Here is a 57,671-nt window from a genome sequence, read left to right as displayed (position 1 = left end):
TATCTGGCTGAACTTATCGTCCCTGTCCAGCAAACGGTTGAGGGTTGCCAGATCACTCAAAGCCTCGGTTGGCAGCGTGTTTCCAGCATATTTGGAGACAAAGGTCCTGAACCAGTCACGTAGCGCCCTGGTTTGTGTCGCAACGGCCTCCAACTCACCTGGCAACGCACCTGCCTCGATATGCGCCAGGGTTTGCGGGGCAACCCAGCCGGACTGCGCCAACCAATCAAGTAAGCCACGCGCATCGGCGAGCCAGTCGACCTCTTCATCGACAGGTGTGGCTATTGAGTTGAGGAAGTCCAGGGCTGGTGCATCAGCGACGAAAATTGCAGGCACAGCTGAGATAGGGGGCATTGGCTGCTCGCTTTAGGTCGGGTATGGCTGAAGGGTAACCAGACAAACTACCTTTGACAAGTTACACAGTCTTTAATAACCTGATTATTGCCTCTTGAGCGGTTACCGTCGATTGGCCTTGGGCAGCTTGATCTCTCGGAGCACTGTCAAATCGAGCCGATGCCTTTGCGCACCCTGGAAGGAGAATTTTATGAAAGCGATCGTTCTGGAAAAATTTGGTGGCCTGGATAGCATGGTTTATAAAAATATTGCTGAGCCTGAAGACAAGGAAGGCTACGTCATTATCGAAATCAAGGCATTTGGTATTAACCATGCAGAGATGCATATGCGGCGTGGTGAATGGGCTGAAGCCGCTCCGGTAAGCGGGATTGAATGTGTAGGCATTGTTAAATCCTGTCCAGGAGGAGAGTTCCCTGTAGGGGCCAAGGTCGCCGCGTTGATGGGCGGGCTTGGCAGGACGATCAATGGCAGCTATGCCGAGTACACCCAGGCACCAGTCACCAACGTTGCGCTTATCAATGCCGATCTTCCATGGGCGCAGTTGGCTGCCATTCCTGAAACCTATGCCACGGCCTGGACCTGCCTGTTCCGCAATCTCGAAATCGAGCGGGGCCAGACGCTGCTGATCAGGGGCGCTACCTCTTCATTTGGGCAGGCTGCAATCAAGTTGGCTGTAAACGCCGGGATTCGCGTGATTGCAACAACCCGTAGCCAGAGGCGTGCACAGATGCTCAAGGCGCTCGGCGCTGCCGGTGTTGAACTTGAAGGGCCCGCCTTATCAACCAGTATTGCCGGGGCCAAAGGCTTTGATGCCGTGCTCGACCTGGTGGGCAACAGTACGGTACTCGACTCCCTGGCAATTGTGCGGCGCGGTGGTCGTGTATGCCTGGCAGGATGGTTGGGTGGGCTTGATCCTATAGGTGATTTCAACCCACTGCTGCAGATGGCGAGTGGCGTTTACCTGACATTCTTTGCAAGCTTCGTCTTTGGCACCCCAGGGTTTCCTCTCGCGGATGTGCCACTGCAAGCCATTGCCGAAGAGGCTGCCGCCGGACGCCTTGATGTAAAGCCATCACGGGTATTCGGATTTGAGGAGATTCACGAAGCTCACCGCGTGATGGAAGCCAATGAAGCAGAAGGCAAGATGGTTGTCGTTATGCGCTAATATCAAGGCCCAATGGCATATGCTTGGGACTGTCACAGGCTAGCTGGCACACCAATTTATAACCGGGAGTCGTCGTGCGGGGTGTGAAAGTGCTTTTGTTGTTGTCCGTTCTGGGCTTTGGCGTGCTGTTCGGAGTCTGGCGCGGTTGGGTGTCCTTGCCTGATGCCTGGAATCCATGGGCGCCACTGGATGTGGCCGCCCAACCCAATTGGCTGACGCGCTACAAGCTGATGCGGCTACGCAATGATCCGCAGCTCTGTGAACAGGCCCTGGAAGGCTCTGGCTTGAGGTTTGTAAAGCAGCAAGACAGTCCCGCAGATGCACGTTGCCCGCTACAGAACGTGGTGCGGGTCCAGGGTGGCAATCCTGGGTTGAGCAGCAGTTTTCTGGCCAGTTGTCCACTTGCCGTGGCCTTTGCCTTGTTTGATCGCCATGGCTTGCAGCCGGCAGCGCAGGCTGTGTACGGGCAGCCCGTCAGCCAGATCGACCACTTGGGTAGTTTCGCCTGCAGGAATATTTACAACCGCAAGAACGGAGCCCTCAGCCGGCATGCAAGTGCCGACGCGCTTGATATAGCTGGTTTTCGTTTGGCTGACGGACGTCGCATCAGCGTGCTCAAGGATTGGTCGGGGCAGGGGGAAGATGCACGCTTTCTGCGCCTGGCACGCGATGGTGCTTGTGAGGCGTTCAACGTGGTTCTGAGCCCTGAATACAACGCTGCACATCGCAATCACTTTCACCTTGATGTGGGATCATGGTGGGTTTGCCGTTGAGCTGGGCCGGATGCCAGCACACATTGTGCTGGTCAGCTGAAGAAGAGCACGGCAGTGAGCCGTAGTTCCGCAGTCTTGAAGGCCAGAACTAACGCCTGATAGCAGGTCTACTGTTCATGTCGGATCACTGTCATAGCCCCCTTGCGGCGACTTGACAGCATGCTGTCGCTGCATAAAAAAACACTGGCGGACTCTCTAGGGGATGGCGTAAAAAGCCATGCTTGCAGTAAACGACTCATCGGTCATTTTATTTTAAGCATGTTGATAAAGCCCGCTTTGCGCTCGCAAAAAGCACCTGTGCCTGCAGGTTCTTGAGCCCGACTCAAGTCGACTGGCTTTATCAAATCAGGCTTCAAAGTGAAGTGCGATGAGCTACAAACATAAGAATAAGTGGTCGCCTGATGAAAATTAATCCATTGCCACCCTTGAATAGCCTGGTTGCCTTTGAGAGCGCTGCTCGTAATTTGAGCTTCACCCTTGCCGCCCATGAACTCAATGTGACCCAAGGGGCGGTAAGTCGTCAGGTCAGGTTGCTGGAGGACTACCTGGGCAAGGCGCTTTTCGAGCGTACGACTCGAGCCATGAACCTTACGCCAACCGGTAACCAATATTACGAAGTCGTTCGCGAGACCTTGATTCAACTGGCCAGCGCCACCGGAGAAATTCGTCACTGGAAAGGTTCGCAGCAAGTCACGGTAGCGACCAGCACTGCAATGGCCTCATTGTGGCTGTTGCCAAAAGTAGCCGAGTTCCAGCGTGACAACGAAGAAATTGACCTGCGCATCATCGCCTACGATCACGTCAAGGATTACTCGCGGCTCGATTGTGACTTGGCGCTTTACTATTGCCGCACCTTGCCAAAGAACATGCAGGTCACTCCCTTGTTCACCGAGGAAGTATTCCCGGTGTGCAGCCCGGCTTATCTGGCCAAGCACCCTGAACTGGAAAGCGTTGAGCACTTTTCATCCTGCACCTTGTTGTGGCTGGAAGACCCACAGCGCGATTGGATAGGCTGGTCGGAGTGGTTTACCCGGCTGGGTACAAAAATGGTCCAGCCACGGCATCGAATCAATATCAACAGCTACTCGATGTTGCTGCAGTCGGCCATAGGCGGGCAGGGCATCGCTTTGGCCTGGTCGAACCTGGTCGACAACCATCTGCAGACGGGCGCCTTGGTCCGCCCGGTTGAATCGACCTTGATGACCGAAGGGCAATTTTGCTTGCTCGAACCGAACAGTCGGGCTGCAACACGCCAAAGCGTGAAGCAATTTCGTTCCTGGTTAATTTCCCAACTACCGCTTGCCGCAAGCGATCCTGAATCCGGCGCTTGATGGTTCAGGCAATAGTTTTTCTCTTCAATTAATGACTTTTAATCATATATAAAAATAATAAGTGCTCTTAGCAGCTTGCATAGGGCCTTTAATAAATTATTAATGATTAAAAGTCATAAACGATCATGTAAAAAATCGTTTGTCGCAAATCGCTGTTTTTCTCGAAACTCGCGGTCAACGGAGCGTGGCTAATGCACCTGCCGAACTTGACCCAACCGTGCCCAGCAGGGGAGAAAAACAATGAACAATTCTATCTCTCAACGTATTCCGGTCCAGCAACTGGAAACCGTCCTCAACCCCATTCACCAAGCCACCGGGCTCAGCAATGAGTTCTATACCGAGCAGCGTTATTTCGAGTTAGAGCGTGATCAAGTCATGGGCAAGACCTGGGCATGCATCGGCTTTGCCAGCGATCTTGTACAGAAAGGGGCGGTCAAGCCAGTTGATTTCATGGGGCTGCCATTGCTGTTGATGCGTAATCGCGAAGGGGTGGTGCAGGTATTCCACAACGTATGCAGCCACCGCGGCATGAAACTGGTCGAAGAAGAAGGCGTTGTGCAAGGGGTCATCCGTTGCCCTTACCATTCCTGGACTTACGATTTGAATGGCGCACTGCGCGGCACGCCTCACGTGGGGGGAATCGACAAGCACAAGGATGAGCGTTTCGCTTGCGAAAAACATGGCCTTAAAGCGCTGCGCAGCGCGACCTGGATGGACATGGTGTTCGTCAACCTGTCGGGTGACGCTCAACCGCTGGAGGAAATGCTTGCCCCCCTGACCGACCGTTGGAGCCAGTTTCTGGGAGACGATGGCATGAGCCTGCTGCGTCGCCGACCAGGTTTCGATGCCACCACCCTGGATATCAACTGCAACTGGAAACTGGCCGTTGAAAACTACTGCGAGGCATATCACCTGCCTTGGGTCCACCCCAGCCTGAATACCTATTCACGCCTTGAAGACCACTACAACATCATGTTCGGCGACAACTTCGCAGGGCAGGGCAGCTACGCCTACAACCTGTCAGATGTAGCAGGCACGCATATGCCGAAGTTTCCGAGCTGGCCGCAAGACCGTCTGCGCAATGCCGAGTACGTAGCCTTTTTCCCCAACGTTCTGCTGGGTATTCAGGCCGATCACGCTTTTGCCATGCAACTGGAACCGGTAGCGCCGGGGCGCACCCTTGAACATCTACGTGTGTTCTACGTCGGCGATGAAGCGCTGAACGATGAATACGCTGCTTGCCGCAATTCAATTCTGGAGTCTTGGAAAGTGGTGTTCGCCGAAGACGTGAGTTCGGTGGAGGGCATGCAGAAAGGTCGTCACTCGCCGGGTTACAAAGGTGGTGCCTTCTCGCCCGAGATGGATATTCCGACCCATTTTTTCCATACCTGGGCTGCTCGCCAGTTCCTGGAAACGGACAAGTCGGCCTAAGGAGACAGACATGACCAACATCAATGCTCACTGGCTCAACTATATCGATGGAGAATGGGTCGATAGCGCCAATCAGCTCAAGGTGCATCAACCTGCCACTGGCGAACCATTGGCGACCATCGCCCAGGCCTCTGTGGCCGATGCTCAGCGCGCACTGGATGCTGCTCGCCGCTGCGCTGACAGCAACGAACTAAACCGCGTACGACCAGCTCAGCGGGTAACCTGGCTGTTGCAGATTGCCGCTGAGATCCGGGCGGTTGCCGAGGAGGGCGCCTGGGTGCTCTGCAAGGAAAACGGCAAAAGCCTCAATGATGCCCGTGACGAGTTCACCGAAGCTGCGCGTTACTTCGAATACTACGCTGGCATGGCCGACAAGATCGAGGGCACCTCGATCCCACTGGGCAATGGCTATATGGATTTCACCCAGTACGATCCGATGGGCGTGTCGGCGCAGATCGTACCCTGGAACTTCCCGGTATCCATTTGTGCGCGCTCACTGGCTCCGGCTTTGGCGGCCGGAAATGCGGTGGTGATCAAATCGCCAGAGCTGTCACCGCTTGGCATGTGCGTGTTGATCCGTGCAATTGCCAAAGTCGGGCTGCCCAAGGGAGCGGTCAACCTGATCTGCGGACGCGGCCGGGAAGTGGGTTCATACCTGGTCAGCAGCAAACAGGTGGATCAGATTGTATTCACCGGATCAGTTCCAACAGGGCAATCGATTCTGCACGCTGCGGCTGAAAACGCTACTCCGAGCGTGATGGAGTTGGGCGGTAAATCGGCGGCGCTGGTGTTTGCCGATGCGGATCGCCAACAGGTATTGAGCAGTGTCAAAAGCGGTATTTTCTTCAATGCCGGCCAGGTCTGTTCAGCCCTGTCGCGACTGCTCGTGCAGCGCGAGATCTACGATGAAATCGTTGATCTGGTTGTGAATATGGCCGAAGGCCTGAGTGTCGATATTGGCGAACACAATCCCGACCTGACGCCAGTAATCAGCGCCGGACAGCTTGCAGGCATCGAACAGCTGTGCCGCACCGCAGTTGAAGAAGGCGCAGTGATTGCCACTGGTGGCGAGTCCTTTAATGATCGTGCCGGGCACTTTATGCGGCCAACGGTGATACGCGATGTCTGCCCGCAAATGAGCATTGCCCAGGATGAAGTATTCGGCCCGGTGCTGGCGGTTATTCCCTTTGATAGCGAAGAAGATGCCCTGGCCATAGCCAACGGCACCGAGTTCGGGTTGGTTGCCGGTGTCTTTACCCAGGATATCAGCCGCGCCATGCGTTGCACACGCCGCTTGAAAGCAGGCCAGGTGTTCGTCAATGAATGGTATGCCGGTGGTATCGAAACGCCATTTGGCGGCGTCGGCTTGTCTGGTTTCGGCCGCGAGAAAGGGCAGGAAGCGCTCTACAGCTACGTTCGGACAAAAAACGTTGCCATCCGTGTTACCGGCGAGTAGCGGAGACGATCATGAAAAAGTGGTTATGTGTGGTTTGTGGCCTGATCTACGACGAAGCCGAAGGCTGGCCCAAAGATGGAATCGCTGCCGGGACGCGCTGGGAAGATGTACCTGAAGACTGGGTCTGCCCGGAGTGCGGCGTTGGTAAAAGTGATTTCGAAATGCTTGAAATCGACGAACCCGTCATTGCGGTAGCAACTCCCGCAGTTGCGCCCAAGCCAATTGTTGAAGCGCCAGCAAGCGTGCAACCACGCCAGCCGATCGTGATCATCGGCAGTGGCTATGCTGGTTATGGTTTAGCCCAGGCGTTACGCCGGGCAGATGCCAAGGTTGAAATTCGTTTGCTTACCCAGGACTCCGGGCATTTGTATTCCAAGCCTGGACTGTCCATTGCTCTTGCCCAGGGCAAGAGCGTCGAAGGCCTTGCCAGCGAGTCGCCACTGGCTCTGGAAAAGCGTCTGAACATCCGCATCTACCCACACTGCAAGGTCGAGCACATCGACAGTGCCAAGGCTGTGTTGCATACCAGTTTGGGTGAGATGGAATATGGCCAGTTGGTGCTGGCCAGTGGCGCCGCACCCATTCGCCTGCCGATTGCAGGCGATAGCGAGGCCATGCTCAGTGTCAATAACCTGCAGGACTACCAAGCCTTTCGCCAGCGCCTGGCCGGTGCCAGGCATGTGGCGATCCTGGGGGATGGTCTTATTGGTTGTGAGTTTGCCAATGATCTGGTCGGCAAGGGTTATCAGGTCAGCGTCATAGGCCTGGGGCAGTGGCCTATGGAGCGCCTGCTACCGGCGCAGGCCGGACAGCATCTACAAGAGGCGCTGAGCGAGCAGGGCGTCAATTGGTACCTGCAAAACTCGCTGACGCAGATTGACCGGCTGGAACAGGGCTATAGGTTGCAGCTAAGTGATGGTCAAGAGCTGGAGGCCGACCTAGTGCTGTCTGCGGTCGGGCTACGACCCAACCTGCAGCTTGCGCAGAGCGCCGGGATTGCAACCGACCGCGGGATCAAGGTCGACGCGCACTTGCGGACCTCGGTGCCGGGCATTTATGCCCTGGGTGACTGCATTGAAATCGACGGGCAGTTATTGCCCTATCTGGCACCAATCAACCAGGGAATCCAGGCACTGAGCAAAACCTTGCTCGGACAATTGAGCGCGACTGACTACCCACTGATGCCGGTCATGGTGAAAACACCAGCGGCGCCCCTGTGCCTGCTACCACCTGCAACAGGTATCCAGGGAGAGTGGCGCTGCACATCGACCGAAGATGGCATGAGCGCCGGGTTCTATTGCGCTGCCGGGAAACTGCATGGGTTCGTGCTGCTTGGACGCCAGGCCCAGTTGCAACGCAATAGTTGGCTGCAATCGTGCGAAACCGCGCAACAAGCCGTGGCCTGAGAGACGCATCATGACGAATAAGAACGCAAATTTACCCTTGGACGACTCAAGTTGCGGCTGGTACAGCGCATTGCATGATCTGCCAGCCGCCAAGCGCCTGCAGGGCCAGCAGCGTGCAGACTACGCTGTCATCGGCGCAGGCTTTGCCGGCCTGGCAGCCGCCAGGCGCCTGGCCGAGCAACTGCCTGAGGCGCGCATCCTTTTGATTGATGCCCAGCGCGTTGGGTACGGCGCTTCGGGGCGTAACTCGGGGTTTGTGATTGACCTGCCGCACAAGTTTGCCCTTGAGCATCCAGACCCTGCCCATAAGCAACGCCTGCTAGGGCTTAACCGTTCAGCAATCAGTCAATTGCAAGGCCTGGTCGACCAGCATGGCATTGATTGCCAATGGTCGCACGCCGGTAAATACCAGGGGGCGGTAGGTCCTCGCGGGCAAGCCTACCTTGAGCACTTTGCAAAACTGATGAAAGACCTCGGCGAGCCTTTTGAGTGGGTTGATCGCGGGGCATTAGCCAAGGTCATCGGCAGTCAACATTACAGCCAGGCCATTTTCACCCCGGGCTGCTACCTGATGCAGCCCGCCGCTCTGGTCAATGGCTTGGCTCGTAGCTTGCCGGCCAATGTCGAGTTGCTTGAAGAATCGCCCATCCAGCGGCTTGAGTCGGATGCCAATGGCGGCTGGGTTCTGCATGGCTCACAAGGCCGTATCACTACGCCAAAGCTGCTGTTGGGCACCAGCATATTTACTCAGGAATTCGGTTACCTGCGTAATCGCCTGCTACCAGTGATGACGTTTGCCAGCTGGACGCGGCAACTCACTGATGCTGAGCTCGCCGAGTATGGCGGTCAGCTGGATTGGGGCCTGACTCCGGCTGATCATGCCGGGACCACTGTTCGCATGACTCAGGATCGCCGCTTGATTATCCGCAACACCTACAAGCACGTTCCCAAGTACGGCCGTAGCACCAGTGATGCAATGCGCCAGCAAATTGCGCGAGATCATCGCAAGGCATTTGTGGCGCGCTTCCCGCAACTGGCCGCAGTGCCGTTTACCCATACCTGGGGCGGGGTGTACGCCATTTCTCGCAACTTCACCAACTTCTTTGGTGAATTGCAGGACGGTGTTTTTGCCTCCGCTTGCGACAACGGTGTCGGCGCGGCATGGGGCACGATTTCCGGCACTTTGCTGGCCGATCTAGCCATAGGCGCAGACTCAAGCCAGTTGCGTGATATTCAAGCGGTTACCGGCATGCCATCACTCAATCCGCCAGAACCTTTTCTGGGGTTGGGAGTGCGTTCACGCATTCGTTTAGCTGCATTCAACAGCCGGAGTGAAATATGAACAGCCCAACTTCCAGCGTAAAGGTTTCAGGCACAGGCCCGGTGTTGCTGGTTGACCACAAGGATCTCGACTTCACCTTGCGCAGCGCCGGTCAGGGCGATGGACAGGCCTTTGTGGCCCGGGCTGTCAGCAACGAAGTCTCGCCCAATATAGGCATTGGATTTGCCCGGTGGGAAGGTGCGCAAGTGGCCTGGACGCTACTCTATGACGAAGTGGTTTTTGTCATAGAAGGTTGCTTTGAGTTGCAGGCCAATGACCAGCTCTATCGCGTAACACCCGGGCAGTTGTTGTGGATTCCCGAGGGCACCGAGCTGGTCTATGGCGGCCATGCATTGTTCGGCTATGTAGTGCACCCAGGTGACTGGAAGCAACGTCATGGGCTTGTTTGATCAAGGCCAAGAGCCGCCGGTTTTCCAACTGCTCAACAGGATGGAAAACCGGCGGCCATGGAAAAAATATCAGTGATAAAAAGTCATAAATCAACTCAATAAAATGGTTTGTACAGCGGTTGGACCTGACTGAATATCGCTCTCCAGCACAAGTCCGGAACCTTGCCTTGTGGTGATTTCGCATTGACGAAACACGCCCCGGAATTGCTTTGAATACAAAAATAATAGCGAGGCCTTGTAATGAAAGAGATAGCTGCAGAGGGTGCTCATGCGCCCGCATTCAATATGCGCATCATGGGGTTGAACTTCCATCGCGTGATCTTCCCTGCATCATTTTTTATCGTGCTGGCACTGGTATTGGCCGCGTTGTATGAGCCTGTTGCCTTTGGCCAGGCCCTTGAGGCGATCAAGGGCTGGATTCTCAAGAATTGTGATTGGTTCATCATGATCATGGGCAATCTGGCCGTGTTGTTTTGTGCCGGTATTGCCCTGTCGCCTTACGGTAGAATCCGCCTGGGCGGTGAGAATGCAAAGCCTGAGTTCAGCACGCTGTCATGGTTCTCCATGATGTTTGCCGCCGGCATGGGTGTCGGCTTGCTCTACTGGGGCGTTGCCGAGCCGGTTGCGCAATACACCGAATGGTGGAAAACACCACTCAACGTGGTTAAGAACACACCAGAGGCGGCTCATGCGGCAATGGGGGCAACCATCTTTCATTGGGGGCTGCACCCCTGGGCGATTTACCTGACAAGTGCCCTGGTAATTGGCTATTTCGCGTTTAACAAAGGCATGCCTTTCTCACTTAGCTAAAGTTTGAAGCCGCTAATAGGCGATGCCTACAAAGGCTTGCCTGGGCAAATCGTCGATGTATTCACAGTCGTGCTGACCGTGTTTGGCCTGGCTACTTCGCTGGGCCTGGGTGCCATGCAGGCAACCGCCGGCATCACCCATGTGCTGGGTATTGCCAACTCCTTCAGCTTTCAGTTGTTGTTTATTTTCACGGTAACCGGCCTTGCAGCTCTTTCATTATGGCGCGGCATGCATGCCGGGGTGAAACTGTTGAGCAACGTCAATATGCTGCTGGCGTTGGCGCTGTTCGTATTGGTGGCTATTGCCGTTGGCGTGGGAACCTTTCTTTCATCAGTGCTGACCACAGCAGTGGATTATGTCGAGTACTTTGGCCCGCTGGCCAACTGGATCAATCGTCCAGACCCGGATTGGTTTCAAGGCTGGACGGTTTTCTATTGGGCGTGGTGGTGCACCTGGGGACCAATTGTCGGTGTGTTTGTGGCAAGGGTTTCTCGCGGTCGTACGCTGCGGCAATTGGTCTGCGTGGCAATGGTATTTCCAACCATAGCGACTGTTTTCTGGTTTGCCGCTTTTGGCCTTGGTGCCATCAATCAGGTCGCAGCAGGAGAGGGCGCACTCGCAGCAGGGCTGGCCGATATAAATATGGCATTGTTCCAGTTCCTGGAAGTGCTGCCGATGTCGACTATTACCTCCATGCTGGTGGTCGTGCTGCTGGTTATATTCATGGTCACATCGATGGATTCCGGCGCCCTGGTGGTTGATAACCTGGCCGCTGGTGGTGAGCCTGATACCCATGCGGGTCAGCGAATCCTGTGGCTGTTTATGGTGGCGTTGGTCACAGTCACTTTATTCGTGATTGGTGGCGACACTGCACTCAAGGGGATACAGGCTGGGGCTGTCGCGATGGGCCTGCCGTTCATGGCCATTATGCTGCTGATGATGGTCGGCTTTATCAAATCCCTCGTTACCGAGAGGCCAAGCTGAGTCCATCCCTTGGCCGATCAGCAATAACTTTCAAAACCGTTAGCGAGCAGTCGCTAGCGGTTTTTTTGCATCAGCGCTATTGCACTGGGCCATGCATTGATCTTGGCTGAAAGAATTATCAAACACCCCAGCATATAGGATAAGCGCATAAATATTTCATCTGAGAATGAGATGCAGCCTTGCATTTCTCAGTATCTCGGAATTTTCCTACAGGCCCCGAAGAAGCACACTACATCCAGCTGAGTAGTGGCAAAGTAACATTTGCGCCACTCCAAACCGAGGATGGTTCCGGAGTTTATTGAACAGATTCTATTGGAGTTTTACATGAAAACGCTTTCCGCTGCATTTCTGGGTCTTGCCAGTGTCGGTTTGCTGAGCGCCTCGGGCGCCTATGCTGCTGATGGCACTATCACCATTACTGGCCAAGTGGTTGACTCTTCTTGTGATATCGCTGTTAACGGTGCTACTGGCGACGCCACTGTCGTTCTGCCATCCGTATCCAAAACTACCCTGGCCAATCCAGGCGATACCGCTGGCGCGACTTCAGTGAGCATGTCACTGACTGGCTGCCCAGCGACTGGCAGCGTACGTGCCTACTTCGAGGCCCTGAACGTCGACCAGGCCACAGGCTATTTGATCAACACCGCAGCTGCAACTCCTGCTGAGAATGTACAGGTACAGGTGACTGATGCTTCTGGCACCGGTATCGATCTGCGTACCAACGATAACAACAACTTCGTAGGTTTTACCGACGATGGTGGTACTGGTACCGCGAACCTTGAGTACGGTGTGCAGTACGTCGCCACCGATGCCGCGACAGCTGGTCAGGTAGAGACTCAACTGGTCTATAGCCTCGATTATCAGTAACTCGTTGCCCGGCCGTGGAAGTGATCTGCGGCCGGGGTATTCAGGAGGAGGTTGGTATGCGTAGCGCTCTGAGAAAAATGACATCCTGTTTGCTTGCGGGGCTACTGGTTGCTCCGCTGATGGTGCAGGCAGGGGTTCAGATCGCAGGGACGCGCTTTATCTATCCGGCAGGTGAACGTGAGATCAACGTTCGCTTGACTAACACAGCCAATAAACCCGCATTGGTGCAGGCATGGCTTGATGCAGGCGATCCTTCGGTGCAGCCAGGTGCCGAGCAGTTACCTTTTGTCGTGTTGCCACCCTTGGTACGGGTTGAAGCCAACAAAGGGCAGACGCTGCGTGTGGTACATGTAGGTGGTCAACTGCCAAAGGATCAAGAGTCGGTGTTCTGGCTCAATGTGCTGGAGGTACCGCCCAGGGCCGAGGGTACAGGTGATCGCAACGTCATGCAGTTGGCATTTCGTACACGACTCAAGCTGTTCTACCGTCCCGAAGGGCTTCAGGGCAAGTTGCAAGATGCAGTTGAAAAACTGAGTTGGACACTGGTTCGCGCCAGTACCGGTTATGCATTGCAAGCACGCAATGACTCCGCCTTTCATGTCAGTTTTGCCCATATAGAACTGAAGGCGGGCGGCAAGAAATAATTTTTGCCCATATAGAACTGAAGGCGGGCGGAAAGAAATCCAGCCTCGACAGCGGTGGCATGGTTGCACCGCGTGCGACACAAGATTTTCCTTTGAAAGGGGTCAATGGCCCAGTTTCGAGCGGGCAAGTCCAGGTGAACTGGCTTGATGATTTCGGTGCTAGCCGAGAGCAGAGCTATGAACTGAAACGCTAGCCAGGAGTGGTGCTTTACCTAGCTATCGCTGGCGTCACTAATTGAACTTGCCTGGTTTCCAGTAGGTGGGTTTGTTCGCCTCGCATAAAAGTCTTTCTGGAAGATTCTAGGTCATCAAAATGAAGATTTTCCGCTGCAGTCATGCAACGGGTGGGCAGACTGTTGCTTATGGAAAGCTACGGCTCACTCCTTTGGCACGGTTAATATGCACAATTATCGGCATGTCTTCAGCCGCAAATACCCTGGCTGCTGTCGACCCTGTCGAGGTCGCCACCAGTCCTGTTTTCGATAGCGGTTTCTTGCGTGGAATGGGGCAGGATATCGACCTTTCGCGTTTTGCCAAGGCGGGCATTGTCGTGCCTGGCACCTACACCTTGGATATCACCCTCAACGGCAAGGAACGTATACGTCAGGACGTACGAGTAACTGACGTTGAAGGTAATCAACACTTCTGTTTCTCTACCGCAGACGCCAAACGTTGGGGCGCCAGGCTTGAACAGTTGCCCGACCAGGAGCAGGTTGCGCGAGTTCTGGCCAGCGATTGCGTTGAGGTACAGGCACTCATACCGGGCGCCAGCTTCAGTATGGACGTGGCCGAACTCAGCGGAACCTTGAGCATCCCCCAGGCTTATGCCGGGCGCGTCAAACGCGGCTATGTCGACCCGACCGAGTGGGATGAAGGCATCACCGCCGCCATCCTCGGCTATCACGGCAACGTATTTCGCAACGAGCGCGATGGCGCGGATACCACCACCGACTACAGCGTAAACATCAATGCTGGATTGAATGTAAGTGGCTGGCGCCTGCGCCATAACGGCAATTATCGCGACAGCGACGATGGCCCGAGCGAGTACAGCTCGCAAAACAGCTATGCGCAAACCGATATCGACATGTTGCAGTCGCAACTCACCCTCGGTGAATACTTCACTCCGGGCAGTGACTTCGACAGCATCCCGTTCACCGGTATCCAACTGGCCAGCGACGACAGCATGCTGCCGGAGAGCGAGCGTGGTTTCGCGCCTATTGTCCGCGGTACTGCCGAGACCAACGCCAAGGTCACCATCAGCCAGAATGGCAATGTGGTTTATGAGACCAGCGTGGCACCTGGTGCTTTCGTAATCGACGATCTCTACGCCACCGGTTATGCCGGTGACCTTGAGGTTACCGTCACCGAGGCAGACGGGCGTGAAAAAAGCTTTATCGTCCCCTTTGCTGCAGTGGTGCAAATGCTGCGTCCGGGTTCTTCGCGCTTTAACATCGCTTCGGGCAATTATCGCGATGACAACCTTGAAGATGAGCCCTGGTTCACCCAGGCCACTTATCGTCGCGGTATAAGCAACAAGCTGACCGCATACGGCGGCGGTATCCTTGCTGAAGACTACAGCTCGGCCCTGGCCGGTGCGGCTTTCGCTACCCCCATTGGTGCGGTGGCATTCGATGCAACTTTCACCCGAGCCAAAGGTTTGCCCACCATTGGCTCGGGCGAAGATGCCATAGGCGGCGACCTCAATGGTCAAAGCTACCGGATCAGTTACAGCAAGCTGCTGGACGCTACCCGTACGAATTTTTCCCTGGCGGCTTATCGGTTCTCAAGCGAGGAGTTCCTCAGCTTCGGCGACTTCGCCCGCCTGCGCGAGAACGCTGACTCGGCGTCATTGCGTGAACGCAACCGCTTCCAGGTCAATATCAGCCAACCGCTGGGTGATTACGGCGACTTCAATTTCACCGGCCTGACCCGCAACTATTGGGGCGATCAGTCCAACAGCACCACCTTCCAGCTCGGCTATGGCAAAGGCTTCAGCTGGGGCTATATGAACCTGACCGCCAGCCGCGAGATGCAGGACGGCGAGAACAATGACACCTACATGCTCAGCGCCAGTATTCCGCTGGGCTCAGGGGCGCGTCGGCCGATGTTGACCACCACGGCAACACTGGACGATGACAATAACAACTCGATACGTAGCAATCTTTCCGGCTCGGCTGGTGAGTACGGCGAGATGAACTACGGCGTGTACGCCAGCCGCTCGGAAACCAACAACGAGAGTGACAACACCTACGGTGGCAACCTCAACTATCGCACCTCTGCAACCCAGCTCGGTGCCAGCTACAGCCATGGTGATGACTACAAGCAATATTCAGGTTCGGCCACCGGTACCGTGGTCGTCCATTCTGGCGGCGTAGTGTTCAGTCCGGAACGTGGTGAAACCATGGCATTGCTGGTTGCCGAAGGTGCCCCAGGCGCAGAAATAACCAGCGGCCAGGGTAACCGTCTTGATGGTAATGGCGAAGCGCTAAAGGCAGGCCTGACGCCTTACCGTCATAACCCGGTTGGCATCAGCCCGCGCGGCTTGCCAGTGGATGTCGAGTTGCAAACCACTTCGCAGAATGTAGTGCCACGCCGTGGTGCCGTGGTGCGGCTCGACTATGCAACCATTAGCGGCAAGCCGCTGCTGCTACGGGTACAGAACCCCGAGGTGCCATTTGGTGCGAGCGTGGTTGATGCCGACAACAAGTCTGTCGCCATGGTCGGGCAGGGTGGTTTGATCTTCCTGCGTGGCGAGCATCAGGGTTTGAAAGTGGTGTGGGGCCAGTCCTCACAGGAATCCTGCCAGTTGAACTATCAAGTCCCAGCCGATGAGCAGGGCGACAATCCCTATGTGCAAGTGGAAGCAAGTTGTGCCCATGGTTGAAAAATGCATCGACCAAGCGCCTGACTATCTCTCTTAAAGTACTCACGGTTGAAAACCGAGGTAAGCGATGAGCCGTAACCTATTATTTCTGACCATATGCTTGGTGGTGTCTCTTATCCTGATACCAGTTAAACCGGCTATGGCAGGTACCACAAACAATTGTAGCTCGGCTCAGTTGCCCTGGAATGGTGTTCTTGATAGCGCAGCCGCAGAGAATCTACCGATAGGGTCTGTTGTTCCCGGTTCGGATGCCATGACTGTGGTGACTATCAATTGCACCAGTGCCTGGTCCGCGAACCAAGCCTATTGTGCAGGAAACTCTGGGTGGACTGTAAACCCGGTTGGAGGCGCAACACCAATGGAAACCACCATCCCTGGTGTCTATACCTATGCAGGGATGCCAAGTGGTATTGGTTACCAGTTCCTCGACGGCAGTGGGCAGCCGTTGCCTTTGGACTCAACCAACCGACATGACACCGGGGTTCCCATACAAACGGGGGACCAGACGATTCCTTTGCATTTCCGTATGGTCAAGACTTCCAATGCCCTGTCATCAGGAAGTCTGAATATCCAGATGTATCTGAGTTGCAATGGCTCCGAATGGGCAAATCGCAACGCATCCGGCAGCATATTGAATCTCACGGTTAACGCCGAGGTGATTACTCAAACCTGCAGCTTGGCGACTCCCGACGTCCAGGTGCAATTGCCAGAAGTTGCGCGTTCAGACTTCAAGGGCGGTGTTGGCAGCACCGCAGGCTCTACACCTTTTACCTTGGATTTTGAATGTGGTTCCTATGTCGACGCGCGTTTCAATGTCAGCGACATGGCTGATCTTAGCAACACCAGCGATACACTGAAGTTAGTCTCCGGATCGACTGCCAGTAATGTCGGGGTGCGCCTGTTGCATCAGGACAGCCCTGTGTACCTGGCGCCAAACGAGGTTTTCGATCAAGGAGGTAGCGTGTTTCCTTTGCTCAACCCGCAAGCGGATACGAGCGTCATCAGCTTGCCGTTTACCGCCGAGTACATACAGACAGGCGCACCAGTGAGGTCTGGCAGCGTGCAATCCCAAGCTGTTGTGACCATCAGTTACAACTGAGTAACAGTTAGCCATGCAGGCCAGAGTCAACCAAGGATGGATGGCTGCGACTACACTGGGATAGACTGATTCAGTAACTTGATGCAATAGAGTGTGCAAATGCCTGGACAGGCTACTGGGGATGATAAGCGCTTGACGCTTAGGTTGTTGTTCGGGCGGCAGGCTGAAACCTTGCGCAAGGCTGGAAAAAAACATAGGACAATCAGGCCAAAAGGGTGATGCAATGACATCGCGACATATGGCCGGTCAAGGGGATTGCCATGCCCCGTATGCACTCAAGCACATTCACCTAAAGTACCTGGCCGTCCTAATTGTCGCTTTGTTCCTGCCCTTTGTTCTGGGCACAGCCCAAGCCCAGTGCAAGTTTATCAACGGCTTTTCGGTCGAAAACAAGTACCTGGTGCCTAACTCTGGGGTTATTGCTTCAACGAATACGGCTATCGGCACTCCAATTGGCGCCTATTCAGAACGGCCTAAATCGCTTTCGGCCAACTATGCCAATTGCACCAGCCCAGGCACCGCCAGCCGGACAGTTGCGGGTACGCTGCTCTCCAGCGAGCCTTACACTTACGCGACAGACAATCCTTCAGTTGGGATACGATTCTTCGATGACTCCGCTGCCTATGGTCGGCGTTATTGGGGAGGAGGGGCCGCAGAGTCGAAAACAGGCAACTGGAGCTGGATTGACGGCCGGATTGGCGCCGAGCTCATTGCCCTTGGCCCACTGCAAACCACCAGGATCAATAGCAGCGCCGTTGCAACGTTCTCCCTGGACGGCCTGGTCATCATGACTGTACGGGTTGCCAGTGTGACAATCAGTGTACAGACATGCAAAACCTCGGATGTGGCGGTGGAACTCGGTGCGCAACTGGTTAGCAGTTTTTCCGGCCCAGGCTCTACGACGCCGGCAAAAGCCTTCAATATCGAGCTGACAAGTTGCCCGCCAGGTGCCGACGGCATTTTCTATCAGCTCGATCCACTCACAGCGATTCTTCCAGAAAGCGGCCAGTCGGTCGTAGCGCTTGACAGCTCATCATCGGCAACAGGAATTGGCATACAACTGCTTGATGGCAACAGCAGTCCTTTCGCCCTGGCGAACAAAACGAAACTGGCCGAGTACGACAGTGGTCGCGTGGCCGATTATTCGATTCCGTTCGCGGCCCGGTATTACCAAACAGCCTCTAAGGTGACCACTGGCACTGCCAATACAGCCCTGATTTTTACCATTACCTATCATTAATGCCCTAATCATCCGCCAGGTGCTGACAGGGCCTGGCGGATGATTGTGCTGGGGCTGTTTCCGAGAGGGCTTAAAAGGCTACCTTGCCAGGCCCCTTGAGTTGCAGCATTTCGCGTGCTTCATCGGGGGAGGCTACTGTCAGCCCCAAGCCTTCGATAACCTGCCTTGCAGCCAGTACCTGTTCCGCACTGCTAGTTGCCAGACGACCAGGCCCAGCCCATAGCGAATCCTCAAGTCCGACACGTACGTGGCCGCCCATGGCAACCGACATTGCTGCGATTGGCAATTGATTGCGACCCGCCCCTAGAACCGACCACTCATAGGTGTCGCCAAACAGGCGGTCGGCCGTACGCTTCATATGCATCACATCATCTGGATGCGCGCCTATGCCTCCCATCAAGCCAAAGGCTGTCTGGATAAAAAGCGGACCGCTAACCAGGCCAGCATCGACGAAGTGCTTGAGGTTATAGAGGTGGGCAGTGTCATAGCACTCAAACTCGAATCGCGTGCCGTTGGCGCCCAGGGTTGTGAGCAGGTATTCAATATCCTCGAAGGTGTTGTGGAACAGAATGCCTTTGTCGCCAATGTAGTTGCGTTCCCATTCGTGCTTCAGTTGTCCTTCGAAGCGTTTAAGCATTGGAAACAGGCCAAAGTTCATCGAACCCATATTCAGAGAGGCAACCTCGGGCTGCCATTTGGCGGCGGGGCGAACCCGTTCCTGGATACTCATGGTCGGGGCACCACCGGTGGTGATGTTGACCACGCAATCCGAACGCTGCTTGATCACTTCCAGGAATGGCTGGAAGGCCTCGGCAGTCTGGTCGGGCCGACCATCTTCTGGATTGCGCGCATGCAGATGAACAATGGCAGCCCCCGCCTCAGCAGCGCCAATTGCCGCTTCTGCAATTTCATTGGCAGTAACGGGCAAGTACTCAGACATCGATGGCGTATGGATTGCACCGGTGACGGCACAGGTAATGATAACTTTGCGTTTGCTGGACATGATGACTTGTTCTCCTGATGTTAGTTGTTGGAATGAAGAAATCGGCTCAGTTGAGCCAGCAGCGCATCTCGCCGCAGACTTAGCTCCGGGACCTCGGATGGCGCAGGCATCTGGGCTGCAACTATTTGTGCAGCTCGTTCGCTAAAGGCTTCTCCACGGGCTGCGTTGTCGCTTAGGCGCGCCATGGTTGGGCCGTAGCGCTTGAGATAATCTTTCACTCCGCCAGGTGCGTTCAGGTTGATGGTTGCCATCGGGCCCAGAAATACCCAGCGCCGGCCCAGGCCATGACGAATAGTGTCATCCAGCCCCTGTGGGGTAACCACGCCTTGCTCGATCAGGCTCAATGCTTCGGCAAGGACGACGGCTTGCAGCCGGTTAAGGACGAAACCGTCGATCTCTCGGCTTAGCCGGACTGGCACCTGGGCCACGGCATGCATCAGTGCTTCAGCACGGTCTATTACTTCTGGTGCCGTGTCGGGGCCAGGGCATAACTCGACGACTGGAATGACATGGGGAGGATTTACCGGGTGCGCCACGAGGATGCGCGCACGGCCAGCTAAGCCTTTGGCGAAGCTTGAAGCAACCAAGGCTGAACTTGAGGAGGCGAGAATAGCCTGCGGTGCAGTGAGACGATCAAGCTCGGCGTAAATTTCACGCTTTATCTCAAGGTTTTCAGGGCCGTTTTCCTGCACCCATTCCACCTTGTCTACGGCCTCGGCCATGCTGCTCAAGACAGTTACATGGGCGAGGGCAGCAGGATCGTCGCCACTGCGGCGACATGTTTCCGAGAGCTCGTCCATTACCCGTACACGAACATCCTGATCCGGGTCCCACAGCCTGACGTCGCACCCTGCGCGGGCAAAAACCAAAGCCCAAGCGCGACCAATAAGCCCGCCTCCGATAATGGCGATGCGCCGAGTTGTCTGCTCTTGGCTCACTTGGCCTCCCATTTGCGCAGCGCTTGGCACAGATCACTTGCCGCACCAGAAATGTCACTGGCAATGGCCAGCTGCAGGGCGTCTGCATCACCAACTCGCAGGGCTTGCAGTGCGGCACTGTGGCTGGCCATCGAGTGCTCAAAATGCAGTGGTTCAGTCAGGGCAATGCGAATGAGCGGCCCAACCCGCAGCCACAAGCTTTCGATTTGGTTCATCAGTATTGGCCGATCGGCAGCGCGATAGATCAGCGAATGAAAACGCCAGTTGTTTTCAAGGTACATATCGACATCGCGGGTTTCAGTGGCGCGTGTCATCAGGTTGAAGGCGTTATTGATAACACGCATCTGGGCTGACCCGATCCGATTGATCGCCTGAGCTGCAGCAAAACCTTCGAGGTTGACGCGAATATCGCGAATCTCAGTCAATTCTGCGTCTGTCAGGATAGGGACCCGCAGAACTCGATTACCGCCAAAGGTCTCCAGGCCGCCATCTCCCTCAAGCCGTCGCAATGCCTCGCGCACCGGTGTGACGCTGGTCTCCAGGACTGCCGCTGCCTTGCGCAGGCTGATCTCCTCGCCAGGATGGAAGTATCCGCTGATCAGTGCGTGACGAAGCGTTGCGTAGACCAGTGATTGCGCTGTTGCGCCTTCCTGAAGGGCCAGCGGTCCCAGTCGTGCCCAACTGTCATGCGGGCCATCTTTCGCCAGAGGTGGAGTTGACTGATCCAAAGTGTGATCTCGCTTTTGTCGAATTTTTTTAGAATGCAGCACGAATCGAATATTAGTCAATCAGTATGAGCTCTGCCAAACGTGTTGACGCTTCAAAGTCGCGTACATATAGTAACTGTGATCACGGTTTGTGACGATCGCTTAACCATTGATTGCCAATCAGCAGTCGAGAAATGGGTTTTCAGAGGAAGAATAAGAAAATGAAAAACTTTATTTTTGCCATCGCAGCCACGGCTGCCACCTGCTTCATGGCCAGCACTGCCACAGCTGAAGAAACCCGGGTGTTTGATGTGAGCCTGCCGCTGGGCAAGGAATCGCATCACGCCGTGGGTGTACTGAAATTCGGTGAAGAGCTTTCAAGGCTGTCTAACGGACGCCTGACAATCCGCCCGCACTATGACAACGCACTTGGTGGCGAGCGTGAGGTCGTGGAGGGCATTGGCTTTGGCCTGATCGATATGGGCATCAGCTCGACTGGCCCCATGGGCGGTTTTGTCGATGAATTCATGCTGTTCGATCTGCCCTATATCTTCCGTACCCCTGAACAGGCCTACGGCTTTCTTGACAGCAAATACGGTGATCAACTGGCGAAAAAGCTGGAGGATCAAGTGGGTGTGAAGATTCTTTGCTGGATGGAAAACGGATACCGGCATAACACCAACAATGTGCGGCCCCTGCACACCCCTGATGACCTCAAAGGCATCCGCCACCGTACCCAGGAAAGCCGGGTACAGGTTGATACCTGGACAGCGCTGGGCGCTGATGCTTCCCCAATGGCCTGGACCGAAGTCTTTACCGCGCTGCAGCAAGGCGTGATCGATAGCCAGGAAAATCCGATCGCGACCATCTATGACGTCAAGTTCTACGAGGTGCAGAAATACCTGAACCTGACTCAGCATGTGTACTCGCCAGCACCCTTCATGATGGGGGCGAAGCTGTTCAACTCCCTGTCCGAGTCGGACCAGGCGATCGTTCTCCAGGCTGCAAAAACGGCTTTGACGGTGCAACGCGAAGCATCCCAACGCATGGAGAAGGAACTTATCGTCAAGCTTGGAGAGCTGGGGATGGTTGTCACACGCCCAGATCTCGACGCGTTTCGCGAGCGCGTACAACCTGTGATCAGCAAGTGGAAAGAGAAAGTCGGCCCCGAATTGGTGGATGCCGCAATCAACTTCAAGCCTTGATTGCACGCTCTTTTAAGCGGGTCTACCTGGCCCGCCACTTTGAATATTTCAGGAGATTCTCATGCAAGTCGTCATGCGCAAGCTAGTGCGGGGAGTGGATCGCATCAATTGGTTGTGCGGTTGGTTTCTGGCGGCGCTGCTGCTGGTAATGACTGTACTGATCAGTTGGCAGGTCTTCGCTCGATACGTGATGGGGCACTCGCTCACATTCTCCGAGGAAGTGGCACGTTTCTCGATGGTCTGGATGACGATGCTGGGTGCGGCATATGCCTATCGACATGGTTCGCTGATTGCTGTCGAGTTGCTGTCGGGGTTTGCGAATGGTCGTTTTGCCCGGGAACTGCGTCTGGTGGTTGCGCTGGTGTCCTGCGTCTTTGCGTGGGTATTGCTGACAGAGGGACTTCATATCACGGAACGGGTAGTGGGGCAGACCTCGCCTAGCCTCAGAGTGTCGATGGGCTGGCTCTACGCCGCGGTTCCAGCGGGTGCGGCGATGATATTTATCAACGCCTTCGCGATCATCGCTGACACCTTTACCGCGAAAAAGGATTAGGTCATGGCCGCGCTTCTATTTGGATCACTACTATTATTGCTGGCCATCGGTGTGCCCGTGACTTTCGCGCTTGGGCTGGCGGCGATTATCGCAATCTGGATGGGCGATATCATGCCGATGCTGATCGTCCCGCAAGAGATGATCCGTTCAGTCAATTCATTTCCGTTGCTGGCTATCCCATTTTTTATTCTCGCCGGCGACTTGATGCAGCGTGGTGGCATCTCGCACCGGCTGGTTGAGTTCTCGCGCACGCTGGTTGGCAGCATGAATGGTGGCCTGGCCATGGTTGCAATTGTCACATCGGCGTTTTTCGCAGCCATTTCAGGCTCTGGTGCAGCAACCACTGCAGCCGTCGGGGCAATCTTGATTCCGGCGATGATCAGCCAAGGCTACAGCGCTTCATATGCCGCAGCCAATCAGGCCGCTTCAGGTGCCTTGGGCGTGATTATTCCGCCGAGTATTCCGCTGATTCTCTATGCCATTGCCGCAAACCAATCCGTTGGCGCCATGTTCACCGCAGGGTTCTTGCCTGGGTTTGTCGTGGTTGGGTCGCTGATGATCTTTGCTTATTGCCGAGCACTGCAACATCCGGCAACCCGTGGCGAGCCTTCAAGTGTCGGTGAAATATTCAGGGCAGGGCGCAAGGCTATTCTGGCCTTGCTGATGCCTGCGCTGATCCTGGGTGGCATCTATGGCGGCATAGTCACGCCAACGGAAGCAGCCGTTATCGCCGTGGTCTATTCATTCATAGTCGGGGCCGTTATCTACCGTGAGCTACCGCTGCGCGATATCCCGAATATCTTACGCAGGTCCGCCATTACTTCGGCAGTTGTGCTGAGCATCATTGCCACGGCAGGTCTCTATGGACGAATTATCCTTTCCTTGCAGATTCCAGCGGCCATTTCAGAGCTAGTCGTCGGCGTCATCGAAAGTCCATGGCAGTTCATTATCCTGGTCAATGTGCTGCTGTTGTTTGTTGGAATGTTCCTCGAAGCAGCTGCTGCGATCCTGATCTTCACGCCTATTCTTCTGCCGATTGCCCTTAATTTCGGAATTAATCCAGTGCACTTCGGCATCATCATGGTGGTGAACCTGGCCATGGGCATGTTCACGCCACCGGTTGGGCTCAACCTGTTTATTGCCTCACAGATATCACGTACTTCAATCGCGAATCTGACACGGGCAATCCTGCCATTTGTCGCGCTTATGCTCGCGGTTCTGATGATTATCAGCTTCGTTCCCTGGCTTTCGCTGTCGATACTCGGCGGATAGAACAGCCTCAATCTAATAATAAAGGAGCGCTTTAAATGGAGCTTTCTCTTAGAGATGCCCGCATCATTGTCACGGCGGGAGCTGGCGGTATAGGGCGAGCGATTGTCGATGCGTTTCGCGAGGAGGGCGCACAGGTCGCCACCTGTGATATTGATGGCTCAGCCCTTGCAACGCTGCCTGACGATGTCTTCAGACAGAAGGTGGATGTCGCGGATAGCCGTGCCTTGACGCAATTCATCGAGGCTGCCGTTAAGAACCTTGGCGGGCTTGATTGCCTGGTCAACAACGCTGGCATTGCTGGGCCTACAGGACGAATCGAAGCGCTTGAAGTTGGCCAGGTTGAGCAATGCCTGGCGATCTGTCTGACCAGCCAGTTCGTCACTATCGGTCGTGCCGTGCCGCACCTGCGACAGAGCCGGAATCCATCGATCGTTAATATTTCTTCGCTGGCCGGGCGCCTGGGCTTCAAGCTGCGCAGCCCTTATGCCGCGGCCAAATGGGGCGTGATCGGCTTGACCAAGTCCATGGCGATTGAACTGGGACCAGACAAGATCCGGGTCAATGCGGTTCTGCCTGGCATCGTTTCAGGTGATCGCCAGCGCAGGGTGCTGGAAGCTCGCGCGGAGGCAAAAGGCGCCAGTTTCGAAGAGACAGAGTGTGAGGCGTTTTCATTTACGTCGATCCATGACTATGTCACTCCGCAACAGATCGCCGACCAGGTTGTCTTCCTGGCCAGCCCGCGCAGCAAAACCCTGTCAGGGCAAGCCATTTCAGTGTGCGGAGATACGGGAATGCTTGGTTGACCAGAATGTTCTTAAATGCAGAACAGAAGATGGTTTAATGTTTGATCGGTAGCTCGCAAGCGCTGCCGATTCCCGAATAAGGGGATTCAAGCAATCCCATGAAACAGAATTTCACGCCAAAGAGAGCTTGATCGAATATCCATTACTTCGCATAATGTATATTATGTTAAATCGAGTATTCTGTTTGAATGGTAGTCTTGTGGCTAAGCCTCGTGTCTCTTTCTGATCAAATACATCCCAGTAATGCTAATCAAGATGCACAAGCTCCGTCGTTCACTCTTCAGCTTTTAAGTTGAAGCCTAACGCGCAAGCTGCGCTGTCATCTCGTTGATGACGATTGCATTGATACTTCGCAGCAGCCGAATCTCGCCTGCTAAGTTAGGCCCAAGTTCAGGTCTGTTCCTAAGCAGTTGTTTATTCTCATGGATGACTTCATCCAACAGCTTCGGTGCTTCTATGCCCAGGCGCTCTACCAGCTTTTGAATGTTGTCACGCGCAGTTGTTGGTTTGATCCCCATGGATTCGCCGGCACTGACTAAGAGCGGCACTGAAATATCCAACAGACGCTGCGCTCCGTTAATTGGCCAGGCCAACTCAGAACGTGCAGGCCACTGATCCTTCTCAAAAGCGCGTGTGCCATACACCGCTGTGCACAGCAAATCGTAGAACGGCGACAAATGCACAGTCTTTGCCGAGAGCAAGAAACTAAGATTTTTCAGGTGTGCATCCTCATTGCCCACCAGCACGTTAAAGATCAGCCATTGAAACAACCGCAGCCTGGCCAGTGCTGCAGGTCTACACTGATTAGCCAGATCTGCAATGCGCTCCATACTTCCAGCGCTGTATTTGAACTCTCTGGAAAGCCCTGTTAATTGACAGGCGTCGATACAGTGCAGGCGCGCCCATCCGTGCTCTTGTTCAAACCGGTCAAAACGCGTAACAAGGTACACCGGTTGCGGCACATACAAGCGATGCACACTAGGTACAGGTAACCCAACCCGCTCAGCCAGTTTCATCACGAACCACTCGTTGATTACGCTGTGTGGCCAAGAGTCATCGGGGTGATCGGGCTTGAGTATATGGGTCGATGGCTCGCTCCCGGTTGGCTCAAATATCTGGTCATCTCTATATATGACAGCCACCTTGTGTTGCGCGCCCGCCAGGGACATCTTTCTGGCTGCCTGCTCAGCCAGGGGTATTCTGGGCATCGCCGTTATACGTTTCGACAGTTCAGCGTCGGGCAGTGCCGCCATGCTTCCAGGCCCGGGCTTTTGCCCTGAAGGCAGGAGCGTCAGGGAACCTGCTGACTCAGCGCCGAAATGCTGCAGCAAGGCGAAGGCATCCTCAATTGCAACATGTGCGGCTTTGGCGATGAGTTGCCGCTGCCCCTCCTCCGGCAACAGATTATCGAAATACCACTGCACTGGACGAGTCGTCGCACCGTCGCAATGCTCTTCGCTCTGGAGAGCAAGCAGTGGGCACAAAGGATGGGCTAACGGGTCGGCCAACCACTGTTCGCTGTAGCAAAAGGCCCATAAACCGTTGTTCTCGCGCAGCGTGCCGACAAGTGTCTGGTTGATCCAGGCATTGAGTGAACGTTCCATCAACCCGCCTCAGGCTTATTGATTTTGGCTGTAGCTGTGGATTGAGCAGCCTTCTTTTGCGTGTCGGTAAGCACCTTTTGGATCTCGTCAGCGAATTGCTCCGGGACCTCGATCGTTATCGACAGACCAAGCCCCTGCATCACTTGAAACAGCTTGCCCCATTGGACAGTTTCACCGCCACGCTCAACTTTACCGAGGAAGTTTTCCGAGACGCCGATAAGGCCTGCAACATCATCTTGGCGTATCTGCATAGCCTTACGGCTGGCACGTATGAGTTGCCCAACTTGCTCAGCAGATTCGATGTCGATTTTCATTTGAAGACCTCTACTCGCAGCCTTGTTTACATATACGCAAACAAGGAAAAATCCACACGATTGTGTGGACTTTAGTTGATCAGCACCCAGTTTTCAATAATTCCGCACGATCATGAGGTTTTTATGTTTTACGGCCAATTTAAGCGATAATCCTCACAGGCATAAGGATTAACAGGGCAGCTAACCGATTTAACACCGCGACTAAGCCAAACACTGGCCTCTGCGAACCAGCCCTGCTGTGCAGGCAAGACATGCGAACAGAGCAACCGCGTAATTGGCAGTGAGGTTATCCATCAACAAACCGAAAACCGGTGCGCCTGCAGTCTGCCCGATGGCAATACAAAGAAAGCCAATCATCAGCCCCGTGGCGGGACGCTCGGGTAAAGCCGAAACGCCCCAGACCAGGTAGACACCAGTAAGCATGATGTAGGCCGCACCGAAGAGAACCCCGCCAGCAACCGTCAGCGCGGGGGTGGTATTGGCGATTCCTATAAAAAGGATGCCGCAGGCCATGGCCGCCAGGAAGGCCCGATGTACCCGGTCAACTCCAAAGCCTGTAACCAGGCGCCCTGCCCCCGCGCCCACAATCCCGGCAGCACCTATTGCGATCCACAGCCACCCGGCACCAGATTCGCTCCAGCCCAGGCGTAGCCTGACCAGTTGGCTGCCAAATGACCAGATGGCGGTACTGGCGGCGCCCATCAGCAGCGATGCGATAATCAGACGCTTGAGCGCTCTATTGAACACAGGCAATCCCGTTACGCTATTCGTGATGGTTTTGGTCTTGGCCGGCATGCTCACCGCTGCGGCAATCGCCATGCACAACGCAAGTGCGGCAAAGACCGCGAATGCTAGTCGCCATTGACCACCGAGCATCAACGCTACTGGCCCCGAAAGCACAACACCGGCCCCGGTACCCGCATTAATGACTGTATTGATGGATTCCTGCCTATCGGGTTGGATCGCAGCGGCCACTGCGGCGGCCATGGGCGGTGACGCCAAGCCTGTGCTCGATCCTGCAAGCATCACGGCACACGCGAGCCAAAGTGAAGCAGGCGCAGTTGCAATTCCAACCATACCAATCGCCGCGACCAGCGCTGCGCCAATGGCAACGGCACGAGCACCTAAGCGCTCGGTTAGATGTGCAGACAGGATGATAGCGCCGCAATAGCCCAAAAAAGAACCTCCTGCTATCAATCCGCTCAATGTCGAAGACAAGAACAAATCAGCGTCGATCCGGGGCAGGAACAAACCGAAGGCGAAACGGGCCAGGCCATAACAAACGGCGATCAGCCCGAACCCTGTCGCAGCGAGGGATAAGCCCGACCTCATGACCTTGCCTTTTCCAGCAGTGCGACAGCCGCAAGGCGCGCTGACACTACGGCCTCTGCGCCACGATAGGCCGCTACAGCAGTTGCACCTTCAAATAAGATAAGGATTTGTTCAGCCAAGGCCTTGTCGCCCGCCCCGTCGGTTTCAGACCTGACAATTTCCTCGATCTTTTCCCTAAGCCGGTCTTTATGGGCCGCTACAGCCTCGGCAATCTCCGCGATGTCGCCTCCGGTTTCGCCATGAGCGCGCAAGAACAGGCAGCCTCGACAACTCTCCAGCCTCAACCAATCTTCTAGCTTCAGGAACAGCTCATTGATGCTATCCACCTCCAGCCGGCTCATGAAGCGTTGGTCCCGCGCCTTGAGTACTTGGACGATCAGTGAATGCTTGCTGCCTGCATGCTTGTAGAGCGTTCTACTCGACATACCCGCAGCGTGGATGAGGCGGTCCATTCCGGTGGCAGTGAAACCATGCCGATCGAAAAGGGATTCCGCACTGCAAATAAGCTTGGTTATAGTATCCATGCCTTGAGGGTAAAACGATCATTTTACCCTGTCAAACCCACTGCATCGAACCTGGCAAGTCCGCGTTCAGCATCAACAATGGTTATCAACTGTAAAAAAATATGACTGCAGCTTGATGGTCAGTTGCGGATCAATTTTGAGCTGTGCTCAAGCCAGTACTGGGGTTTCGCTCATGCAACTGTCCCCGAGCTGCGGCCGTGAAAGAATCAGGCAACCGCAAAACCATCCGGATAAACTTGTTCACCGAACCTTTTGATCGCCTGAAGCGTCCGAGCTAGAGCATTGCATTGATGTTCAACGCAGATCAGAGGTTTGAGCTTGAAAGCAGCCATCGCCAAAAAATATCGCCTGATTATCAAAACCCTTGGCTATGTAGGTTGGTCGCTATTTTGGTTGTTGCTTTGGGATATCGCGATCACTGTGGACTTCATGTTGTTTCTCGACACCAAGGTCAAGCTGCCGCCGATGCCACTGACTTTATTGGGTTCTGCACTGGTGGTGCTGATCAGCTTCCGCAATAGCAGTGCCTACAATCGTTGGTGGGAAGCGCGAACGTTGTGGGGCGCGATGGTCAATAGTTCGCGCAGCTTTGCTCGTCAGGTTCTGGTGTTGCTGGATGACCTCGGCGATGAGATCAACCCGGTAAAATCGACTTTGTTGCGACGCCATGTAGCCTATGTAAATTGCTTGGCAGCTCACTTGCGAGGCAAGCCGTGCCCCAAAGAGATCAATGCGTTTCTTCCCATGGAAGAGTTCGCCCGCTGTGGCACCACCAACAATTTTGCCAATGATATTCTTAATGGCTCTGCTGCCTTGCTCGCCAAAGAATACAAGGCCGGACGCCTGGATAGCATTCGTCTGGCGCGTTTGGAGTCAACCCTGGTTGATCTGTCCAATAGCCAAGGCGGGATGGAGCGCATTGCCAACACGCCGCTGCCCTACCCCTATGTCTACTTTCCACGGCTGTTTATTTCGCTGTTTTGCGTGATAGTGCCGATAGGCTTGGTGGAGTCTTTAGGCTGGTTCACGCCCGTAGCCTCCACTGTGGTGGGTTTTATGCTGCTGGCAATCGAACAAATCGGCACCGACTTGCAAAGCCCATTTCACAACAGCAAACACCAAATCCAGATGGAATCCATCTGCGAAACCATTGAGATAAATCTGCAATCCATGCAGCGTGATGCATTGATTGCAGGCAGACACTTCAGTCAATCGGAGTCGGCGTTTGCCTGATAATCCACATTGCCATGAATGAAGGCTTATGCCAAAAACCAATGATAACTACAATAAAATTGCAAGAGCATTTTAATAACTTATGGCGATTATCGAACATTTCATTTTATGGCCGTAAGACATAATTAAATAAAATATGAAAGCCGCCTTAGGCGAAAACTGCTTACATCAGCAAAGCATTGAGCCAAAAAGAAAAAAACCGCAAAAAAAAAAAAAAAAACCGCCTGTTAAGGCGGTTAAAAACACAAAGGATTGATGAATGGAGCACGCTGCATTGCTGATGCAAAGCAATGCAGGTTCGTGAATTCATCAACGATAGAATACAGAGCCGAAGAGACAAGCAATTATCATAGATGCTGATAGTAAATATCATGTTCATCGAATAGATAGATTTTTCAATAGATGCTATTTATTTTCCGTCGCAACGAACGACCAAGTAGCTTATAAGATTGATGTACAACTCCCCCTGCCTTTTACGCCTAACGATGACATCCAAACCAAAGGCGATGTTATAGGCCACAATGTGAACAACTATTAGAAATCGCCAGGAGCAGCTATGTTCAATAAAACACTCATTGCAATCGCCTGTGCATGCAGCGCGATAGGGACCAGCGCTGCGTACGCCAGCGAGCAATCGGAATCCAAGGGGTTTGTAGAAGACAGCAGCCTTAATCTGTTGCTGCGCAACACCTATTTCAACCGGGATTACAAAGACGGGGTCAATGACGCCAAGACTTGGGGTCAAGGCTTTATCACCACCTTCGAGTCAGGTTTTACCCAGGGAACTGTCGGCGTTGGTGTCGATGCTTTCGGGTTGCTGGGCATCAAGCTGGACAGCGGACGCGGCCGTAACTATGGCGCGATGTTTGACACCTACAGCGATGGCCGCCCGGTCGACGATATCTCGCAAGCTGGCGCTGCAGTGAAACTGCGAATTTCCAACACCGTGATCAAGTACGGCAACCAGTTCCCTTCCCTGCCCGTTCTGGCCTATGACGACAGCCGCTTACTGCCACAGTCTTTCACCGGTACATTGGTGACCAGCAACGAAATTGAAGGCTTGGAGCTTAATGCGGGGCGTTTCACCGCTGACAGTCCAATGGCTGACTCCTCACGCGACCCTAATCACTTGAAAAGCATTGATGTTGTCGGCGGTACTTACGCTGTGACCGAGAATATCGTCACATCTCTGTATTACTCCGATGTCGAGGATGAGTTCGAGAAATCCTACATCAACCTCAACTACAACCTGCCAATTGCGGCTGAGCAGGCATTGAATTTTGATTTCAACCTGTACCACACCAAATACGATGACGGCTCGATTGCCGCCACTGATTTCGGCGGTGATGGCGATAACGACCGCAACACCATCTGGAGTCTGGCAGCCAAATACAGCATCGGCGCCCACGCATTTATCCTTGCACACCAGCGCAGCTCTGGCGATGCCGGTTACGCCTATGACTACGGCGATGGCGGTAGCACTATCTATCTGGCCAACTCTTACTATTCCGACTTCAACCTCAAGGATGAAAACTCCTGGCAGGCCAGCTACGAGTTGGACTTCAGCGAGTACGGCGCACCGGGCCTGAGTTATAAGTTCGCCTATGTGCGCGGCGATAACATCGACAGCGGCACTGGCAGCGATGGCACCGAGCGTGAAATCTTCAACCAGGTCAGCTACGTGCTCCAGGATGGCCCGGCCAAGGATCTCTCCTTGCGTCTGCGCAACTCGATCTATCGCGCCAGCAATGATGTAGGTCCCGATCTGAACGAGATTCGTGCCTTTATCGAATACCCGCTTAGCATCCTCTGACCTGCTTGCCGCGCCAGGCCTTCTGGCGCGGTTTCCCTTCTAGCCGACTCACTGCATAGAGCTGTTATGCAGTCATTCATGAGGAAATCGCTGCAGCTGGCCTCTGTGCAATGCAAGGGTCACAACCAAGTCGGTTTCAGGATGTGAAAAGTCGCTCAGGCGCTATCTCCTGCCAATGGCAATGGCAAGCTAAAAGCCTAACTCGGACCAGGCGCGCTCAAGATGCCTGGCCGAAGGACATAGTGGGCGATCGTGCAGACCGTATGCCGTGAAATGGTCCGTTCGCCGTAGCCAATGACTCCGAACGTCTAATCTTCAGATTAGTTGTTCGTGATGCCAAGGTACCTTTGTATGCCTGATGAAGCGTTGCATCTGCCCCTGATTAACCGCATTTTGGCTCTGGAAAAAGACACTCCAGGCAGCCTCTTGCCGATCCTCCATGCGATCCAGCAAGGCGCTGGCTACATTCCCAGTATCGCCGTGCCCGAAATCGCCCAGGCGCTTAACCTCAGCAAGGCTGAAGTCCAGGGCGTAATCAGCTTCTATCACGACTTCCGTACCACACCGCCAGCACAGCACATCTTGAGGCTGTGCCAGGCCGAGTCTTGCCAAAGCATGGGCTCTGGGCTTCTAGCCGCGCAGCTCAAGGAGCGGCTTTCACTCAATGAAAGTGGCGACAGTGCCGATGCGCGGGTCAGTTTGCAGACGGTGTACTGCCTGGGCGCTTGCGCCTGCTCACCAGCCATGGAAATCGATGGCCGCCTGCACGCTCGCCTGACACCAGAACGCCTGGACGATCTGGTCAACCGCTTTTTGGAGGGTCAGGCATGCTAAAGCTATTTATTCCCTGCGACTCACTGGCGCGCGCCGTTGGCGCCGATGAGGTTGCAACGGCCCTGACCCGAGAGGCGCAGCTCAGGGGGCTGCCTCTGGAGTTACAGCGCACCAGTTCGCGCGGGCTTTACTGGCTTGAGCCAATGCTGGAAGTAGAAAGCGCCAACGGGCGCCTCGGTTTTGGGCCTGTAACCTGTGCGGACGTGCCCAGCCTGCTGGATGCATTGGCCGCTGGTTCAAAGGAACACCCGCGGGCACTGGGCCTGGTTGAAGACATTGCCTACCTGAAAAGCCAGCAACGGCTGCTATTCGCCCGAGCAGGCATTACACGCCCGCTGTCACTGGATGATTATCTGGCCCACGCCGGTTTCAAGGGGCTGGAACAAGCAATCAAGATGGATGGCGCCGATGTAGTGGCCGCCGTGCTGGACTCAGGCCTGCGTGGTCGCGGTGGCGCAGCCTTCCCCGCCGGGATCAAGTGGCGCACGGTACGCGATGCACAAGCAGCGCAGAAATACATCGTCTGTAACGCCGATGAAGGTGATTCCGGCACTTTTGCCGATCGCATGTTGATGGAAGGCGATCCGTTTCTATTGATTGAAGGCATGACCATTGCTGGCCTCGCTGTTGGGGCGAGCAAGGGTTACATCTATGTGCGCTCGGAGTACCCGGACGCCATAAACACCCTGAATAATGCACTGGAAATAGCGCGTCAGGCTGGCTACCTGGGCACGGATATCTGTGCCAGCGCACAGCCGTTCGACATTGAAGTGCGAGTGGGCGCAGGTGCCTATATTTGTGGTGAGGAAACTGCCCTGCTTGAATCGCTTGAGGGCAAGCGCGGTACAGTAAGACCCAAACCGCCACTGCCAGCACTGGAAGGCTTGTTTGGCCTGCCAACGCTCGTCCATAACGTCCTGACCCTAACCTCGGTGCCGGTGATCATGGCCCGTGGCGCGCAGTATTACCGCGACTTTGGCATGGGGCGTTCCCTGGGCACCATGCCTTTTCAACTGGCTGGCAATGTGCGTTACGGTGGTTTGGTCGAGCGCGCCTTTGGCCTGAGCTTGCGTGAACTTATCGAAGGCTACGGGGGTGGCACGGCCAGCGGTTTGCCATTGAAAGCGGCACAGGTTGGCGGGCCATTGGGCGCCTGGATACCCCCTGCGCATTTCGACACGCCGCTTGATTATGAAGCCTTGGCCGGGATCGGTGCCATGCTTGGCCACGGCGGCGTTGTGGTAGCCGACGAAAGCCTGAATATGGCGCAGATGGCCAGGTTCGCATTGCAATTTTGCGCTGAAGAATCCTGCGGCAAATGCACCCCCTGTCGTATCGGCTCGACCCGTGGTGTTGAGGTAGTTGAGCGGCTGATAGCCAGCACCGCTCCTGCTGCCCGCGAGGAGCAGGCCCAACTGTTATGGGACCTGTGCGACACCCTTCAGTATGGCTCGCTTTGCGCATTAGGCGGGATGACATCCTATCCGGTCAGCAGCGCACTCAAGCACTTTCCCGCCGACTTCGGCATGGCCACCACGGAGGCCACCCAATGATTACCCTGTTCGATCCGAAAACTGATATCGACTACGGAACCCCCGCGCGTGAAAGCGCTGTAGAAGTCAGCCTGACCATCGACGGCCGCGAAATACGGGTGCCATCCGGCACTTCGGTGATGCGTGCGGCGGCCCTGCTTGGCAATCAAATTCCCAAGCTTTGCGCAACCGACAGCCTGGAGGCTTTTGGCTCCTGCCGCATGTGCCTGGTAGAAATCGAAGGCATGCGTGGTTACCCCGCGTCATGCACCACGCCTGTCAGCGAAGGCATGAAGGTGCGTACGCAGACCAGTAAACTGGCCGGGCTGCGGCGCAATGTAATGGAGCTGTACATCTCCGATCATCCGCTTGACTGCCTGACCTGCTCGGCCAACGGCAACTGCGAGTTGCAAACAGTGGCTGGCCAGGTCGGCCTGCGTGAGGTGCGATACGGCTACGAAGGTGCCAATCACCTGGATGAAGCCAAGGATACCTCCAACCCCTACTTCGATTATGATCCGAGCAAGTGCATTGTCTGCAACCGTTGCGTGCGCGCCTGTGAAGAAACCCAGGGCACCTTTGCCTTGACCATCAGTGGTCGCGGCTTTGAGTCACGAGTGGCTGCAGCAGGTGGCGATAACTTTATCGAGTCTGAATGCGTCTCTTGCGGTGCCTGCGTGCAAGCCTGCCCAACCGCCACGCTGATGGAGAAAAGCGTGGTGCAGCAGGGCCAGCCTGAGCGCAGCGTCATCACTACCTGCGCCTATTGCGGCGTGGGTTGCTCCTTCCGAGCAGAAATGAAGGGTGATCAACTGGTGCGCATGGTTCCGGACAAGAACGGCCATGCCAACCACGGTCACTCTTGCGTCAAAGGACGCTTTGCCTGGGGTTATGCCACCCATCCAGACCGCATCACCAAGCCCATGATCCGCAAGCATATTGGCGACCCCTGGCAAGAGGTCAGCTGGGATGAGGCGGTCAATTACGCTGCCAGCGAATTACGCCGCATACAACTCAAGTACGGCCGCGACTCCATCGGAGGCATCACCTCCAGCCGCTGCACCAACGAAGAAACCTACCTGGTGCAAAAACTGGTTCGTGCGGCCTTTGGCAATAACAATGTCGACACCTGCGCGCGCGTTTGTCACTCGCCCACAGGCTATGGCTTGAAGCAGACCCTGGGCGAATCAGCCGGTACCCAGAGTTTCGACTCGGTGATGCAGGCCGATGTCATTCTGGTGATGGGTGCCAACCCCACGGACGCCCACCCGGTATTCGCTTCCCAGCTCAAGCGCCGTCTGCGCCAGGGCGCGCGCTTGATTGTGATTGATCCGAGGCGCATAGACCTGGTCGACTCGGCCCACGCCCGCGCTGAACTCCACCTCCAGCTGCGACCCGGCACCAACGTGGCCATGCTCAATGCCCTGGCCAATGTGATCGTCAGCGAGGGGCTGCTCAACCAGCGTTTTATTGAGGAGCGCTGCGAGGATGCGGATTTTGCCCGCTGGCGCGATTTTGTCAGCCAGCCAGAGCATGCCCCCGAGATCCTGGGCCCAATCTGTGGCGTGCCTGCCGAACAAATACGCGCAGCCGCCCGCCTCTACGCCACCGGTGGCAACGCAGCGATCTACTATGGCCTGGGCATCACCGAGCACAGTCAAGGCAGTACTGCTGTGATGGGCATTGCCAACCTGGCGATGGTCACCGGCAATATTGGCCGTGAAGGCGTTGGGGTCAATCCGTTGCGTGGCCAGAACAATGTACAGGGCTCATGTGACATGGGCTCCTTTCCCCACGAACTGCCCGGGTACCGGCATATTTCCAACGAGGCTGTTCGCAACGAATTCGAAGCGGCTTGGAATGTCAGCCTGCAACCTGACCCTGGGCTACGCATTCCGAATATGTTCGAGTCAGCCTTGGATGGCAGCTTCAAGGCGCTCTACTGCCAAGGTGAAGACATCGCGCAAAGTGATCCAAATACACAGCATGTGACAGCGGCGCTGTCGGCGATGGAATGCATTATCGTGCAGGACATTTTCCTCAACGAGACAGCCAAGTTCGCCCATGTATTTCTGCCGGGCAGTTCCTTTCTTGAAAAGGACGGCACCTTTACCAACGCCGAGCGCCGGATAAACCGGGTGCGCAAGGTCATGGAGCCGCTGGCTGGCAAGGCCGACTGGCAAGCGACCATGGCACTGGCCAATGCCTTGGGTTATCCGATGGACTACCGGCATCCTGCACAAATCATGGATGAAATTGCCCGCCTGACGCCGACCTTTTCCCGGGTGAGCTATGCCGAGCTTGATCGCCACGGTAGCTTGCAATGGCCATGTACCGACGAAGCCCCGGCAGGCACGCCAACCATGCACATCGAACAGTTCGTGCGTGGCAAGGGACGCTTTATGCTCACCGGATACGTGCCCACCGAGGAAAAGGTCAACAGCCGCTTCCCGCTCCTGCTGACCACCGGCCGGATCCTCAGCCAATACAATGTCGGCGCCCAGACCCGCCGTACCGACAACATCGCCTGGCATGAAGAGGATCGCCTGGAAATCCACCCAAGTGATGCCGAGAGCCGAGGCATCAATGACAATGACTGGGTGGGTATTGGCAGCCGTGCCGGGCAAACCGTATTGCGCGCCAAAGTCAGCGAGCGAGTCGCGCCGGGCGTGGTCTACACCACCTTCCATTTTCCGGAGTCAGGCGCCAACGTAATCACCACAGATAACTCTGACTGGGCCACAAACTGCCCTGAATACAAGGTCACGGCAGTCGAAGTGTCACGGGTTTATCACCCATCCGAATGGCAAAAGCGCTATCAGGCGTTCAGTGATGAACAGCATCGACTTCTCAAGCAGCGACGTCTGCCTGCAAAAGCCGGGGTGGCCAAATGAGCAGTGAAAACCTGGTAAAAATGGCCAATCAAATTGCGCAATTCTTCGCCAGTGAAACCGACACCGCCCTGGCGGTACGCAGCGTCCAGCAGCACCTGCAGAGCTACTGGACGCCAGCCATGCGACATGACTTGAGTGCTTTGCAAGCGCAGAATAACCTGCACCCGCTGGTTAAGGCTGCGCTGTCCGAATCAGGGGGCGTCTAGCCAGTCGAGTTCAGGCCTGGTTGGACGCATGCTCTTTAAACAGAAATACCAGCAATGCAATCAAGGGCAAGGCACCGCCGGCAATCACAACTCCTGTCCAGCCTGCAGCCTCGTACAGGGGGCTGGCGATTGCCGAACCGATGGCACCACCGATAAATATAGTGGTCATGTACAGCGCATTGAGGCGGGCGCGGCTATGTGCGTCAAGCGCATACACCGCGCGCTGGCCCAGGACCATATTCATCTGGCAGGCGAAATCCAGCAGTACGCCAGTCAAGGCCAGGCCAATAACGCTGTAGCCCACGCCAGTCCAGCCAATCAGGAAAGCACCAGCAGCGATCAACATGGCCGCACCGGACGCCTTGTAGGTGTGCCCCGCATCAGCCATGCGCCCCGCAATTGGCGCAGCTAATGCGCCGATCGCACCGACCAGGGCGAAAATGGCGATTTGCGTCTGTGACAGGCCGTGATGACGCATCAGCTCGATCGGCGCAGCCGTCCAGAACAGGCTGAAACTGGCAAACATAAACCCTTGATACAACGCACGCTGGCGCAACACTGGCTGGGTACGCACCAGGCTGATCAACGACCCCATAAGCCTTGCATAGGTGGTGTGCTGGGTTGGTTTGCGGGCCGGAATGGTCAAGGCCATGACCAGAATAATGACCAGCATCACAGCCGCTGCGCCGAAAAACACCATGCGCCAGCCAAAGTGATCCGCCACCAGACTGGAAATCGGCCGCGCCAGAAGTATGCCTAGCAACAGGCCACCCATGATGTTGCCAACCACCCTGCCGCGACTTTCTTCCGGGGCAAGGTGCGCGGCCAGTGGGATCAGCATTTGCACTGAAACCGAGCTGAAGCCAATCAGCAACGATAACAGCAGGAACACATTGGGTTGCCTGGACATTCCCGCGGCCAATAAACAGGCACCCGCAATCAGGGCGCTGCCAATCATCAACTTGCGATTTTCAAAAAGATCAGCCAAAGGCACCAGGAGCAGGAGCCCGAGTGCATAGCCAATCTGGGTAAGTGAAACGATCAAGCTGGCGCCATCGGCTGAAAGCCCGATATCAGGCGCAATCAACTCGACAATTGGCTGTGCGTAATACAGGTTGGCGACTATGGCGCCACAGCAGAATGCAAACAGGGTAACCAAGCCACCCGTCAAGGTGTGTGTGGTCATGCGAGCCTGCACAGTCGTTGCATCGGTCATGGTAATTATCTCTTCGAAAAGGTGTAGCGCCCGGCCCGGCTCCATTAGCCTCGGCATTGGTGGCTTGCCGTGTCGAGCTGTGCAATCACCTTAGTGCCGCTGGGCGACCAAGAGAATGGGAAGGGCCTGCAACTCAGCATTGCATAAACTGCAACAGCGTATTATTCCGGCGTGGGATGCCTTGTTTCGGCAAGTATCTGTTGCAAGAACTCGATAAACACCCTCACCCGTGTCGACATCCTGTGATTGGGCAGATAAAGCACATTTATCGTTGCCTGTGCCTGGCCGGGGCTGACTTGATAGTCCTCCAACAGCCGCGTCAAACGTCCCGCCCTGACATCCTCCTCGACCAGCCAATCTGCAAGCAGCGCGATTCCACAGCCATCCAGTGCAGCCTGGCGAAGAGTGCCGGCATTATTGCTTCTCAAGCGACCTTGCACGGCTACGCTGATGCTTTGCTCAGCGCCCTCAAACACCCAGCTCGGCTTGCCGTTACCGAAGTCAAATGCCAGGCATTGATGCTGTGAAAGATCGGCCGGTTCAATGGGCAGCGAGTGCCTGGCCAGGTAATCGGGACTGGCAATGGCCCACCGCTGGAAATGGCCGATGGTTCGGCATACTACGTTGTCGTTGACCAACGCGGCGCCCAGTCGAACAGATAGATCGACACGCTGACTGAACAGGTCGATGATTTCATCGCTCTGGGTCAGGTTGATTTCCAGACGTGGATAACGCGCCAGCAGCCGATGCAGCTGCGGAATAATTACGCTTCGGCCAAACTCGACCGGCACGCACACGCGCAACACCCCGACAGGCTGATCTCCCTGGTCGGCAACCTCGGCATCCGCGTCCGCCACGGCATCAAGAATCAGCCGCGCACTGTTGTAGTAAACACCGCCAGCTTCAGTCAGGCTGATTTGTCGCGTGGAACGGTTGAGCAATACGCTGCCCAAATCGGCCTCAAGCGAATCGACCATTCGCGTGACTGATGAAGTCGCCAGTCCAACCTTGCGGGCGGCGGCTGAAAACCCCTTGGCTTCGACCGTTTCGACAAACATGCGCATGGCCATGAGTTTATCCAAGGCGGTGATCCATCCATCGTCAGTTCAAGGAAGAATTGGCTTAAACGCCGTCCCTATTAAATCACGCCAGCGACCTGCTGAAGCAGATGAACAACCATTGGGCACCTACTGAAAATTAATACTGTATAAACAAACAGCCAAGGTTAAACTGTCGGGATAAATCGCAGCGCGCTTCCATCCACTGTGCATGGCGCTTGTCCATGCAATCAGCAACCGGCACGGCCATGCAGTCGCATCCCAGATTTTATTACCTATCCAATTTCAAGCAGGCGCTCTCCTGGCTGCAACAACGCTATGCCGATTTGCTCGATGAATCGGAATCTCGCTTTATCCAGCAATTCTCGCTCATCGATACTCAGTCGCAAGCCTTGCTGGTACGCATGATCATGCGCAAAGGCAGGCATTTCCGCCTCGACAAGCTGAACTATGAAGAAATTTCCTGCAGCCGTTCAGCGGCCCAGCCTTTGCTTGATGCTGGCTGGATAGAACATGACGCTGCTCTGAGCCTTGATGAACTGTTCAAGCTGCTGCGCAAAGATGAAATCCTTGTGCACCTGGGCGAAAAAACCGCACTTACAGGTTCCATGAGCAAGACCCAGCTGTTTGAGCGGCTAGCTGATGAGCAGCCCGAACCACGCGCCTTCGCAAGTTGGTGCCCCAACAGTGCTGAGCAAATACTGTCGCTGACCATCGACCCGTTGTGCCAACGCCTGCGGCTGATGTTCTTTGGCAACCTGCGCCAGGACTGGTCGGAATTTGTCCTCGCAGAGCTGGGTATCTTTCGCTACGAGCAGGTCGAGCTTGGCGCCGATTCCCGCGCCTTTCGCTGCCGTGCCGATGTGGATTGCTACCTGGATCTGCATGAGTGCCGCGAGCAATTCGAGTCAGGCCAGGCAATTGAGCCCATTCTCCAACGCATCGGCAGCCTGCCCTGCGACACGGCCTTTCTCGCCGCACGGCGCAACAAGCTGTTGTTCGCCATGGGACAGCAACTGGAGCGTGAGGCTCAGCTCGAAAGCGCATTGGCCTTTTATGCAGATTGTCGCTATGTCGGTGCACGGTTGCGACAGATCCGCGTATTGGAGCGACTAGGACGCCATCAGCAGGCCTATGAGCTGGCCAGCCAGGCGCTGCAAGCGCCGGAAAATGACGCCGAAGCCCAAGCAGTGGTCCGTGCCTTGACCCGTCTTGCTCGTCAGCTAGGCCTGCCACTTCCGGCCAAAGCCAAGCCTGCAAATCCGGCGCGAATTGACCTGGTGCTACCCAGGCCCGAGGCCCAAAGTGTCGAGTTTGCGGTGGCCCAACACCTCGATCAGCCCGATGGGCCGGTGCACTACGTCGAAAACAGCCTGATCTGCAGCCTGTTTGGGCTGCTGTGCTGGCAAGCCATTTTCGCACCTGTGCCGGGTGCGTTTTTCCACCCCTTCCAGAGTGGCCCGGTCGATTTGCTCAGTAGCGAGTTTTATAGCCAGCGCCAGTCATTATTTGTACGCAGCCTTGAACTGCTGGAGTCAGAGGCTTACAAGGATGTGATACGGCAAAACTATGCCGAAAAATTTGGTATCCAGTCACCCTTTGTATTCTGGGCCGCCCTCGATCAACATCTGCTGGAGCAAGCCCTGGAATGCCTGCCCGCCGTACACCTGCGGGCATGGTTCGAGCGCCTACTGGCCGATATCAAGGCCAACCGCGCGGGCATGCCCGATCTCATTCAATTCTGGCCCGAACACAGGCGCTACCGCATGATTGAGGTCAAGGGCCCGGGCGACCGTCTACAAGATAACCAGCGCCGTTGGCTGGCCTTTTGTGCCGAACACAATATGCCGGTGGATGTCTGCTACGTGCAATGGGCCGACGCTTGAAGTATCAGGTCGCGGTACGCGCGCTCTGCGAGTTTACCGCCAAGGTCGGTGACCTTGATTTGCGCTTCACTCCCTCGCCCACGGCCCAGGAAGGCATGGCCGGCCATGCCATTGTGGTCGCCAGGCGCGGACCGGGTTACGTCCCCGAACTACCTTTGAGCGGTGAACACCAGGGACTGCTCGTACGTGGACGCGCCGATGGCTACGACCCGGAGCAGAACCTGCTTGAAGAAATCAAGACCCATCGTGGCGATATCAGCCGTATACCTGAAAATCACCGGCTACTGCACTGGGCTCAGGCGAAAGTGTATGGCTGGTTGCTCTGCGCCGAGCGGGGGCTGCCGGAAATAAACCTGGCCGTGGTCTATTTCAATGTGCTGACCCAACATGAGACGGCCTTTCACCAAAGCCTCAGTGCCGATGAATTACAGGCCTTCTTCACCCTGCAATGCAGCCGGTACATCCATTGGGCGCAATACGAACAAGCTCATCGCCTGCGCCGCGACCAGTCGCTGCTCAACCTCAAGTTTCCCCACCCTGAATTTCGCAGCGGCCAGCGCCAATTGGCCAATGCCGTTTACCGGGCCGCGCGCGACGGCCATTGCTTGATGGCGCAAGCGACCACAGGGATTGGCAAGACACTGGGTACGCTGTTTCCTCAACTCAAGGCGTTTGCTGGGCAAAAGCTTGATCGCTTGTTCTTTCTGACAGCCAAGACACCGGGCAGGCGCTTAGCCCTGGATGCCCTGCGCACCCTGTGCAAACAGGAAGCCCTCATGCCGTTGCGAGTGCTCGAACATGTTGCCCGGGACAAAGCCTGCGAACATCCAGACAAAGCCTGCCACGGCGACGCTTGCCCACTGGCCAAAGGTTTTTATGACCGCCTGCCCGCTGCGCGCCAAGCGGCGCTCGAAGGGCAATGGCTCGACCATGCGCGTGTACGCAACGTTGCCCTGGCGCATCAGGTTTGTCCGTACTACCTGAGCCAGGAGTTATGCCGCTGGGCCGATATTGTGGTTTGCGACTACAACTATTACTTCGACATGGGCGGCCTGCTGTATGGCCTGACGCTGCTCAACGAATGGCGCGTGACCTTGCTGGTGGATGAGGCCCACAACCTGATTGAGCGGGCGCGGGGCATGTATACCGCAGAGCTCAACCAACAGCGTTTTGAAGCTGTGCGATCAATAGCACCACGGGTGATGAAGGCCCCGCTCGAGCGCATTAGCCGGCATTGGCGTCAATTGGAGCTTGAGCAACAACTGGCGTATCAGGTCTATCCGATGGCGCCGGAGCTGTTTGTCATGGCGCTGCAAAAAGCCGTCAGCACCCTGACCGACCATCTCAGCGAACAACCCGCAGGCAACGCCGCTGAGCTGCTGCATTTCTATCTGGATGCCATGCTGTTTTGCCGACTGGCCGAGGCCTTTGGCCCGCACTCCTTGTTCGATATCAGCCGCGACGACAACTCTGGCTCGACCCTGTGTATTCGCAATATAGTGCCGGCCCCTTTCCTGGCGCCACGCTTTGAGGACGCACACAGCTGCACCCTGTTTTCAGCGACCTTGAGCCCGGCCGACTATTACGCCGACTTGCTCGGCCTGCCTGAAGATACGCCCTGGATCGATGTGGAGTCCCCCTTCAGTGCCGAACAACTGCAGGTCCAGGCGATCAGTAATCTGTCCACCCGTTACGCCCATCGCGACTACTCCCTGCAGCCTATTGCGGCATTGATCGCCCGCCAATACGGGGAGAAACCCGGCAATTACCTGGCATTTTTCAGTAGCTACAGTTACCTGCAGGCGGCAATAGACGAACTGCGCCTGACACATCCCGAAATCCCGGTTTGGCAGCAGTCCCGGCAGATGGGAGAAGCTGAGCGGCAAGGCTTCCTTGATCGCTTTACCACAAGCAGTCGAGGCATTGGTTTTGCGGTACTGGGCGGCGCATTTGGTGAGGGTATCGATTTACCCGGTGAGCGCCTGATTGGCGCATTCATCGCCACCCTTGGCCTGCCGCAAATCAACCCGGTCAATGAACAGGTAAAGCTGCGCATGGAAGCCATGTTTGGCGACAACAAGGGGTATGGCTACACCTATCTGTATCCGGGTCTGCAAAAGGTCGTTCAGGCCGCTGGAAGGGTCATTCGGACGGTGCAGGATCAAGGCGTGGTCTACTTGATCGACGATCGCTTCAATCAACCCGCCATTCGCAAACTCCTGCCGACCTGGTGGAAGGTCGATCGTTTTCGCTTACCGCTCAAGCCGGTGCACAGTTGAAGATCCAGATTTATCACGGACGCTACCCGAGGGTTTGAGCCTGAGGCTCAGGTATTCAACAAGCGCCTGGACCTTTGGCAGGTTTTCACGGCTTTTCAACCACACCAGGTTCATCGGCAAACTATCAGTGGCCAGTTGCGGTAACACTTCGACCAGGCTGCCTGCATCCAGATGCCCCTGGGTTAACCAGGTCGGCAGTTGGGCAATGCCAAGCCCGGCAAGCGCTGCCATCACCTCGCCTTCACCATCACCCACGGCAATATGTGCATGCATGACACGGCGTTCCATATCGCCTGCCTGACGGCCCTTGAAAAACCAGGGACCAACCATGCCGTCACCCTGACAGTAACCAACGCAGCGATGCTGCTCCAGATCCAGTACGCTCAAAGGTGTGCCATGGGCCTGTAGATAGTCTGGAGAGGCACAGAAAATAAGGCGTTGGCGGCCGAAATAACGGTGGCCTAAATTTGCAGCCCAGGCATCAGAGCCGCCGATACGCACCACGATGTCGATGCCTTCCTGGGCCGGATCTACAAATCGGTCAGAAAATGAAACCTGAGGATGCAAGCCCGGATGCTGCTCGACGAAGTCGAGGATCAAGGGCAATACATGCAAGCGGCCATACGAGGCAGGCAAGTCGATTCGTACCCTGCCCTGCGGTTCCAATTGCTCGGTGGTCAGTGTCAGCTCGACTTCTTCAAGATCATTCAGCACTGCGCTACAAGTGCGATAGAAGGTAGCCCCCGCCTCTGTCAGCGACAAACGCCGGGTGGTTCGCTGGAACAGGCGCACACCGAGTCGCCCCTCCAGCCGCGCGACACTTTTGCTGACCGCCGAACTGGTCAGGTTAAGGCGCTCGGCTGCCGCAGTGAAGCTGCCTAGCTCGGCAACGCCAACGAAAACATCAATGCCTTTGAGGCGCTCCGAGGAAAACATCGTCACTCCAATTTTGCCGGACTATTAGTGAATTATATTCAACTCACTTGGTAATTAATGCCGCAAATATACGCAGAATTCTCTAATAAGCTAGGCGATCTTTAACCAGGCGGCGATCCATAAGCGCGAAAAACAGCCTGGTGCAAGATGCACCCACCACTGGAGTAACACAATGCCCCCCGTTGCAGTCGCGCATGCCCCGCAAGCCAATGCCAGCCAGTCTCGTACTGGCGTGCAAATCCTGATTATGGCAATTGCGGCATTTATTATTGTCACCACCGAGTTTCTGATTGTCGGCCTGCTCCCATCATTGGCGCGTGATCTGAATATCTCCATCACCCTGGCCGGTCAGGTGGTGACACTGTTCGCCTTCACCGTGATGCTTTTCGGCCCCGTGCTAACCGCCAGGTTGGCTCATGTTGAACGCAAGAAACTGTTCAGCATCATTCTCTTGGTGTTTGCGGCAGCCAATGTGCTTGCAGCTGTGGCAACCAACATTTGGGTCTTGGCCCTGGCCCGCTTTATTCCAGCCTTGGCCTTGCCGGTTTTCTGGGGTACCGCAAGTGAAACGGCCGGGCAGCTGGCAGGCCCTGGCATGGCGGGCAAGGCAGTTGCCAGGGTCTACCTGGGAATTAGCGCCGCCCTGGTATTCGGTGTACCGCTGGGAACTGTGGCGGCCGATACAGTAGGTTGGCGCGGTAGTTTCTGGATATTGGCGGGGATCTCCTTGTTGATCGCCCTGCTCATGCACCTGTTGATGCCAACTCTGCCTAGCTCGCCGACAAAACACCCGGGTGAAAAACAGACCCAGATTCTGCGCAACCCACGTTTTATTGCTCATGTGCTGTTGTCAGTCCTGGCCTTTACCGCGATGTTTAGCGCCTACACCTATCTCGCCGATGTTCTGCAGCGCCTGGCTGAAATACCGGAAAGCCAGGTCGGTTGGTGGTTGATGGCATTCGGCGCCGTCGGCATGATCGGTAATTACCTGGGCGGCAACATGGTCGACCGTACACCTTTGGGCGCCATGGTGCTGTTTCTGCTGGTGCTGGGCGCTGGCATGTTGGTGGCCATCCCATTCGCAGCAACAACTTGGGTGTTGGTCCTTGCACTGGCAGCGTGGGGAATTGCCTACACGGCGCTGTTCCCGGTGTGTCAGGTCCGGGTGATGCAGGCCGGAGCCAAGGCTCAAGCCTTGGCTGCAACCATGAATATCTCTGCGGCGAACGCAGGTATTGGTTTTGGCGCCATTCTGGGTGGGCTTGGCATCAGCCAGTTTGGTTTGCAGTCCCTGGGCATTATCGCCACGCTTATAGCAGCCTGCGGCGTGATCATGGCCTTGTTGATGATGCGCAACGGTTCCAGCCGCTGAACCAACACACAATCAGGCCCAGTATGCAGGGTTTTCCACTACCGCTCGATTGTTGGCGAAGGCCTGGGGTATCTGCTCCTTGAGGAACTCGACCCAGGTCCTCACCTTGGCATCTAGAAATCGTCGTGAAGGATAGAGCGCATAAACCCCGCGCTCATGCAGCCGGTGTTCAACCAGCACCCGCACCAACTTGCCCTGCTGGAAGGCCTTGGCCGCAACCAGGTCCGGTAGCAGGCAAATGCCCATGCCTGCCGCTGCTGCCTGGGCCATCGCCTCGGCAACATTGACCTGGAAGGTTTCGCCGAGGCTGATTGCGCGCTCAACACCATTGTCATTGAAGGTCCAGCTGTCGCCGAACACAGGATCGATCAAACGCAGGCATCGATGCTCGGCCAGGTCATCCAGTGTATGTGGAATACCCCACTGCTCAAGATAAGATGGCGCCGCACACAACACGCTGTAGTTACAGCCCAGTAATTGCGCTACCAGTTCCGAATCCGGCAACTCGCGGGCCATGGTAAAGACCACATCCTGGCCATCATCAATAAGGTCCGGGTGGAACTGAGACAGGGTCATGTCGATGTGCACCTCGGGGAACAGCTCGCAATAGCGCGCGGCAAGTGGCGCCAAAAGCTGGGTGCCAAGCCCAGTGATCGAATGCACCTTCAATCGTCCTCGTGGCATCAAGTGCGCGCCGCTGGCTTCGGCGTTGGCATCCTCTATCTCATTGAGTATTTGCCGGCAGCGTTCGAGGTAGCGGCTGCCTACTTCGGTCAGGCGCAGACGCCGCGTGGTGCGCTGGAGCAACCTGGCTTGCAGATGGCTCTCAAGTTCAGAAACCAGTCGCGATACCTGGGCGGTTGAGAGATCAAGTACCTGCGCTGCCGCAGTGAAGCTGCCCGAGTCCACCACCCTGGCAAAAACTCGCATTGCCTGGAAAACATCCATCTACTGTTACCTTTTACGTAATTGTGCTTTGCACATTTCGCTTATTTTTACATTAATCAACAGAAAATATACTAGACCATTTGCTCGACCGGATTTGCGCCCTGCGCTGAATGTCCGCCCATCCAATGTGTCTTATTGAGGTAGTTAATGACTCCGGATCAACGATTTGCCCGCTGGGTACAAATCGCAATTGCGGCCTTGACCTGTTGCTTCATATATTTTCTGACCGCTGACCTGAGTATGCCGCTGACACCACAAGCCAAGCTGACCCGTTCAGTACTCAAGATCGCGCCGCGGGTATCAGGACAGGTCAGTGAACTGGCGGTGTTCAACAATCAACATGTGCAGCCCGGCCAACTGTTATTTCGACTCGACGCCCAGCCCTTTGAAGTGGAGGTCCGCCAGGCCGAATTAGCTGTCGAGCAGGCGCAACAGGACAACATGGAGCTTGATGCCCAGCTCAAGGCGGCCCAGGCTGAGGTCAGCGCCGCCAAGGCTAAAGCCACTGACCTGGCCGCGCAAAGCAAGCGCATGCACAGTTTGATCGGTCGCCAGCTGGTTTCGCGCCAGGCCTACGACACCCTTGAGGCACAACACCTTTCAGCACTGGCGCAAGTCAGTGCTGCCCAAGCCAAGATCACAGAACTCAAAGCCCGCCGCGGCACTAACGGCAGTGACAACCTGCGTGTTCGCCAAGCGCGCAATGCCTTGCGCCGGGCTCGTTTGAACCTCGCATACACCGAGGTCCGCGCCCAGCACAGCGGCGTGATCAGCAACCTGCAACTCAGGCCTGGCACCTATGTTGCTGCTGGTGCGCCCGTTGCCGCGATGGTTGAAGACAGTATCGACATCATTGCCGACTTCCGTGAGAAAGCCCTGCGTTATGTAGAACCTAAAACGCCGGCGGTGGTGGTGTTCGACGCCCGGCCAGGAGAGCTGTTCAATGCAAGAGTCGGGCATATCGATGCCGGTGTGCGCGAAGGCCAGATTGAAGCCAATGGCCAGTTGGCCGCGCCGGTACAGTCGGAACGCTGGGTGCGTGATGCCCAGCGCCAACGCTTGCATCTACAGCTCGATCAAGGATTACCCTTCACTTTACCTACTGGGGCCAAGGCCACTGTTCAGTTGATTCCGCTCGATAACGCTTTCGTTGCGGGCATTGCCAGGCTGCAAATCCGCATGATCAGTTGGCTGCACTATGTCTACTGATGCCAGGTCTACTGACACCAGCTCTGCCGATGTCAGCGTCATGCACGGCCACCAGCCATTGAGCGACAACGATTTGCGCCAGTGCCTGCGCATAGCCACAGGCGGTGCCCTGGCCTTGTTGATCTGTAAATTGCTGAACCTGGAATATGGCTCGTTCTTCTGTGTTTACCCGATGCTGCTACTGGGGCTGGTTCCCAGGCTAAACGCGCACCTGATCCGCCAGTTCTTTGCCCAGGGGCTCGTCGTCAGCCTGGAAGTCGGCCTGCTCTATGGGCTGTTCGGCGGACGCCCCCTGCTCATGGTGCCGTTGGTGTTTCTGCTATTTTTCTATCGCTTTGCGCTGATGGCCAAAGGTCCATTGTTTTTATTCGGCGCGCTCGGCTCGGTATTTCTTTCCATACAGCTGAATTTCGCCAGCTACCCGCAAACCAATGTCATCGACATGCTCTGGTACAACAGCTGCGCAATTTTTCTGGCTGGCGCAATCGCCGGGTTGATGTTCTATCTGTTTCCCGATGTTGAGCCACGAGCGCCGCGCCAACCGGTCAGCAAGGACCTGCCCAGTCGCCGCCACGAAGCGTTGCTGGGAGCAACAGTGGCTACGCTGTCGTTCATGGTGTTCCAGAGCCTCAACCTGCATGACTCGTTGTCCGCTCAGGTTGCCAGCATCCTGGTTTTATTTCCGATGCATTGGAAAGGCGTACATTTTGCCGGTCGGGTGCGAGCCGTGGGCACATTGTTGGGCTGTACAATTGCCTTGCTGATGATGCTTTTGCTTTACAACCATCATGATGTGTTGCCGCTGGTCGTGCTGCTGGTATGGATTGCGGCAATGTTTTGCGCACGCTGGCATATGCTCGAGAACGGCGTGCCGGGCATAGGCTTCGGCGCACTGACCACACTGGCTATTTTGTTTGGTCAATCGCTGACGCCTGATCACGACATTATGTATGCAACCCTGTACCGTTTGAGTTCCGTTTGCATTGCGGTGCTGCTGACCCTGTTCAGCGTGTTTATCCTGCATCGCCTGCTCAATTGTTTCGCAAGCACCCGCCACTTCAGCCACTAAGAAGTCAGGCATTCGCCAATGGCAGCGGATTTCGGGCAAAAAAAACCGCTCTGAATGAGCGGTCAAGAAAGACGTCGACAAAGGGGCGGGAGCAAAACAATCAACGTCTCGAAGTCACTGAGTCTCAGCTGTCTTTAGTGGTTTCAGACTGCTTTTTGCTGACGGTTTGAGATTGCTTGGCTAGCGTCTCGCGCTGAGCATTGTTATTGGCTTGCTCCTGCACTCGTTCATTTCGCGCAACAAAACTTGCAGACTCTTCAGCTTGGCTAATTTGCGAGAAAAGAAGTGCAAATGCGCATAACGTGCTTGCAAAAATCAGATACGGCTTCATTTCATGACCCTCGTGCAATAATACGTCTGGATAGGTAGTCAGTTTATTGAGTGGTCATAGGTTGAAAAACCAGCAATCTAGCAAATTACTATTACCTGATATGCAACAGTAAATTTAAGTACCCTCCCACCAACCTCGCCCTCGCCTCTGCTATTGCCCGACTGGGTTAAAACACTGAAACATTCAGTTACTTGCGACTGATGGCATCCTGCAGCAATAGAAACGTTATACTGTTACATCTTGCATAAGGATGAGATGTAATGTCGCGCAAAATTGCCTGCATGGCCGGGCTAACCATCGGATTGTTCGGCGATGCCAGCTTCGCTGAAGAAAATAAAGACCAACTGCAACTTGAGGCCATGACCATTACCTCTGAATTCGACTATGAATCAGCCACAGGTCCGGTCGACGGCTACCAGGCAACCCGCTCTGCAAGCGCCACCAAGACGGATACCGCGATCAGAGATATTCCCCAGGCAATCAGTGTGATCCCCTCCTCGGTGCTTGAAGATCTCAACACTTCTGATGTCGAGCGCGCCCTGGACTTTGCTGGCGGCGTTTCCAAACAGAATAACTTCGGCGGCCTGACCCTATACGAGTACAGCATTCGCGGCTTTGCCACTTCAGAGTTCTACAAGGATGGTTTCAGCGCCAACCGCGGCTATCCCACTACCCCAGACACGGCCAATATCGAGCGTATTGAGGTGCTCAAAGGTCCCGCGGCCAGTTTATATGGCCGTGGGGATCCGGGCGGCACGGTCAATATCGTTACCAAAAAGCCGCAGGCTGAAGCCTTTACCAAACTGCAGGCCAGTGCAGGAAGCTGGGACCAGTACCGTACGACCCTGGACGTCAATACACCGCTTGACCCGCAAGGCGACCTGTTATCGCGGGTCAATATCGCGGTAGAGGACAACAACAGCTTTCGTGACCATGTCGGCAGCGAACGCCTGTTCATTGCCCCTTCCTTCAGTTGGCAGATTGATCCAGACACACAGCTACTCGTCGAAACTGAATTCGTGCGACACAACTCAACCTTCGACCGCGGCATTGTGGTGCCGACAACGAATAAAAGCGGCCTGTCACGCAGAACCTTCCTCGGTGAACCCAATGACGGTGACATCGATAATGACAACAACATGATCCAGGCCGCGCTTGAGCATCACCTCGACGAAACCTGGTCCCTGCGCCTGGCGACTCATTACAAGCAAGGTGAACTCTCCGGTTTCGCCAGCGAATCGCGCCCACTGAATGCTGACGGTCATACAGTCAACCGCCGCTATCGTGAACGCGATAACGACTGGCATGACAGCATTACCCAGCTTGAGCTGCGCGGTTTATTTGATAGCGGCGACTGGCAGCACGAGTTGTTGATCGGCACCGAGTATGAAAACTACCGCAAGAATGAGCGTGTCACTACTATCGCTGGCAGCCCTTACGCTATCGATATCTACAATCCAATATACGGCCAGCCCAAGCCGGACGGCGCCCGCAGCGGTTCTGACTTTTATCAGCTGGTAAAAAGCCAGGCGTTGAATCTGCAAGATCAAATTGTCTTCAGTGAAAAACTCCGAGGCTTGATCGGTGCGCGCTTTGAACACGTCGAGCAACAGATAGATGACTACGCCGCCAACGCCAGCAGTGAACAGCGCCACGATGAAATAACTTACCGATCAGGCCTGCTTTACCAACTGACGCCTGAAATAGGCGTATTTGCCAATGCTTCGACCTCTTTCAAACCCAACAATGGCCTGGATGCCAGGGGCAAGGCCTTTGATCCGGAAGAAGGCATTGGCTATGAGCTGGGCTTCAAGACCGAGCTGTTCGATGACCGCCTGAGCGCAACCATCGCGGCATTTCATATAGAAAAGGAAAACGTGCTTGCGCTCGACCCCAGCACCGACTCAAGCCGGGCGATTGGTAAAGCGCGTAGCCAAGGCATGGATATCCAGTTCGCCGGCCAATTGAGCGACGCCATGCGGGTGATTGGTGCCTTTGCCTATATCGATGCCGAAGTCACCAAGGGCGATGCCAATATTCCGACCGGCAGCTCGCTGCTTGGAGTGGCAAAACGCAGCGGCAGTGTTCTGGCGGTGTATGAGTTTCAGGATGGCCTGCTGCGCGGCTCGGATATTGGCGCGGCCTACAGCTATGTCGGCGACCGTTCTGGCGAAGCAGGCACTGACTTTGAGCTTGATGCCTATCAGACCGTTGACTTGCTCGCCCATTACAAAGCCAGTGAAAACCTCACTGTCGGCCTCAACCTCAACAATATTTTTGATGAAAACTATTACGAACGCTCGTACAGCAGCTACTGGGTTGCTCCCGGCGCGCCCCGTAATTTCAGCCTGAGCCTGTCGCTAAACCTCTAGCCCTTCAAGGATTTCACATGCATCGCACACTTACAGCTGTATCGCTTTCACTGTTCGGGCTGATCTTTGCCAACGAAGCCATCGCCCATGGTCTATGGACCGAACAGCGGCGCGGCAATATCGAAACGGTCTACGGCCACGGGGCCGAAGATAACGCCTTTAAAGCCAGCAAGATCAGTGGAGCCTGGGCCTACAACACAAAGGGCAAGATGATTCCTGTCACCATAGAGCGGCTCAGTGATCACGCACGGTTAGTGCCACTAAGCCCTCCCGCCATAATGGCCGTGGCGCTGGATAACGGCATGTGGTCACAAACTGCCGACAAGCAATGGGTCAACCAGGGTCGCTCAAAAGTACCGGGGGCCATTGCTTCGCTGCAGACATTCAAATACAGCCTGGCGATCTACCAGGAAGGCGCCAAACTGCCAGCACTTGATCGCTTGAAACTGGTGATTGTGCCGCAAGCCGACCCGCTTGGCGTCGGGCCGGGCAAACCGCTGCCGGTGATCGTCAAGCTCAACGGCAAGCCGTTGGCTGGGGTCAAGTTGATTGGAGACTACCGCAGCGCCCCCGATGAGATCAGCGCTGAAACTGACGCCCAAGGTCGAGCCCAGGTTATCGTCAGGAACCAGGGACTGAACGTCATTGCCGCACAAACTGTGGTGCCAGTGGCCAACAACCCTGATATCAGTGAGCAGGGGTTTTTCACGTCACTGACTTTTGTCGGTGCGCCCCATCACGAGTAAGTGGTGATGATTCTGGTGCCTGGGTTCAGGTGCCAGAATCATTCTTGGCAACTTAGAGGTAATGACTGACTTCAATCAGGTTGTCGTCAGGATCACGAAAGTACAACGACTCAATTGGCCCGGTCGCACCTGTACGCTTAACCGGCCCCTCGGTGACAACCACGCCCTGCTCCGCCAAATGTGCCAGCACCTTGTCGGTTGGCCAACTGGTGATCAAGCACAAATCCATGGCCCCCGGCGTTGGTCGCCTGGCCTTGGGTTCAAACTCCTTACCCAGCTCATGCAGGTTGAATTTCTGTTGGCCGAAGACCAGAGCACTGCGCCCTTCGCCAAAGGTTTCATGACGCATGCCCAGTACACGGGTATAGAAATCGACAGTCTTGTTGATGCTGGCAACGGTAAAGACCAAGTGATCCAGGCGTTCAATCATGGTTAATCCCTATCGAGCAGGTGGAACCTGGGCAGCGAGAAATGCCAGCGAATGGCAGCCAGGCGCGTGGCCAGAACCGTCAGCATGGCCACCCCGGTGTCGAGCCAGGGCGGCGTCGCTAGAGCCCTTAGCGCAATAAACATCAAGGCGCCGGCAATGCACGCGGTGGCATAGATTTCTTTCTTGAAAATCAGCGGTATTTCATTGCAGATGATGTCGCGCATCACGCCGCCTGCGACGCCGGTAATAACCCCCATTATCACTGCCGTACTGAGCTGAAGCTCATGCTGGAGCGCCACTTCAGTGCCGTAGACTGTGAACACCGCCAGGCCAAATGCGTCGGCGATCAGCAGGCCTTTTTCGTGAATCGGCTGCGTTAGCCTGACCCAAACCACGGTACCAACCGCTGCAATTGACGCCACCAGGATATAGGTGTCATCACGAATCCAGCTCACAGGATGATTGCCGAGAATCACATCTCGCAATGTGCCGCCGCCCAATGCTGTGATGATTGCGATCACCAGTACACCGAACAGGTCCATCGACTTGCGCCCAGCCATAAGCGCGCCCGTAATAGCAAATACGGCCACGCCAAACAGGTCGGCGGCGTAGAACAACTGCGCCATGGTCACTGCTGCAATTACTCGGAAACGGCTGTGCGCATGGTGACAAACTCTTCTGCAGCCGTGGGGTGGACGCCAATGGTGTCATCGAAGATCGCTTTTGTCGCGCCGGCCTTGAGCGCAATGGCCAAGCCCTGGATGATCTCACCCGCATCAGGGCCAACCATGTGACAGCCCAGAACCCGATCAGAATCAGCATCAACCACTAGCTTCATCAAGGTGCGCTCAGTTGAGTCGCCGAGGGACAGTTTCATGGGCTTGAAGCGACTTTCGTAGATCTTGAGTTCGTGCCCTGCTTCGCGTGCCTGTTCTTGCGTCATGCCAACAGTACCAATGTTCGGCAAGCTGAATACCGCCGTTGGAATCATCTGATAGTCAACGCTGCGGTATTCATCGGCCTTGAACAACTGGCGCGCCACGGCCATGCCTTCAGCCAAGGCCACTGGGGTTAGCTGGACGCGTCCAATCACATCGCCGATCGCAAAGACCGACTGAGCCGTGGTCTTGTAGTGTTCATCAACCTCGATATATCCACGCTTGTCGAGCTTGACCGAGGTGTTTTCAAGGCCGAGGTTGTCCAGCATTGGACGCCGCCCCGTGGCATAGAACACGCAGTCAGTTTCCAGGGTGCGGCCGTCATTCAAGGTGACCGACAAACTGCCATCGGACTGTTTTTCGATTTGCTTGATATCGGCATTGAATTGCAGGTCAATGCCACTCTTGGTCAGCTCTTCTTGCAAATGCTTGCGCACTGAACCGTCAAAGCCACGCAGGAATAACTCACCGCGATACAACTGGGTCGTTTGTGCGCCCATGCCATTGAAGATAGAGGCGAATTCAACCGCGATATAGCCGCCGCCGACAACAATCACGCGCTTGGGCAACTGATCCAGGAAGAACACTTCATTTGAGCCAATGGCATGCTCGTGCCCTGGAATATCAGGAATGCTTGGCCAGCCACCGGTGGCGATCAGGATGTTCTTGGCGCTGTAGCGCTTGCCATCGAGCTCGACATGATGATCGTCGAGCATTCGCGCATGCCCTTCAAGCAGCGTAACGCCGCTGTTTTGTAACAGGTTGCGATAAACCCCGTTAAGGCGATCGATCTCACGATTCTTGTTGCTGATCAAAGTTGGCCAGTCAAACGATGGCTGGCCAACATCCCAACCAAAGCCTTTGGCCTGCTCGAATTCATCAGCAAGGTGGGCACCATAGACCAATAACTTTTTGGGTACGCACCCGACGTTAACGCAGGTACCACCCAGGTAACGACTTTCGGCAACCGCTACCTTGGCGCCGTAACCCGCTGAAAACCGAGCTGCACGGACACCGCCCGAACCCGCACCGATTACAAAAAGATCAAAGTCGTAAGTCATGACTACCCTCCTTAGAAAGGCCCAATCATAACCCAGCCAAACGCTGGAAAGACGCCGTAAAACTGACAAAGCCGGCATTATTGAGTCTAAAAGACTTGGCTCGCCCAGGTACAAGTCGCTGACCGGTGCCGGAGCCGGCGCCTGCAAAATTGCTGCAAGCGCCTAGGCTTAAACAATGCTTGGAGGAGGATTTATGCACCCAACCCTGACCCACATTGCCCTGCATGTTCCCGATCTGGACGACTGTATTGAGTTCTATCGCGAGTTTTGCGCCATGGGCGTCATCCACCAAAGGGCTGGCAAAGGTTCACGTATTGTGTGGATGGCTGAGCCTGGTAAAGAGCACCAGTTTATCTTGGTCATGATGCCCGGCGGCCAGCAGCGCCAGTTGGCTGCGACTGATTACTCTCACTTCGGTTTCGCCGTTGAAAGTCGCGAGCAGGTCGATATGCTCGCCAACAAGGCGCGTGCTGCTGGGTGCCTGATATGGGAGCCTCGTGACGAGCCCTATCCTGTTGGCTATTACTGCGGCGTTGTTGATCCGGGTGGCAACTACATTGAGTTCAGTTATGGCCAGCCGCTTGGCCCTGGTTCAGAGCAGATGCCAATACCTTGAATGCAAAAGACCTCCGCCAGCTGGGCTAGCGGAGGTCTTTTACGGTATTGATCTACGGCTGGAGGCTGTAGATTATTTGGATTTACCCGTTTTATACAGGTTTTCAAAGCAGAAGTTGGTGGCTTCGATATAGCCTTCAGCTCCACCGCAGTCAAAGCGCTGGCCCTTGAATTTGTAGGCCAGCACACAGCCATTCTGCGCCTGTTTCATCAAGGCGTCGGTGATCTGGATTTCACCGCCTTTGCCTGGCTCCGTTTGTTCGATCAGGTCGAAGATATCGGGCGTCAGAATGTAGCGACCAATGATTGCCATATTGGTGGGCGCATCTTCTTTCTTCGGTTTTTCCACCATGCTGTTAACACGGTAGATGTCATCGCGGATCATTTCGCCAGCGATTACGCCGTATTTGTGCACTTCGTCTTCTGGCACTTCCTGAATTGCCACGATCGAGCAGCGGAACTGGTTGTACAGTTTGACCATCTGCGCCAGAACGCCGTCACCTTCAAGGTTGAGGCACAAGTCATCGGCCAGAACTACCGCAAAGGGCTCATCACCAATCAAGGGGCGGCCGCTGAGGATCGCGTGGCCAAGACCTTTCATCTCGACCTGGCGGGTATAGGAGAAGGTGCACTCATCGATCAGACGACGAATACCGACCAGGTATTTCTCTTTGTCGGTATCGCGGATCTGGTGTTCAAGTTCGTAACTGATATCAAAGTGATCTTCGAGCGAGCGCTTGCCGCGCCCTGTGACCATTGCAATTTCTGACAAGCCAGCGTCTAGCGCCTCTTCGACGCCGTACTGGATCAGCGGCTTGTTCACGATGGGCAACATTTCCTTGGGCATGGCTTTGGTGGCCGGGAGAAAACGTGTGCCGTAACCGGCTGCAGGGAACAAGCATTTCTTAATCATGGGACTCCATTTAGAGTTATTAAAAGCACCTTGGGAACCTCTAAAAAAGGTAACGAGCGACGATAGGACAAGGCAAAAAAGTGCGAAAAAGCGGAGTTTAGTGGCCTAAATGAGCATTTTTAGCACTTTTTTAACGCAGTAATATCTCGCGCAGTAGTTTTTCAGAGGCTCTCTTAGTCTATCAGGCCGCGCTAACCATACAACTGCCTAGCTGTGGCCTGCCGATGCCTCGATATAAAAAACCCAGCTCTGCAAGTTGCTTGGCATCGTAGATATTGCGTCCGTCGAACAGCACAGGCATGCGCATCATGCCGCGTATTCGCGCAAAATCCGGTTGGCGAAATTGCTTCCATTCAGTCACCAGTACCAGTGCGTCAGCACCTAGAGCTGCGGTGTAGGGTGAATCAGTTAGACTCAGTTGACCTGCTTGCAGTTCCATCTGATAGCGCATGGCTACTGCCGAGGTAGCGACCGGATCACAGGCCTTCACCGTTGCCCCGGCAGCCAGTAATGCATCAATTAGCACCAGACTCGGCGCCTCGCGCAAATCATCGGTACCAGGCTTGAAGGATAAGCCCCAGATAGCGATGACACGGCCCTGCATAAACCCTGAAAAATGTTCACGCAACGCCTGGAAAAGCAGGGTTTTCTGCAAAGCATTGCGAGCCTCGACCGCACGCAAGATGCCAGGCTCTATGCCCTCTTGCTCGGCTGTTCGAATCAGTGCGCGTACATCCTTCGGGAAGCAAGAGCCGCCGTAACCGCAGCCTGCGTAAATGAAATGCGTGCCAATTCGCTTGTCACTGCCGATGCCACGGCGCACTTCTTCGATATCTACCCCCAGGCGCGTACAGAGCCCGGCCATCTCATTGATGAATGAGATCTTGGTCGCCAAAAATGCATTGGCGGCGTATTTGGTGAACTCTGCTGCACGAACGCTCATGCACAGCAAGCGCTCGTGGTTGCGAATAAAAGGCGCGTACAGACGGCGCAAGGTTTCGGTGTCCTGGCCGTCATCACAACCGATAATGACGCGGTCTGGCCGCATGAAGTCATCCAGCGCCGAGCCTTCTTTCAGGAACTCAGGATTACTGGCCACATTGACCTGGAATTTTTTATCGCGAGCAGCAAGCTGACGATTAATACGCTGGGCAACCCGCTCGCCGGTCCCGACCGGAACCGTGGATTTATCGACGATCAAGCAGCGACTTTGAATATGGCGACCCAGTTCTTCGGCCACATTGAGCACATGACACAGATCAGCTGATCCATCCTCCCCACTTGGTGTTCCCACCGCGATAAAGATCACCTGGGCCTGGCTGATGCCTTCAGCGAAATCCTGGGTAAAAC

General features: G+C 55.4%; 50 protein-coding genes and 2 pseudogenes (2 of these 52 running past the window's edge). 34 read left to right on the top strand and 18 right to left on the bottom strand.

Annotated features, from left to right (window positions below):
* Positions 1 to 354, bottom strand: the 5' portion of a protein-coding gene (locus PSES9_RS0103680; protein ID WP_010678662.1) for a CGNR zinc finger domain-containing protein. Its footprint begins 276 nt before the window's first position; 354 of the gene's 630 nt are visible here — the first part of the coding sequence; its start codon is at positions 352 to 354; its stop codon lies off the left edge, out of view.
* Between the two features lie 190 nt (positions 355 to 544).
* On the opposite strand from PSES9_RS0103680, the gene PSES9_RS0103675 reads away from it, so the two are divergent.
* The 16 genes and pseudogenes from PSES9_RS0103675 (at position 545) to PSES9_RS24230 (ending at position 18,175) form a co-directional block, all read left to right on the top strand.
* The gene (locus PSES9_RS0103675; RefSeq protein WP_010678661.1) at positions 545 to 1,519 is read left to right on the top strand and encodes a zinc-binding alcohol dehydrogenase family protein; all 975 of its coding nucleotides are present in this window, start codon (positions 545 to 547) and stop codon (positions 1,517 to 1,519) included.
* A 74-nt stretch (positions 1,520 to 1,593) separates the two neighbouring features.
* A complete protein-coding gene (locus PSES9_RS0103670; RefSeq protein ID WP_029529354.1) occupies positions 1,594 to 2,292 on the top strand; it encodes an extensin-like domain-containing protein in 699 nt (232 codons plus the stop codon).
* Between the two features lie 401 nt (positions 2,293 to 2,693).
* Entirely contained in the window at positions 2,694 to 3,623 is a 930-nt protein-coding gene (locus tag PSES9_RS0103665; protein WP_010678659.1) for a LysR substrate-binding domain-containing protein, read from the top strand.
* Positions 3,624 to 3,863: 240 nt separating this feature from the next.
* The gene (locus tag PSES9_RS0103660) at positions 3,864 to 5,054 is read left to right on the top strand and encodes an aromatic ring-hydroxylating oxygenase subunit alpha (protein ID WP_010678658.1); all 1,191 of its coding nucleotides are present in this window, start codon (positions 3,864 to 3,866) and stop codon (positions 5,052 to 5,054) included.
* 10 nt (positions 5,055 to 5,064) lie between these two features.
* On the top strand, positions 5,065 to 6,510 hold the full coding sequence (locus PSES9_RS0103655; protein WP_010678657.1) for an aldehyde dehydrogenase family protein: 1,446 nt from the start codon (positions 5,065 to 5,067) through the stop codon (positions 6,508 to 6,510).
* Between the two features lie 11 nt (positions 6,511 to 6,521).
* Positions 6,522 to 6,683, top strand: a pseudogene (locus tag PSES9_RS25195) (rubredoxin); the annotation flags it as partial.
* Complete coding sequence (locus tag PSES9_RS0103650) at positions 6,672 to 7,916, top strand: FAD-dependent oxidoreductase (protein ID WP_238530361.1); 1,245 nt, start codon at positions 6,672 to 6,674, stop codon at positions 7,914 to 7,916. The pseudogene PSES9_RS25195 and the gene PSES9_RS0103650, both read left to right, overlap by 12 nt.
* Before the next feature lie 10 nt (positions 7,917 to 7,926).
* Positions 7,927 to 9,258, top strand: a complete 1,332-nt coding sequence (locus PSES9_RS0103645) for an NAD(P)/FAD-dependent oxidoreductase (RefSeq protein ID WP_010678655.1) — start codon at positions 7,927 to 7,929, stop codon at positions 9,256 to 9,258.
* The gene (locus PSES9_RS0103640) at positions 9,255 to 9,647 is read left to right on the top strand and encodes an ethanolamine utilization protein EutQ (protein WP_010678654.1); all 393 of its coding nucleotides are present in this window, start codon (positions 9,255 to 9,257) and stop codon (positions 9,645 to 9,647) included. The genes PSES9_RS0103645 and PSES9_RS0103640 overlap by 4 nt, the downstream gene beginning before the upstream one ends.
* A 240-nt stretch (positions 9,648 to 9,887) precedes the next feature.
* Positions 9,888 to 11,441, top strand: a pseudogene (locus tag PSES9_RS22950) (BCCT family transporter).
* A 324-nt stretch (positions 11,442 to 11,765) separates the two neighbouring features.
* Positions 11,766 to 12,308 carry a fimbrial protein gene (locus PSES9_RS0103625; protein ID WP_010678651.1) on the top strand — a complete coding sequence of 181 codons (543 nt, stop codon included), beginning with the start codon at positions 11,766 to 11,768 and terminating at the stop codon, positions 12,306 to 12,308.
* 56 nt (positions 12,309 to 12,364) lie between these two features.
* The gene (locus tag PSES9_RS0103620) at positions 12,365 to 12,952 is read left to right on the top strand and encodes a fimbrial biogenesis chaperone (RefSeq protein WP_010678650.1); all 588 of its coding nucleotides are present in this window, start codon (positions 12,365 to 12,367) and stop codon (positions 12,950 to 12,952) included.
* A complete protein-coding gene (locus PSES9_RS25635; protein WP_083840237.1) occupies positions 12,949 to 13,146 on the top strand; it encodes a hypothetical protein in 198 nt (65 codons plus the stop codon). Before PSES9_RS0103620 ends, PSES9_RS25635 begins: the two co-directional genes overlap by 4 nt.
* 221 nt (positions 13,147 to 13,367) lie before the next feature.
* Positions 13,368 to 15,836: a fimbria/pilus outer membrane usher protein gene (locus PSES9_RS0103610; RefSeq protein WP_010678648.1), complete on the top strand. Its 2,469-nt coding sequence runs from the start codon at positions 13,368 to 13,370 to the stop codon at positions 15,834 to 15,836.
* A gap of 358 nt (positions 15,837 to 16,194) precedes the next feature.
* Entirely contained in the window at positions 16,195 to 16,935 is a 741-nt protein-coding gene (locus PSES9_RS24235) for a fimbrial protein (protein ID WP_010678647.1), read from the top strand.
* Between the two features lie 223 nt (positions 16,936 to 17,158).
* On the top strand, positions 17,159 to 18,175 hold the full coding sequence (locus PSES9_RS24230) for a fimbrial protein (protein ID WP_083840235.1): 1,017 nt from the start codon (positions 17,159 to 17,161) through the stop codon (positions 18,173 to 18,175).
* A 70-nt stretch (positions 18,176 to 18,245) separates the two neighbouring features.
* On the opposite strand, the gene PSES9_RS0103595 is transcribed toward PSES9_RS24230, so the two are convergent.
* Genes PSES9_RS0103595 through PSES9_RS0103585 form a run of 3 tightly spaced genes read right to left on the bottom strand, consistent with a single transcriptional unit; the run spans position 18,246 to position 20,844 of the window.
* The gene (locus PSES9_RS0103595) at positions 18,246 to 19,178 is read right to left on the bottom strand and encodes a 3-keto-5-aminohexanoate cleavage protein (protein ID WP_010678645.1); all 933 of its coding nucleotides are present in this window, start codon (positions 19,176 to 19,178) and stop codon (positions 18,246 to 18,248) included.
* A gap of 20 nt (positions 19,179 to 19,198) precedes the next feature.
* Positions 19,199 to 20,116, bottom strand: a complete 918-nt coding sequence (locus PSES9_RS0103590) for a 3-hydroxyacyl-CoA dehydrogenase NAD-binding domain-containing protein (protein WP_202946239.1) — start codon at positions 20,114 to 20,116, stop codon at positions 19,199 to 19,201.
* Positions 20,113 to 20,844, bottom strand: a complete 732-nt coding sequence (locus PSES9_RS0103585; protein ID WP_010678643.1) for a GntR family transcriptional regulator — start codon at positions 20,842 to 20,844, stop codon at positions 20,113 to 20,115. The genes PSES9_RS0103590 and PSES9_RS0103585 overlap by 4 nt, the downstream gene beginning before the upstream one ends.
* 200 nt (positions 20,845 to 21,044) lie before the next feature.
* On the opposite strand from PSES9_RS0103585, the gene PSES9_RS0103580 reads away from it, so the two are divergent.
* The 4 genes from PSES9_RS0103580 to PSES9_RS0103565 all read left to right on the top strand — a co-directional run bounded on the left by PSES9_RS0103580 (position 21,045) and on the right by PSES9_RS0103565 (position 24,656).
* Positions 21,045 to 22,028 (top strand): TRAP transporter substrate-binding protein, encoded by a 984-nt coding sequence (locus tag PSES9_RS0103580; RefSeq protein WP_010678642.1) that lies wholly within the window; start codon positions 21,045 to 21,047, stop codon positions 22,026 to 22,028.
* Positions 22,029 to 22,089: 61 nt separating this feature from the next.
* Positions 22,090 to 22,581 (top strand): TRAP transporter small permease, encoded by a 492-nt coding sequence (locus PSES9_RS0103575; protein ID WP_010678641.1) that lies wholly within the window; start codon positions 22,090 to 22,092, stop codon positions 22,579 to 22,581.
* A 3-nt stretch (positions 22,582 to 22,584) separates the two neighbouring features.
* Entirely contained in the window at positions 22,585 to 23,853 is a 1,269-nt protein-coding gene (locus PSES9_RS0103570) for a TRAP transporter large permease (protein WP_010678640.1), read from the top strand.
* Between the two features lie 35 nt (positions 23,854 to 23,888).
* Positions 23,889 to 24,656 carry an SDR family oxidoreductase gene (locus PSES9_RS0103565; RefSeq protein ID WP_010678639.1) on the top strand — a complete coding sequence of 256 codons (768 nt, stop codon included), beginning with the start codon at positions 23,889 to 23,891 and terminating at the stop codon, positions 24,654 to 24,656.
* Between the two features lie 299 nt (positions 24,657 to 24,955).
* Here the strand turns inward: PSES9_RS0103565 and PSES9_RS0103560 are convergent, their stop codons facing one another.
* From PSES9_RS0103560 to PSES9_RS0103545, 4 genes are all read right to left on the bottom strand, one after another.
* Positions 24,956 to 26,260, bottom strand: coding sequence for a HipA domain-containing protein (locus PSES9_RS0103560; RefSeq protein ID WP_010678638.1), 1,305 nt, complete (start codon positions 26,258 to 26,260; stop codon positions 24,956 to 24,958).
* Positions 26,260 to 26,574, bottom strand: coding sequence for a helix-turn-helix domain-containing protein (locus PSES9_RS0103555; RefSeq protein WP_010678637.1), 315 nt, complete (start codon positions 26,572 to 26,574; stop codon positions 26,260 to 26,262). The genes PSES9_RS0103560 and PSES9_RS0103555 overlap by 1 nt, the downstream gene beginning before the upstream one ends.
* A 201-nt stretch (positions 26,575 to 26,775) precedes the next feature.
* A complete protein-coding gene (locus tag PSES9_RS0103550; protein ID WP_010678636.1) occupies positions 26,776 to 27,906 on the bottom strand; it encodes an MFS transporter in 1,131 nt (376 codons plus the stop codon).
* The gene (locus tag PSES9_RS0103545) at positions 27,903 to 28,430 is read right to left on the bottom strand and encodes a TetR/AcrR family transcriptional regulator (RefSeq protein WP_010678635.1); all 528 of its coding nucleotides are present in this window, start codon (positions 28,428 to 28,430) and stop codon (positions 27,903 to 27,905) included. The genes PSES9_RS0103550 and PSES9_RS0103545 overlap by 4 nt, the downstream gene beginning before the upstream one ends.
* Before the next feature lie 318 nt (positions 28,431 to 28,748).
* On the opposite strand from PSES9_RS0103545, the gene PSES9_RS22935 reads away from it, so the two are divergent.
* The 6 genes from PSES9_RS22935 to PSES9_RS0103515 all read left to right on the top strand — a co-directional run bounded on the left by PSES9_RS22935 (position 28,749) and on the right by PSES9_RS0103515 (position 36,942).
* Complete coding sequence (locus PSES9_RS22935; protein ID WP_051120917.1) at positions 28,749 to 29,663, top strand: bestrophin family protein; 915 nt, start codon at positions 28,749 to 28,751, stop codon at positions 29,661 to 29,663.
* Between the two features lie 556 nt (positions 29,664 to 30,219).
* Complete coding sequence (locus PSES9_RS0103535; RefSeq protein WP_010678633.1) at positions 30,220 to 31,476, top strand: OprD family porin; 1,257 nt, start codon at positions 30,220 to 30,222, stop codon at positions 31,474 to 31,476.
* A 351-nt stretch (positions 31,477 to 31,827) separates the two neighbouring features.
* A complete protein-coding gene (locus PSES9_RS0103530; RefSeq protein ID WP_010678632.1) occupies positions 31,828 to 32,310 on the top strand; it encodes a formate dehydrogenase subunit gamma in 483 nt (160 codons plus the stop codon).
* On the top strand, positions 32,304 to 33,863 hold the full coding sequence (locus tag PSES9_RS0103525; RefSeq protein WP_010678631.1) for a formate dehydrogenase beta subunit: 1,560 nt from the start codon (positions 32,304 to 32,306) through the stop codon (positions 33,861 to 33,863). The genes PSES9_RS0103530 and PSES9_RS0103525 overlap by 7 nt, the downstream gene beginning before the upstream one ends.
* Positions 33,860 to 36,736, top strand: coding sequence for a formate dehydrogenase subunit alpha (fdhF, locus tag PSES9_RS0103520; RefSeq protein ID WP_010678630.1), 2,877 nt, complete (start codon positions 33,860 to 33,862; stop codon positions 36,734 to 36,736). Before PSES9_RS0103525 ends, fdhF begins: the two co-directional genes overlap by 4 nt.
* The gene (locus PSES9_RS0103515) at positions 36,733 to 36,942 is read left to right on the top strand and encodes a formate dehydrogenase subunit delta (RefSeq protein WP_010678629.1); all 210 of its coding nucleotides are present in this window, start codon (positions 36,733 to 36,735) and stop codon (positions 36,940 to 36,942) included. Before fdhF ends, PSES9_RS0103515 begins: the two co-directional genes overlap by 4 nt.
* A 10-nt stretch (positions 36,943 to 36,952) precedes the next feature.
* Here the strand turns inward: PSES9_RS0103515 and PSES9_RS0103510 are convergent, their stop codons facing one another.
* Positions 36,953 to 38,158 carry an MFS transporter gene (locus tag PSES9_RS0103510; protein ID WP_010678628.1) on the bottom strand — a complete coding sequence of 402 codons (1,206 nt, stop codon included), beginning with the start codon at positions 38,156 to 38,158 and terminating at the stop codon, positions 36,953 to 36,955.
* 161 nt (positions 38,159 to 38,319) lie between these two features.
* The gene (locus tag PSES9_RS0103505; RefSeq protein WP_029529350.1) at positions 38,320 to 39,240 is read right to left on the bottom strand and encodes a LysR family transcriptional regulator; all 921 of its coding nucleotides are present in this window, start codon (positions 39,238 to 39,240) and stop codon (positions 38,320 to 38,322) included.
* A 200-nt stretch (positions 39,241 to 39,440) separates the two neighbouring features.
* Here PSES9_RS0103505 and PSES9_RS0103500 point away from each other — a divergent pair, with 200 nt between their 5' ends.
* Together PSES9_RS0103500 and PSES9_RS0103495 are read left to right on the top strand one after the other, a co-directional pair.
* Positions 39,441 to 41,102 (top strand): VRR-NUC domain-containing protein, encoded by a 1,662-nt coding sequence (locus PSES9_RS0103500; protein ID WP_010678626.1) that lies wholly within the window; start codon positions 39,441 to 39,443, stop codon positions 41,100 to 41,102.
* A complete protein-coding gene (locus PSES9_RS0103495) occupies positions 41,087 to 43,381 on the top strand; it encodes an ATP-dependent DNA helicase (protein ID WP_010678625.1) in 2,295 nt (764 codons plus the stop codon). Before PSES9_RS0103500 ends, PSES9_RS0103495 begins: the two co-directional genes overlap by 16 nt.
* Here the strand turns inward: PSES9_RS0103495 and PSES9_RS0103490 are convergent.
* On the bottom strand, positions 43,355 to 44,317 hold the full coding sequence (locus tag PSES9_RS0103490; protein ID WP_010678624.1) for a LysR family transcriptional regulator: 963 nt from the start codon (positions 44,315 to 44,317) through the stop codon (positions 43,355 to 43,357). The two genes, PSES9_RS0103495 and PSES9_RS0103490, sit on opposite strands and share 27 nt — an antisense overlap.
* A 172-nt stretch (positions 44,318 to 44,489) precedes the next feature.
* Between PSES9_RS0103490 and PSES9_RS0103485 the strand changes: the two genes are divergently transcribed.
* Positions 44,490 to 45,689: an MFS transporter gene (locus tag PSES9_RS0103485; protein ID WP_010678623.1), complete on the top strand. Its 1,200-nt coding sequence runs from the start codon at positions 44,490 to 44,492 to the stop codon at positions 45,687 to 45,689.
* A 12-nt stretch (positions 45,690 to 45,701) separates the two neighbouring features.
* Here the strand turns inward: PSES9_RS0103485 and PSES9_RS0103480 are convergent, their stop codons facing one another.
* Complete coding sequence (locus PSES9_RS0103480) at positions 45,702 to 46,637, bottom strand: LysR family transcriptional regulator (protein ID WP_010678622.1); 936 nt, start codon at positions 46,635 to 46,637, stop codon at positions 45,702 to 45,704.
* Positions 46,638 to 46,784: 147 nt separating this feature from the next.
* Between PSES9_RS0103480 and PSES9_RS0103475 the strand changes: the two genes are divergently transcribed.
* Positions 46,785 to 47,846, top strand: a complete 1,062-nt coding sequence (locus PSES9_RS0103475; RefSeq protein WP_010678621.1) for an HlyD family secretion protein — start codon at positions 46,785 to 46,787, stop codon at positions 47,844 to 47,846.
* A 40-nt stretch (positions 47,847 to 47,886) separates the two neighbouring features.
* Entirely contained in the window at positions 47,887 to 48,915 is a 1,029-nt protein-coding gene (locus PSES9_RS0103470) for a DUF2955 domain-containing protein (RefSeq protein ID WP_029529347.1), read from the top strand.
* A 124-nt stretch (positions 48,916 to 49,039) separates the two neighbouring features.
* Here the strand turns inward: PSES9_RS0103470 and PSES9_RS0103465 are convergent, their stop codons facing one another.
* Complete coding sequence (locus PSES9_RS0103465) at positions 49,040 to 49,246, bottom strand: hypothetical protein (protein ID WP_010678619.1); 207 nt, start codon at positions 49,244 to 49,246, stop codon at positions 49,040 to 49,042.
* A gap of 260 nt (positions 49,247 to 49,506) precedes the next feature.
* On the opposite strand from PSES9_RS0103465, the gene PSES9_RS0103460 reads away from it, so the two are divergent.
* Positions 49,507 to 51,618, top strand: coding sequence for a TonB-dependent siderophore receptor (locus tag PSES9_RS0103460; protein WP_010678618.1), 2,112 nt, complete (start codon positions 49,507 to 49,509; stop codon positions 51,616 to 51,618).
* 17 nt (positions 51,619 to 51,635) lie between these two features.
* Complete coding sequence (locus PSES9_RS0103455) at positions 51,636 to 52,364, top strand: DUF4198 domain-containing protein (protein WP_010678617.1); 729 nt, start codon at positions 51,636 to 51,638, stop codon at positions 52,362 to 52,364.
* A 52-nt stretch (positions 52,365 to 52,416) separates the two neighbouring features.
* Here the strand turns inward: PSES9_RS0103455 and PSES9_RS0103450 are convergent, their stop codons facing one another.
* From PSES9_RS0103450 to gorA, 3 genes are read right to left on the bottom strand one after another with little or no spacing between them, the layout of a single operon-like run.
* The gene (locus PSES9_RS0103450; protein WP_010678616.1) at positions 52,417 to 52,794 is read right to left on the bottom strand and encodes a VOC family protein; all 378 of its coding nucleotides are present in this window, start codon (positions 52,792 to 52,794) and stop codon (positions 52,417 to 52,419) included.
* A gap of 2 nt (positions 52,795 to 52,796) precedes the next feature.
* Positions 52,797 to 53,420: a trimeric intracellular cation channel family protein gene (locus PSES9_RS0103445; RefSeq protein ID WP_010678615.1), complete on the bottom strand. Its 624-nt coding sequence runs from the start codon at positions 53,418 to 53,420 to the stop codon at positions 52,797 to 52,799.
* Positions 53,421 to 53,434: 14 nt separating this feature from the next.
* Positions 53,435 to 54,793 (bottom strand): glutathione-disulfide reductase, encoded by a 1,359-nt coding sequence (gene gorA / locus PSES9_RS0103440; RefSeq protein ID WP_010678614.1) that lies wholly within the window; start codon positions 54,791 to 54,793, stop codon positions 53,435 to 53,437.
* Between the two features lie 193 nt (positions 54,794 to 54,986).
* Between gorA and PSES9_RS0103435 the strand changes: the two genes are divergently transcribed.
* On the top strand, positions 54,987 to 55,409 hold the full coding sequence (locus PSES9_RS0103435) for a VOC family protein (RefSeq protein ID WP_010678613.1): 423 nt from the start codon (positions 54,987 to 54,989) through the stop codon (positions 55,407 to 55,409).
* Between the two features lie 72 nt (positions 55,410 to 55,481).
* Here the strand turns inward: PSES9_RS0103435 and galU are convergent, their stop codons facing one another.
* Positions 55,482 to 56,321, bottom strand: coding sequence for a UTP--glucose-1-phosphate uridylyltransferase GalU (gene galU, locus PSES9_RS0103430; protein WP_010678612.1), 840 nt, complete (start codon positions 56,319 to 56,321; stop codon positions 55,482 to 55,484).
* A 181-nt stretch (positions 56,322 to 56,502) separates the two neighbouring features.
* Positions 56,503 to 57,671, bottom strand: partial view of a UDP-glucose dehydrogenase family protein gene (locus PSES9_RS0103425; protein ID WP_010678611.1) — the 3' portion only. The gene runs 193 nt beyond the window's last position; the window shows 1,169 of its 1,362 coding nt (coding positions 194-1,362); the start codon falls outside the window, past its right edge; its stop codon occupies positions 56,503 to 56,505.

Source organism: Pseudomonas sp. S9, assembly GCF_000222125.1.
Taxonomy (GTDB): domain Bacteria; phylum Pseudomonadota; class Gammaproteobacteria; order Pseudomonadales; family Pseudomonadaceae; genus Aquipseudomonas; species Aquipseudomonas segetis.
The sequence above is the reverse complement of the archived record's forward strand: the minus strand, read 5'-3'. Positions and strand labels throughout refer to the sequence as shown.

Bases quoted from the DNA above. Each gene is read 5' to 3' on its own strand.
- PSES9_RS0103675 (WP_010678661.1), top strand. From the start codon at position 545: ATGAAAGCGATCGTTCTGGAAAAATTTGGTGGCCTGGATAGCATGGTT.
- PSES9_RS0103665 (WP_010678659.1), top strand. From the start codon at position 2,694: ATGAAAATTAATCCATTGCCACCCTTGAATAGCCTGGTTGCCTTTGAG.
- PSES9_RS0103660 (WP_010678658.1), top strand. From the start codon at position 3,864: ATGAACAATTCTATCTCTCAACGTATTCCGGTCCAGCAACTGGAAACC.
- PSES9_RS0103655 (WP_010678657.1), top strand. From the start codon at position 5,065: ATGACCAACATCAATGCTCACTGGCTCAACTATATCGATGGAGAATGG.
- PSES9_RS0103650 (WP_238530361.1), top strand. From the start codon at position 6,672: ATGCTTGAAATCGACGAACCCGTCATTGCGGTAGCAACTCCCGCAGTT.
- PSES9_RS0103645 (WP_010678655.1), top strand. From the start codon at position 7,927: ATGACGAATAAGAACGCAAATTTACCCTTGGACGACTCAAGTTGCGGC.
- PSES9_RS0103640 (WP_010678654.1), top strand. From the start codon at position 9,255: ATGAACAGCCCAACTTCCAGCGTAAAGGTTTCAGGCACAGGCCCGGTG.
- PSES9_RS0103625 (WP_010678651.1), top strand. From the start codon at position 11,766: ATGAAAACGCTTTCCGCTGCATTTCTGGGTCTTGCCAGTGTCGGTTTG.
- PSES9_RS0103620 (WP_010678650.1), top strand. From the start codon at position 12,365: ATGCGTAGCGCTCTGAGAAAAATGACATCCTGTTTGCTTGCGGGGCTA.
- PSES9_RS0103610 (WP_010678648.1), top strand. From the start codon at position 13,368: ATGTCTTCAGCCGCAAATACCCTGGCTGCTGTCGACCCTGTCGAGGTC.
- PSES9_RS24235 (WP_010678647.1), top strand. From the start codon at position 16,195: ATGGAAACCACCATCCCTGGTGTCTATACCTATGCAGGGATGCCAAGT.
- PSES9_RS24230 (WP_083840235.1), top strand. From the start codon at position 17,159: ATGACATCGCGACATATGGCCGGTCAAGGGGATTGCCATGCCCCGTAT.
- PSES9_RS0103595 (WP_010678645.1), bottom strand. From the start codon at position 19,178: ATGTCCAGCAAACGCAAAGTTATCATTACCTGTGCCGTCACCGGTGCA.
- PSES9_RS0103580 (WP_010678642.1), top strand. From the start codon at position 21,045: ATGAAAAACTTTATTTTTGCCATCGCAGCCACGGCTGCCACCTGCTTC.
- PSES9_RS0103575 (WP_010678641.1), top strand. From the start codon at position 22,090: ATGCAAGTCGTCATGCGCAAGCTAGTGCGGGGAGTGGATCGCATCAAT.
- PSES9_RS0103570 (WP_010678640.1), top strand. From the start codon at position 22,585: ATGGCCGCGCTTCTATTTGGATCACTACTATTATTGCTGGCCATCGGT.
- PSES9_RS0103565 (WP_010678639.1), top strand. From the start codon at position 23,889: ATGGAGCTTTCTCTTAGAGATGCCCGCATCATTGTCACGGCGGGAGCT.
- PSES9_RS0103560 (WP_010678638.1), bottom strand. From the start codon at position 26,260: ATGGAACGTTCACTCAATGCCTGGATCAACCAGACACTTGTCGGCACG.
- PSES9_RS0103555 (WP_010678637.1), bottom strand. From the start codon at position 26,574: ATGAAAATCGACATCGAATCTGCTGAGCAAGTTGGGCAACTCATACGT.
- PSES9_RS0103550 (WP_010678636.1), bottom strand. From the start codon at position 27,906: ATGAGGTCGGGCTTATCCCTCGCTGCGACAGGGTTCGGGCTGATCGCC.
- PSES9_RS0103545 (WP_010678635.1), bottom strand. From the start codon at position 28,430: ATGGATACTATAACCAAGCTTATTTGCAGTGCGGAATCCCTTTTCGAT.
- PSES9_RS0103535 (WP_010678633.1), top strand. From the start codon at position 30,220: ATGTTCAATAAAACACTCATTGCAATCGCCTGTGCATGCAGCGCGATA.
- PSES9_RS0103530 (WP_010678632.1), top strand. From the start codon at position 31,828: ATGCCTGATGAAGCGTTGCATCTGCCCCTGATTAACCGCATTTTGGCT.
- PSES9_RS0103525 (WP_010678631.1), top strand. From the start codon at position 32,304: ATGCTAAAGCTATTTATTCCCTGCGACTCACTGGCGCGCGCCGTTGGC.
- fdhF (WP_010678630.1), top strand. From the start codon at position 33,860: ATGATTACCCTGTTCGATCCGAAAACTGATATCGACTACGGAACCCCC.
- PSES9_RS0103515 (WP_010678629.1), top strand. From the start codon at position 36,733: ATGAGCAGTGAAAACCTGGTAAAAATGGCCAATCAAATTGCGCAATTC.
- PSES9_RS0103510 (WP_010678628.1), bottom strand. From the start codon at position 38,158: ATGACCGATGCAACGACTGTGCAGGCTCGCATGACCACACACACCTTG.
- PSES9_RS0103500 (WP_010678626.1), top strand. From the start codon at position 39,441: ATGCAATCAGCAACCGGCACGGCCATGCAGTCGCATCCCAGATTTTAT.
- PSES9_RS0103495 (WP_010678625.1), top strand. From the start codon at position 41,087: ATGGGCCGACGCTTGAAGTATCAGGTCGCGGTACGCGCGCTCTGCGAG.
- PSES9_RS0103490 (WP_010678624.1), bottom strand. From the start codon at position 44,317: ATGTTTTCCTCGGAGCGCCTCAAAGGCATTGATGTTTTCGTTGGCGTT.
- PSES9_RS0103485 (WP_010678623.1), top strand. From the start codon at position 44,490: ATGCCCCCCGTTGCAGTCGCGCATGCCCCGCAAGCCAATGCCAGCCAG.
- PSES9_RS0103480 (WP_010678622.1), bottom strand. From the start codon at position 46,637: ATGGATGTTTTCCAGGCAATGCGAGTTTTTGCCAGGGTGGTGGACTCG.
- PSES9_RS0103475 (WP_010678621.1), top strand. From the start codon at position 46,785: ATGACTCCGGATCAACGATTTGCCCGCTGGGTACAAATCGCAATTGCG.
- PSES9_RS0103470 (WP_029529347.1), top strand. From the start codon at position 47,887: ATGCACGGCCACCAGCCATTGAGCGACAACGATTTGCGCCAGTGCCTG.
- PSES9_RS0103465 (WP_010678619.1), bottom strand. From the start codon at position 49,246: ATGAAGCCGTATCTGATTTTTGCAAGCACGTTATGCGCATTTGCACTT.
- PSES9_RS0103460 (WP_010678618.1), top strand. From the start codon at position 49,507: ATGTCGCGCAAAATTGCCTGCATGGCCGGGCTAACCATCGGATTGTTC.
- PSES9_RS0103455 (WP_010678617.1), top strand. From the start codon at position 51,636: ATGCATCGCACACTTACAGCTGTATCGCTTTCACTGTTCGGGCTGATC.
- PSES9_RS0103450 (WP_010678616.1), bottom strand. From the start codon at position 52,794: ATGATTGAACGCCTGGATCACTTGGTCTTTACCGTTGCCAGCATCAAC.
- PSES9_RS0103445 (WP_010678615.1), bottom strand. From the start codon at position 53,420: ATGGCGCAGTTGTTCTACGCCGCCGACCTGTTTGGCGTGGCCGTATTT.
- gorA (WP_010678614.1), bottom strand. From the start codon at position 54,793: ATGACTTACGACTTTGATCTTTTTGTAATCGGTGCGGGTTCGGGCGGT.
- PSES9_RS0103435 (WP_010678613.1), top strand. From the start codon at position 54,987: ATGCACCCAACCCTGACCCACATTGCCCTGCATGTTCCCGATCTGGAC.
- galU (WP_010678612.1), bottom strand. From the start codon at position 56,321: ATGATTAAGAAATGCTTGTTCCCTGCAGCCGGTTACGGCACACGTTTT.